At 65.8% G+C, this 55,588-nt stretch carries 53 protein-coding genes, 1 tRNA gene and 1 riboswitch (2 of these 55 running past the window's edge); of the genes, 26 read left to right on the forward strand and 28 right to left on the reverse strand.

What is annotated here, in order from left to right; translation table 11 throughout:
- Positions 1-66 carry the final stretch of a hypothetical protein gene (locus tag EDE12_RS10620; protein ID WP_026598994.1) on the forward strand. It extends 231 nt beyond the left edge of the window, so only the last 66 of its 297 coding nucleotides appear in the window; its start codon lies off the left edge, out of view; it ends in the stop codon at positions 64-66.
- Here the strand turns inward: EDE12_RS10620 and EDE12_RS10625 are convergent.
- On the reverse strand, positions 42-1,649 hold the full coding sequence (locus EDE12_RS10625; protein WP_026598995.1) for an FAD-dependent oxidoreductase: 1,608 nt from the start codon (positions 1,647-1,649) through the stop codon (positions 42-44). The genes EDE12_RS10620 and EDE12_RS10625 overlap by 25 nt on opposite strands.
- A 134-nt stretch (positions 1,650-1,783) precedes the next feature.
- Between EDE12_RS10625 and EDE12_RS10630 the strand changes: the two genes are divergently transcribed.
- Positions 1,784-3,814 carry a thioredoxin domain-containing protein gene (locus EDE12_RS10630; RefSeq protein ID WP_026598996.1) on the forward strand — a complete coding sequence of 677 codons (2,031 nt, stop codon included), beginning with the start codon at positions 1,784-1,786 and terminating at the stop codon, positions 3,812-3,814.
- Here the strand turns inward: EDE12_RS10630 and EDE12_RS10635 are convergent.
- The 3 genes from EDE12_RS10635 to EDE12_RS10645 are packed head-to-tail and all read right to left on the reverse strand — an operon-like array spanning position 3,797 to position 6,083.
- Positions 3,797-4,486 (reverse strand): 4'-phosphopantetheinyl transferase superfamily protein, encoded by a 690-nt coding sequence (locus EDE12_RS10635; protein WP_134188078.1) that lies wholly within the window; start codon positions 4,484-4,486, stop codon positions 3,797-3,799. The genes EDE12_RS10630 and EDE12_RS10635 overlap by 18 nt on opposite strands.
- 8 nt (positions 4,487-4,494) lie before the next feature.
- Complete coding sequence (locus EDE12_RS10640; protein WP_026598998.1) at positions 4,495-5,739, reverse strand: DUF2325 domain-containing protein; 1,245 nt, start codon at positions 5,737-5,739, stop codon at positions 4,495-4,497.
- Positions 5,736-6,083, reverse strand: coding sequence for an antibiotic biosynthesis monooxygenase (locus EDE12_RS10645; protein WP_024880513.1), 348 nt, complete (start codon positions 6,081-6,083; stop codon positions 5,736-5,738). The genes EDE12_RS10640 and EDE12_RS10645 overlap by 4 nt, the downstream gene beginning before the upstream one ends.
- Positions 6,084-6,287: 204 nt before the next feature.
- Here EDE12_RS10645 and EDE12_RS10650 point away from each other — a divergent pair, with 204 nt between their 5' ends.
- Positions 6,288-6,518 (forward strand): hypothetical protein, encoded by a 231-nt coding sequence (locus tag EDE12_RS10650; protein ID WP_024880514.1) that lies wholly within the window; start codon positions 6,288-6,290, stop codon positions 6,516-6,518.
- Here the strand turns inward: EDE12_RS10650 and EDE12_RS10655 are convergent.
- A complete protein-coding gene (locus tag EDE12_RS10655) occupies positions 6,503-7,780 on the reverse strand; it encodes a cystathionine gamma-synthase family protein (RefSeq protein ID WP_026598999.1) in 1,278 nt (425 codons plus the stop codon). The two genes, EDE12_RS10650 and EDE12_RS10655, sit on opposite strands and share 16 nt — an antisense overlap.
- Before the next feature lie 299 nt (positions 7,781-8,079).
- Here EDE12_RS10655 and EDE12_RS10660 point away from each other — a divergent pair, with 299 nt between their 5' ends.
- The 3 genes from EDE12_RS10660 to EDE12_RS10670 all read left to right on the forward strand — a co-directional run bounded on the left by EDE12_RS10660 (position 8,080) and on the right by EDE12_RS10670 (position 10,920).
- Positions 8,080-9,096 (forward strand): outer membrane beta-barrel protein, encoded by a 1,017-nt coding sequence (locus tag EDE12_RS10660; RefSeq protein WP_024880516.1) that lies wholly within the window; start codon positions 8,080-8,082, stop codon positions 9,094-9,096.
- Between the two features lie 134 nt (positions 9,097-9,230).
- Complete coding sequence (locus tag EDE12_RS10665; RefSeq protein ID WP_051592663.1) at positions 9,231-10,169, forward strand: hypothetical protein; 939 nt, start codon at positions 9,231-9,233, stop codon at positions 10,167-10,169.
- A 43-nt stretch (positions 10,170-10,212) separates the two neighbouring features.
- Positions 10,213-10,920, forward strand: coding sequence for a dienelactone hydrolase family protein (locus EDE12_RS10670; RefSeq protein ID WP_024880518.1), 708 nt, complete (start codon positions 10,213-10,215; stop codon positions 10,918-10,920).
- Positions 10,921-10,927: 7 nt separating this feature from the next.
- Here the strand turns inward: EDE12_RS10670 and EDE12_RS10675 are convergent, their stop codons facing one another.
- Positions 10,928-11,683, reverse strand: a complete 756-nt coding sequence (locus EDE12_RS10675; RefSeq protein ID WP_024880519.1) for a class I SAM-dependent methyltransferase — start codon at positions 11,681-11,683, stop codon at positions 10,928-10,930.
- A 101-nt stretch (positions 11,684-11,784) separates the two neighbouring features.
- Here EDE12_RS10675 and gloB point away from each other — a divergent pair, with 101 nt between their 5' ends.
- From gloB to EDE12_RS10690, 3 genes are all read left to right on the forward strand, one after another.
- Positions 11,785-12,558 (forward strand): hydroxyacylglutathione hydrolase, encoded by a 774-nt coding sequence (gloB, locus tag EDE12_RS10680; RefSeq protein WP_026599001.1) that lies wholly within the window; start codon positions 11,785-11,787, stop codon positions 12,556-12,558.
- Between the two features lie 2 nt (positions 12,559-12,560).
- Positions 12,561-13,013 (forward strand): cupin domain-containing protein, encoded by a 453-nt coding sequence (locus EDE12_RS10685; RefSeq protein ID WP_026599002.1) that lies wholly within the window; start codon positions 12,561-12,563, stop codon positions 13,011-13,013.
- A gap of 171 nt (positions 13,014-13,184) precedes the next feature.
- Entirely contained in the window at positions 13,185-14,978 is a 1,794-nt protein-coding gene (locus EDE12_RS10690; RefSeq protein WP_026599003.1) for a bifunctional diguanylate cyclase/phosphodiesterase, read from the forward strand.
- Between the two features lie 112 nt (positions 14,979-15,090).
- On the opposite strand, the gene phaR is transcribed toward EDE12_RS10690, so the two are convergent.
- Positions 15,091-15,705: a polyhydroxyalkanoate synthesis repressor PhaR gene (gene phaR, locus EDE12_RS10695; protein WP_026599004.1), complete on the reverse strand. Its 615-nt coding sequence runs from the start codon at positions 15,703-15,705 to the stop codon at positions 15,091-15,093.
- A gap of 315 nt (positions 15,706-16,020) precedes the next feature.
- On the opposite strand from phaR, the gene EDE12_RS10700 reads away from it, so the two are divergent.
- From EDE12_RS10700 to EDE12_RS10715, 4 genes are all read left to right on the forward strand, one after another.
- On the forward strand, positions 16,021-16,278 hold the full coding sequence (locus EDE12_RS10700; protein WP_024880524.1) for a hypothetical protein: 258 nt from the start codon (positions 16,021-16,023) through the stop codon (positions 16,276-16,278).
- Between the two features lie 259 nt (positions 16,279-16,537).
- Positions 16,538-17,572 (forward strand): hypothetical protein, encoded by a 1,035-nt coding sequence (locus EDE12_RS10705; protein WP_024880525.1) that lies wholly within the window; start codon positions 16,538-16,540, stop codon positions 17,570-17,572.
- Between the two features lie 61 nt (positions 17,573-17,633).
- A complete protein-coding gene (locus EDE12_RS10710) occupies positions 17,634-18,935 on the forward strand; it encodes a capsule biosynthesis protein (protein WP_026599005.1) in 1,302 nt (433 codons plus the stop codon).
- Positions 18,936-19,015: 80 nt separating this feature from the next.
- Positions 19,016-19,573: a gamma-glutamylcyclotransferase gene (locus EDE12_RS10715; protein WP_026599006.1), complete on the forward strand. Its 558-nt coding sequence runs from the start codon at positions 19,016-19,018 to the stop codon at positions 19,571-19,573.
- Between the two features lie 6 nt (positions 19,574-19,579).
- On the opposite strand, the gene EDE12_RS10720 is transcribed toward EDE12_RS10715, so the two are convergent.
- Together EDE12_RS10720 and EDE12_RS10725 are read right to left on the reverse strand one after the other, a co-directional pair.
- On the reverse strand, positions 19,580-19,903 hold the full coding sequence (locus EDE12_RS10720; RefSeq protein ID WP_134188079.1) for a hypothetical protein: 324 nt from the start codon (positions 19,901-19,903) through the stop codon (positions 19,580-19,582).
- A gap of 177 nt (positions 19,904-20,080) precedes the next feature.
- On the reverse strand, positions 20,081-21,007 hold the full coding sequence (locus EDE12_RS10725) for a glycine--tRNA ligase subunit alpha (RefSeq protein ID WP_024880529.1): 927 nt from the start codon (positions 21,005-21,007) through the stop codon (positions 20,081-20,083).
- A 149-nt stretch (positions 21,008-21,156) separates the two neighbouring features.
- Here EDE12_RS10725 and EDE12_RS10730 point away from each other — a divergent pair, with 149 nt between their 5' ends.
- The 4 genes from EDE12_RS10730 (at position 21,157) to EDE12_RS10745 (ending at position 24,382) form a co-directional block, all read left to right on the forward strand.
- Complete coding sequence (locus tag EDE12_RS10730; RefSeq protein WP_024880530.1) at positions 21,157-21,528, forward strand: copper resistance CopC family protein; 372 nt, start codon at positions 21,157-21,159, stop codon at positions 21,526-21,528.
- Positions 21,529-21,531: 3 nt separating this feature from the next.
- Entirely contained in the window at positions 21,532-23,172 is a 1,641-nt protein-coding gene (locus tag EDE12_RS10735) for a CopD family protein (RefSeq protein ID WP_026599008.1), read from the forward strand.
- A 123-nt stretch (positions 23,173-23,295) separates the two neighbouring features.
- Positions 23,296-23,871, forward strand: coding sequence for a carbonic anhydrase (locus EDE12_RS10740; protein ID WP_024880532.1), 576 nt, complete (start codon positions 23,296-23,298; stop codon positions 23,869-23,871).
- 106 nt (positions 23,872-23,977) lie between these two features.
- Positions 23,978-24,382, forward strand: a complete 405-nt coding sequence (locus EDE12_RS10745; protein ID WP_024880533.1) for a hypothetical protein — start codon at positions 23,978-23,980, stop codon at positions 24,380-24,382.
- Positions 24,383-24,649: 267 nt separating this feature from the next.
- Here the strand turns inward: EDE12_RS10745 and EDE12_RS10750 are convergent, their stop codons facing one another.
- Complete coding sequence (locus EDE12_RS10750; protein ID WP_026599010.1) at positions 24,650-25,504, reverse strand: cell envelope integrity EipB family protein; 855 nt, start codon at positions 25,502-25,504, stop codon at positions 24,650-24,652.
- 267 nt (positions 25,505-25,771) lie between these two features.
- Here EDE12_RS10750 and EDE12_RS10755 point away from each other — a divergent pair, with 267 nt between their 5' ends.
- The 3 genes from EDE12_RS10755 (at position 25,772) to EDE12_RS10765 (ending at position 29,131) form a co-directional block, all read left to right on the forward strand.
- On the forward strand, positions 25,772-26,257 hold the full coding sequence (locus tag EDE12_RS10755; RefSeq protein ID WP_026599011.1) for a RidA family protein: 486 nt from the start codon (positions 25,772-25,774) through the stop codon (positions 26,255-26,257).
- A 3-nt stretch (positions 26,258-26,260) separates the two neighbouring features.
- Positions 26,261-27,037, forward strand: coding sequence for a glycerophosphodiester phosphodiesterase family protein (locus EDE12_RS10760; protein WP_026599012.1), 777 nt, complete (start codon positions 26,261-26,263; stop codon positions 27,035-27,037).
- An 87-nt stretch (positions 27,038-27,124) separates the two neighbouring features.
- Positions 27,125-29,131 (forward strand): DNA/RNA non-specific endonuclease, encoded by a 2,007-nt coding sequence (locus tag EDE12_RS10765; RefSeq protein ID WP_026599013.1) that lies wholly within the window; start codon positions 27,125-27,127, stop codon positions 29,129-29,131.
- Positions 29,132-29,156: 25 nt separating this feature from the next.
- Here EDE12_RS10765 and EDE12_RS10770 read toward each other — a convergent pair whose 3' ends face one another.
- From EDE12_RS10770 to EDE12_RS10780, 3 genes are all read right to left on the reverse strand, one after another.
- Positions 29,157-29,675 (reverse strand): DUF1269 domain-containing protein, encoded by a 519-nt coding sequence (locus tag EDE12_RS10770; protein WP_026599014.1) that lies wholly within the window; start codon positions 29,673-29,675, stop codon positions 29,157-29,159.
- 158 nt (positions 29,676-29,833) lie between these two features.
- The gene (locus tag EDE12_RS10775) at positions 29,834-31,384 is read right to left on the reverse strand and encodes a bifunctional ADP-dependent NAD(P)H-hydrate dehydratase/NAD(P)H-hydrate epimerase (protein WP_026599015.1); all 1,551 of its coding nucleotides are present in this window, start codon (positions 31,382-31,384) and stop codon (positions 29,834-29,836) included.
- A 162-nt stretch (positions 31,385-31,546) separates the two neighbouring features.
- Complete coding sequence (locus tag EDE12_RS10780; protein ID WP_026599016.1) at positions 31,547-33,787, reverse strand: multicopper oxidase domain-containing protein; 2,241 nt, start codon at positions 33,785-33,787, stop codon at positions 31,547-31,549.
- A gap of 235 nt (positions 33,788-34,022) precedes the next feature.
- On the opposite strand from EDE12_RS10780, the gene EDE12_RS10785 reads away from it, so the two are divergent.
- The 4 genes from EDE12_RS10785 to EDE12_RS10800 all read left to right on the forward strand — a co-directional run bounded on the left by EDE12_RS10785 (position 34,023) and on the right by EDE12_RS10800 (position 40,659).
- Positions 34,023-35,051 carry a peptidoglycan recognition family protein gene (locus EDE12_RS10785; RefSeq protein ID WP_024880541.1) on the forward strand — a complete coding sequence of 343 codons (1,029 nt, stop codon included), beginning with the start codon at positions 34,023-34,025 and terminating at the stop codon, positions 35,049-35,051.
- Positions 35,052-35,165: 114 nt separating this feature from the next.
- Entirely contained in the window at positions 35,166-36,971 is a 1,806-nt protein-coding gene (gene recQ, locus EDE12_RS10790) for a DNA helicase RecQ (protein WP_026599017.1), read from the forward strand.
- Positions 36,972-37,140: 169 nt separating this feature from the next.
- On the forward strand, positions 37,141-38,370 hold the full coding sequence (locus tag EDE12_RS10795) for a PepSY-associated TM helix domain-containing protein (protein WP_024880543.1): 1,230 nt from the start codon (positions 37,141-37,143) through the stop codon (positions 38,368-38,370).
- 282 nt (positions 38,371-38,652) lie between these two features.
- The gene (locus tag EDE12_RS10800) at positions 38,653-40,659 is read left to right on the forward strand and encodes a TonB-dependent receptor (RefSeq protein ID WP_024880544.1); all 2,007 of its coding nucleotides are present in this window, start codon (positions 38,653-38,655) and stop codon (positions 40,657-40,659) included.
- 4 nt (positions 40,660-40,663) lie between these two features.
- Here EDE12_RS10800 and cysG read toward each other — a convergent pair whose 3' ends face one another.
- The 8 genes from cysG to thiC all read right to left on the reverse strand — a co-directional run bounded on the left by cysG (position 40,664) and on the right by thiC (position 48,179).
- Positions 40,664-42,070, reverse strand: coding sequence for a siroheme synthase CysG (gene cysG / locus EDE12_RS10805; protein WP_064032749.1), 1,407 nt, complete (start codon positions 42,068-42,070; stop codon positions 40,664-40,666).
- Between the two features lie 104 nt (positions 42,071-42,174).
- Positions 42,175-42,573 carry a cytochrome c-554 gene (locus EDE12_RS10810; protein WP_018266191.1) on the reverse strand — a complete coding sequence of 133 codons (399 nt, stop codon included), beginning with the start codon at positions 42,571-42,573 and terminating at the stop codon, positions 42,175-42,177.
- A gap of 165 nt (positions 42,574-42,738) precedes the next feature.
- Complete coding sequence (locus EDE12_RS10815; RefSeq protein ID WP_026599018.1) at positions 42,739-43,362, reverse strand: alpha-ketoglutarate-dependent dioxygenase AlkB; 624 nt, start codon at positions 43,360-43,362, stop codon at positions 42,739-42,741.
- Positions 43,363-43,394: 32 nt separating this feature from the next.
- Positions 43,395-44,015 (reverse strand): 2,3-bisphosphoglycerate-dependent phosphoglycerate mutase, encoded by a 621-nt coding sequence (locus tag EDE12_RS10820; protein WP_024880548.1) that lies wholly within the window; start codon positions 44,013-44,015, stop codon positions 43,395-43,397.
- A gap of 39 nt (positions 44,016-44,054) precedes the next feature.
- Complete coding sequence (gene dapB / locus EDE12_RS10825; protein WP_026599019.1) at positions 44,055-44,870, reverse strand: 4-hydroxy-tetrahydrodipicolinate reductase; 816 nt, start codon at positions 44,868-44,870, stop codon at positions 44,055-44,057.
- A gap of 106 nt (positions 44,871-44,976) precedes the next feature.
- Positions 44,977-45,519 (reverse strand): molybdopterin adenylyltransferase, encoded by a 543-nt coding sequence (mog, locus tag EDE12_RS10830; RefSeq protein WP_026599020.1) that lies wholly within the window; start codon positions 45,517-45,519, stop codon positions 44,977-44,979.
- 377 nt (positions 45,520-45,896) lie between these two features.
- On the reverse strand, positions 45,897-46,139 hold the full coding sequence (locus tag EDE12_RS10835; RefSeq protein WP_036308939.1) for a hypothetical protein: 243 nt from the start codon (positions 46,137-46,139) through the stop codon (positions 45,897-45,899).
- 207 nt (positions 46,140-46,346) lie between these two features.
- A complete protein-coding gene (gene thiC, locus EDE12_RS10840) occupies positions 46,347-48,179 on the reverse strand; it encodes a phosphomethylpyrimidine synthase ThiC (RefSeq protein WP_024880553.1) in 1,833 nt (610 codons plus the stop codon).
- Positions 48,180-48,252: 73 nt separating this feature from the next.
- Positions 48,253-48,353: riboswitch (TPP riboswitch) on the reverse strand.
- Between the two features lie 295 nt (positions 48,354-48,648).
- Between thiC and EDE12_RS10845 the strand changes: the two genes are divergently transcribed.
- A complete protein-coding gene (locus EDE12_RS10845) occupies positions 48,649-49,974 on the forward strand; it encodes an outer membrane protein transport protein (RefSeq protein ID WP_024880554.1) in 1,326 nt (441 codons plus the stop codon).
- Between the two features lie 113 nt (positions 49,975-50,087).
- Here EDE12_RS10845 and EDE12_RS10850 read toward each other — a convergent pair whose 3' ends face one another.
- The 4 genes from EDE12_RS10850 to EDE12_RS10865 all read right to left on the reverse strand — a co-directional run bounded on the left by EDE12_RS10850 (position 50,088) and on the right by EDE12_RS10865 (position 52,527).
- On the reverse strand, positions 50,088-51,179 hold the full coding sequence (locus EDE12_RS10850; RefSeq protein ID WP_024880555.1) for an Mrp/NBP35 family ATP-binding protein: 1,092 nt from the start codon (positions 51,177-51,179) through the stop codon (positions 50,088-50,090).
- A gap of 127 nt (positions 51,180-51,306) precedes the next feature.
- On the reverse strand, positions 51,307-51,615 hold the full coding sequence (locus EDE12_RS10855; RefSeq protein ID WP_024880556.1) for a hypothetical protein: 309 nt from the start codon (positions 51,613-51,615) through the stop codon (positions 51,307-51,309).
- A gap of 167 nt (positions 51,616-51,782) precedes the next feature.
- Positions 51,783-51,860: transfer RNA gene (locus EDE12_RS10860), tRNA-Pro, on the reverse strand.
- Between the two features lie 67 nt (positions 51,861-51,927).
- Complete coding sequence (locus EDE12_RS10865) at positions 51,928-52,527, reverse strand: MerR family transcriptional regulator (protein ID WP_024880557.1); 600 nt, start codon at positions 52,525-52,527, stop codon at positions 51,928-51,930.
- Between the two features lie 178 nt (positions 52,528-52,705).
- Here EDE12_RS10865 and EDE12_RS10870 point away from each other — a divergent pair, with 178 nt between their 5' ends.
- Entirely contained in the window at positions 52,706-53,806 is a 1,101-nt protein-coding gene (locus tag EDE12_RS10870; RefSeq protein ID WP_024880558.1) for a COX15/CtaA family protein, read from the forward strand.
- A gap of 48 nt (positions 53,807-53,854) precedes the next feature.
- On the opposite strand, the gene argC is transcribed toward EDE12_RS10870, so the two are convergent.
- From argC to rplM, 3 genes are all read right to left on the reverse strand, one after another.
- A complete protein-coding gene (gene argC, locus EDE12_RS10875) occupies positions 53,855-54,775 on the reverse strand; it encodes an N-acetyl-gamma-glutamyl-phosphate reductase (protein ID WP_026599023.1) in 921 nt (306 codons plus the stop codon).
- Positions 54,776-54,860: 85 nt separating this feature from the next.
- The gene (gene rpsI, locus EDE12_RS10880) at positions 54,861-55,343 is read right to left on the reverse strand and encodes a 30S ribosomal protein S9 (RefSeq protein WP_024880560.1); all 483 of its coding nucleotides are present in this window, start codon (positions 55,341-55,343) and stop codon (positions 54,861-54,863) included.
- A gap of 2 nt (positions 55,344-55,345) precedes the next feature.
- Positions 55,346-55,588 carry the final stretch of a 50S ribosomal protein L13 gene (rplM, locus tag EDE12_RS10885; protein ID WP_024880561.1) on the reverse strand. It continues 246 nt past the right edge of the window, so 243 of the gene's 489 nt are visible here — the last part of the coding sequence; the start codon falls outside the window, past its right edge — the gene reads right to left on this strand; the stop codon is at positions 55,346-55,348.

A 55,588-nucleotide genomic window follows, 5' to 3' on the forward strand; every position in this document is an offset into this window, starting at 1 on the left:
AATGCGGGCGTCTACGACAATTGGGGCGCCTTTCTCGGCTATCAGAGGCTGCGCGTCGCCTGCTGATCGGCGACGCGCTTGTCGAGCAGGACCTGATTGGCGTCCAGCGAAAACTCCTTCCACGCCGCCGCAATGTCGAGCAGCGTGACCTGGAGATAATCCTTGGACGGCTTGTGCTCCTCCGGAAAATTGGAGAGCGCGCAAGAGGTTCGGTTATAGTCGATGACGCCGTCGAGCAGCTCCTGAATGAAGCCGTCGAAGGCCTTTTGCGCCAGCGGCGTCAGATCGGAGCGACCCTTGTCGACGGAGACGACGGAATGATCGAAGGGCAGGCCCTCGAGCACGGCGAGCGCCTCCTTCAGCACCGCCTCCATCGCGCCGAGCATGGCGCGCTGGGTGATCTGCTCTTTCTGGCCGTTGGAGAGGCCGAAATTCAGCCGCTGGCGATAGCTGGCGAAAGTGGGCGCGCGCTTGGCGTTCACCCATTCGCGGAAACGCGCCATGCTGGCTTCGTTGAGCGCCTCGCCCGAGGCGCCTTCGCCGGATATCATCGTCGACGTCTCCTTCTGATCGAGAAGGCGCAGCCTTATGCGCTCGGCCGCGACCAGCGCGCCTTCGAGATAGCCGCCGCCCTCACGCGCGGTCTCGGCGCCGCCGAGATAGAGCTTGCCCTCCCAGAAGGCCTGCCGCAGCAGCGGATCGCCATAGTCGGGGTGCTCGGACGGGGGCGTCAGATCGATCGTCGCGCAGGTGAAGGGCTCGTGCGCCCAATCCTGCACATGCTGCTCGCCATCCTCGACCGACCTGCCGAACAATTGGACGAATTGACTTTCGATCAGCATGGACATGCCGCCGCTGAACGCGTCCCGCAGCTCTGCGGAGAGCGCGAAGAAGCCGCCGATCGCCGCGCGCTCGCCGCTGGCGTCGCAGGCGTCGAAAATCTCGCCGAGAACGGCCTGCTCATGCGTGGCGAAAGCATTGCCGGAATGCTCGTCCGCGCGCCAGGCCGGCGCGCCGGAGAAGCCGACCAGGGCCTTGGCCTGCGCCGCCATCCAGGTCGGCGCGCTGCGCATGGCGTTGCGGCTCAGCGCATCGAGCTCCGGCTGGAAGGCGAGATGCTCGGCCAGCAGGCGCGGCGGCAGCGCCAGCACGGCCCGCTTGGCGGTCACGGTCTCGGTCTTGCCGTCCGACTCGAAGGTCAGCTCCACATGATCGCCGCGATCGGCGATGGCCCGGAGCACAGAAGAGAGATGGATCGCCTCCGCCGGAACCGCCGCAGTCAGCGCCTCGATCAGCGAGGCCATGCCGCCCTCCAGCCGACGCGCGCCGGAATGGAGATTGGGCGTCATGCGCGTCTCGGGCTTTTTGTCGCCGAAGGCGAGCAGCAGCGCCGTGCCCGGATCATATTGCGGAAAATCCGTGAGGCCGAGCTCCTTCACCAGAGCGGTGATGGTCGGCTGCGTGTCCGGCCAGAACCAAGTCGGACCCATATCGACGCGCATTCCCGAGGCTTTGTCCTCGACCGACAACACGCGGCCGCCGAGCCGCGGACGCGCCTCATAGAGCGCAAAGCTCACCCCTGCCCCGGCGAGGCCGCGCGCCAGCGCCAAGCCGCAGGCCCCGCCCCCGACAATCACAACGTCCAGCATCGTTCAGCTCCTGAGCCGTCTGGCCTTTTGCTGAAAGCGACGCAAAGGGCGTGCCGGGATTTTGTCGCTTTTGCGCCCTTTCCGGGCTGGCGCCTCGCGTGCAATAGCGGCAAGCCTCCGATGGAGAGACCGCAGTGACCGACGACCGCAACCGCCTCGGCGAGGAGACGAGCCCCTATCTCCTCCAGCACAAGGACAATCCCGTCCATTGGCGCGCGTGGTCGGCGGAGACGCTGGCGCTCGCCAAGGAGCGCGGCAAGCCCATCCTGCTCTCCAGCGGCTACGCCGCCTGCCATTGGTGCCATGTGATGGCGGCCGAGAGCTTCGAGAGCGAGGCGATCGCCGTGCTGATGAACGAGAGTTTCGTCAATGTGAAGGTCGATCGCGAGGAGCGGCCGGACATAGACCATCTCTATCAGCAGGCGCTGCAGCTCACCGGACGGCGCGGCGGCTGGCCGCTCACAATGTTCCTGACGCCGGACGGCGAGCCCTTTTGGGGCGGCACTTATTTTCCGCCGGAGCCGCGCTATGGAATGCCCGGCTTCGCCGATATTCTGAAGGCGATCTCCGAGCTCTGGCGCGAGAAGCCGGAGGTGGTGACGCGCAATGTGACGGCGATCGGCGACGGGCTGAATCGTCTCGCCGAGACCGCGCCGGCGGATCCGATCTCGCCCGATCTCGTCGAGACGATCGCCGAAAAGCTCGACGGCTATATCGATCGCGCCAATGGCGGCGTCGGCGGCGCGCCGAAATTCCCGCAGGCGGCGAGCCTCGAATTTCTCTGGCGCGCGTGGAAGCGCACGGGCCGCGCCTCTTACCGCGACGCCGTGCTGACGACGCTCGATCATATTTGCCAGGGCGGCATTTATGATCATCTCGCGGGCGGCTTCGCGCGCTATTCGACCGATGAGCGCTGGCTCGTCCCGCATTTCGAGAAAATGCTCTATGACAACGCCCAGCTCGTCGATCTGCTGACGCTCGTCTGGCAAGAAGAGAAGAAGCCGCTCTACGCCGCGCGCATAGAGGAAACCATCGACTGGGCGCTGCGCGAAATGCGCCTCGCAGAAGGCGTCTTCGCGAGCAGCCTCGACGCCGACAGCGAGCATGAAGAAGGCAAATTCTATGTCTGGACCGCGGCCGAAGCAGACGCCATTCTCGGCGAGCGCGCCGCGGCGTTCCGCGCCGTCTACGACATAGAGGACGGCGGCAATTGGGAAGGCAAATCCATTCCCAATCGCCTGCATTCGATGGAACTGCTGTCGGCGGAAGAAGAAGCCGCGCTCGCTCTGGATCGCGCGAAGCTATTGGAGGCGCGCGCGGCGCGCGTGCGGCCGGGCCGCGACGACAAGGCGCTCGCCGATTGGAACGGGCTGATGATCGCCGCAATAGCCAGCGCCGCGCAGGTCTTCGAGCGGAACGACTGGCTCGCTGCGGCGACCGCGGCCTTCGATTTCATCGCCGCGAAAATGACGACCGCCGACGGAAGGCTGCTGCACTCCTATGGCGCCGGCCGCGCGAAACATATGGCCGTGCTGGACGATTACGCCGATCTCACGCGCGCCGCTCTGGCGCTCCATGAGGCGACCGGCGAAGCGCCCTTCCTCGAGCGCGGACGCGATTGGATCGAGATCGTCGAGACGCATTATCGCGACGCCAGCGCCGGCGGCTATTTCTTCACCGCCGACGACGCGGAAGCGCTGATCCGCCGCTCGAAAATCGCCGAGGACGCCCCCTTGCCGTCTGGCAATGGGACGATGACGCATGTTCTGGCGCAGCTCTATCATCTCACCGGCGACGATCGCTATCGCGCCCGCGCCGAATCCACGCTCGCGGCTTTCGCCAGCGCCGTGCGGCGCGGCATGCTCGGCTATTCCACTCTGCTGAACGGCGCCGAGACTTTGCGCGACGGATTGCAGATCGTCATCATCGGCGCGCACGAGGCCAGCGATACAGCCGCGCTGCTGCGTATCGTTCATGGCGTGAGCCTGCCCGGCCGTACGCTCGCCACCGTCGCGCCGAGCGCCGAGCTGCCCCAAACGCATCCGGCCGCCGGCAAGACGCAGATCGATGGCGAAGCCGCGGCCTATGTCTGCCGCGGCGCGACCTGCTCGCTGCCCATTGTCGACGCTGCGGAGCTGGAAAAAGCGCTACGCGCCCCGCGCTGAAGGCGTCTTCCAAGCGAGCGCCGCCGCATAGCCCGGCGGCGCCTCGAGACGCGCGACGCGAAGATCGCCCCAATCCGCCTCGGCATGGCGCAGATCATAGAGATCGCCCTGCCCCGGCCACACAGAGAAGGCCTGCAGCTTCTCCGTTATGCCGAGGCCGAGCGCCTTCAGCGCCGCCTCCTTGGCCACCCAACGCTCGAAAAAGCCGGCGGCGTCGATCCCTTCGCGCTCTTCTCGCGTCAAGGCGATGGAGGAGAGACCGGCGACATCCACCTTTCGATCCGCGCGCTCTATGTCGACGCCGACCTCCCAATGACGCGAGACGGCGATGAGCGCGCAAGCGCTGGAATGCGAGACATTGAAGAAGACGCCCGCTCCGGCGAGCCCGAGCTTGCCGTAAGCCCCGGCGTCGAAGCGCAGCGCCGCCGGTTCGACGCCGAGCCTCTCGCCGATGAGACGCCGCAGAGCCGCGCGCGTCGAGATCATGCGCAGCCGATCCTCATGCCGCAAGAAGCGCAACGCTCTCTCGCGCTCCTCCACGCTCAGCGTGTCCCAATCGGCCTCGGACCAGGGCGCGGCGAGATCGAAATCGAGACGCGTGATCTCGATCCGCCCTTCGCTCACCGCGGGAGCCCAAGAATGCGCCACTGCATGCGCCAATGGATGCGTCACGCGTCCCCCTATCGCTGCGCCTCCGCGACCGGCGCGGCGAGCGTCTCGATCGCTCTCTCGAAAGCCGAAGCGCTCGCGCTGCGCAGCGGACAATAGGGAATGCCGTGGCTTTCGCACAAGCTCTTCACTGCGCCGACAGCGCGATGGCTGACGCAATCGACGGGAAAGAACACGGCGTCGGCGCGCCGCACCAGCTCGCTCAGCATGGCGCGATTGTCCTCCACGCCGCCGTCATGATGGATGAGCGACCCATTGCGCTGCTCGACGAGACGCTGCAGCCGGCACACTGTGCGCGGCCGGCCGCCGACATAGAGCAGGCAGCGGCCGCACAGATCCGTTTCGCTCTCGCGCGGCTCGTCGGCGATGGGCGCCGCCGCCATGGCGATCTCGGAAACGATCGGCGCCGGGGCGGCGCGCGTCTCCTTCGCCTTCGTCCGCTCGAGGCGGCGCTCGAGGCGCGCATGATCCTCGCGCAATTCGGCATGCGAGAGACGGAGCGCCGCGAGCTCGCGCAATGTCTCGTCGCTGCGCTCCGCCGCGCGCAGAGCGTCGACCTCGCGGCGCAGGCTCTCGCATTCGGCGGCGAGCGTGCGCGCCTCACGAAGCTGCGCGCCGAGCCGGGCGATCTCGTCGCGCAACACGGTCAGCTCGTCATTGCGCTCGGCGATGACGCTGGCGAGACGCCGCGCGATCTCGGCCTTCTCGCGTCGCGCTTCGGCCACCTCGCGGGCGTCGCCGCGATGCGCGGCGCCGCTCAGATGCGACATCATGTGAATATCGCCGAAAATGCGCGTCTCCACACCGGGCGTGAGCCGCGGATGGCCGATCAGCGCCCAATAGGCGCCGGGCACGAAGCCATTGTCGACCGCGCTCTCCCAATAGGCGAGCAGCGCCTCCTCGCCGTCGAGCGCCTTGGCCTTACGGATCGCGCCTTCATAGCGCGTGTCGAGATGCTTCTGCACGGCGCGCGAGACGATGTTCTCATCATGCATCTTCTCGACGAAGAGGCCATGCACCTGGTAATCATTGTAGCGCGCTTCCTCGCCGAGGAAGCCGGTGCGCCGCGCGATCTTGCGCAATTCCGCGATCGTCAGACAAGTGCCGACGATCGAGCAATGCGACGCGCCGATGATCTCCCATATGCGGCGGCGTGCGCCCGCCTCCCGCCGCGCGGCGGGCGCGAGCTCGAAGCCCTCGCTCGCCATGGCGGATTTCAGCACGCTCAATGAAACGAGAGGCCGCCGCTCGCTCATGGCGCCGTCTCCACCGCCAAATCGTCACGCGCATTGGTCTGCGCCAGCACGGCGTCGAAACCCTCGAATTCTGGATGGCCGACATAGAGCGGCTTGTTCTTGCCCGCGTCCTTATGCGAATCACGGAATTGCTGCGACGTCGTCCAGGCGAGGAAGCTCGCCTTGGTCTCCCACATCGTATGCGAGGCGTAGAGCGTGTGATCCTCGCGCTCCGGCCCGCGCAGCAGATGGAAGGAGAGGAAGCCCTCCATCTCCTCGAGGCGCGTGCGGCGCGACGCCCAAATCTGCTCGAACGCCTTTTCCTCGCCCTTGACCACCTTGAACCGATTCATTGCGATGAACATGCCGAGCTCCTTTTCGTCGGCCGCGCATGGCGGCCGGAATTGGAGGCCATCGTCGCCCGCCGCCGCGCTGCGATCAAGCCCCGCCTCGGCCGAGGAGGCTGCAAGATTTCCAAAATCCTACTCTGCAAGCTTTCCAGCCGCAGCTCCACGATATCGCCAGAAACGCCGCCATCATCGGCGCGGCGAACGCGAAAGGAGAAGGCCATGTGCGATATAGAAGGCGAGCGGAACAAGATCGACGCTCTGCTCGATGCGGCGGCGCGCGCCGCGCCCGCAGGCGCGCGAAGCGACGAGAGCGCGCTCGCGCGATTTTGTCTCGCCGCCCTCGGCGAGCATTACGCGACCGAATGTCCCGACGAGTGCCTGCGGCGACGCTGCGACGATTTCGCAGCGCGCGTCATGCGCGGCGACGCGATCGCTCAGGAGAACGCCTGAGCGATATCGGCGACGAGATCGTCTGGATGCTCTATGCCGATCGACATGCGCACCAGCGCCGGCGTGATGCCGATCTCGCGTCGCGCCTCCTCCGCCAATCCAGAATGCACGGTGGTCGCTGGATGACACACGAGCGACTCCGTGCCGCCGAGGCTCACCGCCAATTTGAAAATCTGCAGCCGGTTCAAAAAGGCGAAAGCTTCCCTTTCGCCGCCTTCGACATCGAAGGAGAAAGTGGAGCCCGCAGAGCTCGATTGACGCTGCATCAGCGCGCGCGCGGGATGGTCCGGCGGCAGCAGCGGCGGATAATGCGCGCGCGCGACCTTCGGATGCGCGGAGAGATATTCGGCGACGATCGCCGCATTGCTGGCCGCGCGGCGCATGCGCAGCGACAATGTCTCCAGCGAGCGCGCCAGCATCCAGCAGGAATGCGGATCGAGCTGCGTGCCTATGGCGTTGCGCATCGTGCGGATCGGCGCCAGCGCCGCATGCGCGCCGATGACGGCGCCGCCGATGAGATCGCTGTGGCCGCCGACATATTTGGTCAGCGAATAGAGCGAGAGATCGGCGCCATGCTCGAGCGGCGATTGAAACACGGGACCGAGCAATGTGTTGTCGCAGCACAGAATCGGACGGCGCCCTTGGCGCGCGCCGATGTCCTGCGCGATGCGCGCCACCATGTCGATGTCGACGAGGCTGTTCATCGGATTGGACGGCGTCTCGACGAAGATCATGGCGACATTGCCCATCGCCATCGCGCGCTCGGCGGCGTTGCGCACGACAGTCTCGTCGAGCCCGTCGGCGAAGCCGACGCTTTTGATATCGAATGGCGCGAGCGTGCGGCCGATCAGCACCTCGGTTCCGCCATAGAGCGGGCGGCTGTGCAAAATCACCTCGCCCGGCTTCGCATAGGCGAGGATCGTCGTGACGATCGCGGACATGCCGGATGAGAAGACGAGGCCCGCCTCCGCATTCTCATGCACGGCGAGGCGATCCTCGAGGATCTCGAGATTGGGATGATTGAAGCGCGAGTAGACGAGCCCCGGCGCCTCATTGCGCGCATGCGCGCCGCGGCCGGCGATATGGTCGAAATAATCGCGTCCATCCTCCGCCGTGCGGAAAGCGAATGTCGATGTGAGAAACACCGGAGGCTTCACCGATCCTTCGGAGAGAGCCGGATCATAGCCATAGCCGAGCATCAGCGTCTCTGCGTGGAGACGATGATCGCCGATGCGGATCTTGTGATAGCGTTCGCTGCTCATGATCTCTCTCCTGTCATCGACGCACGCGCAAATTGCTTTCGATTCGCTATATGAATTCACGCTCGCGCGCGTCTCTTCGACATTCTCCACATAAATGAATACGTAGCTTTTATCGCTAAGGTCGCATGTGCGTCACAGTCACAGAAAATCGATGAAATGTCACGTCGTTGCGGCTCACCGTCGTTGACCGAATCTCGGCGCGCGACTTAGCATTTCAATAGCCGCATTACCCACGGCGAGCGGACAGCGACAGCGCGCGGCCCATGCGGTGACAAAACTTTGTTGAAAAGGATTCCTCGATGAAGAAGTTATTCTCAGCCACCGCGATTGCACTGGCTCTTTCCGCTGGAGCGGCGCTGGCCGCGGACCTGCCGGCCCTCAAGGCTCCGCTGCCGCCCCCGCTGCCGCCGCCGCCCCTGTGGACCGGATTCTATGTCGGTTTGAATGCCGGCTATTCCTGGGGCTCGACGAACAACGTCGAAGTCGGCACGGCCAATCTTTACGACACTTTCGGCAACAATGGCCTGCTTCCTTTCGTGATCGATCCGGGCGCCGGCGCGGCCGCCCTGGCCGCGAGCGGCAATGTGAACGCTCAACGCAACGGCTTCATCGGCGGCGGTCAGGTCGGCTATAATTATCAATTCGGCAACAGCTTCCTGGTCGGTCTCGAAGCCGATTTGCAGGGAACCGGCATCCGCAGCGAGAACAGCTTCACCGGCGGCACCAGCTGGAACGCGTTCAATGTCGCGGCCGGCCCCTTCGGCCTCTCTTTCGATCGCTCCGCCGCCGGCACGACGACGGTGACGACGCGCACTGATTGGCTCGGCACGGTTCGCGGCCGTTTGGGCTACATTTGGGGACCGTCTTTCCTGATCTACGCCACCGGCGGTCTCGCCTACGGCGGCGTGCAGGCGACGACGAACCAGTCGCTTTTGCTCAACAACACCCTCTCTGCGAGCGTCCTCGGCGCGCAGGTGGCCGCCCTCAGCGTGCCCTATGCCTCGATCGGCGGCATCGGACGCTACAACGAGTCGCGCATCGGCTGGACGGTCGGCGGCGGCATCGAATGGCTGTTCGCTCCGAACCTGAGCTTCAAGGCGGAATATCTCTACTATGATCTCGGCGAGGTCCGTTATCTCAATGGCCCGCTCGCCGCGGTCGGCCCGCAGCTGACGGTGCTCGGCTTCACCTCGCCGGCGCTCACCTCGATCAACCAAGGCATCACGCGCGTGAAATTCGACGGACACATCGCGCGCGTCGGCATCAACTATCACTTCGTGTCGGCGCCGCCGGTGGCGGTCGTCGCGAGATATTGATCCGACCTTCGCTTTGAAGTCGCGATAGCCCGGCCGTCACGGCCGGGCTTTTCGTTTGTCGCGCAGAGTTCGGCGTGGATATTTCGGAGCGGTTCGCGCTAGAAGACGGCGATGCAACGAAAGCTCCGCCGCAAATGATCTCCGCTGCCGTGATGTTCGCGCCCGTGATCTTCGCTCCCACCTGGGCCTGGGTCGCATTCACTCTCATCGCCGCGGGCGGACAGACGCTGCGCAACGCTCTGCAGCGCGATCTCACCGATAAGCTCGGCGCCGCAAGCGCGACCTTCGTGCGCTTTCTTTTCGGCTGTCCCTTCGCCTTTCTCATTCTCGCCGGCGCCTGCGCCATCGCCAATGTTCCGCCGCCGGCGCCTCGAGCGCACACTCTGCTCGTCATCGCAGCGGCGGCCGCGCTGCAGATCGCGGCGACGGCGTTGATGCTCGTCTCGATGAAGGAGCGCTCCTTCGTCATCGTGACGGCGTTGCTGAAGACGGAAGCGGCGCAGCTCGTCGTCTTCGGACTATTGTTCCTCGGCGAGGCTGCGACGCCGGCGCTCGCGCTCGGCGCATTCTGCGCGACATTGGGCGTGCTCGCTCTGTCGCTGCCCGATCCCGCGGCGGCGCTGCGAGGCGCCACTTGGCGGCCGATTTTCTACGGCCTCGCCTCGGCGGCGCTGTTCGGCGGCTCCACCGTTCTGTATCGCGAGGGCGTGCTGGCGCTCGGCGGCCCCTCCATCATGGTCGCGGCCGCGACCGAGCTGGTTCTCGGCCTCGTCTTGCAAACGGCTCTGATCTTGCTCTATCTGGGCGTCTTCGACCGCGGGGGCCTTTTCGCCATCGTCGCTCAATGGCGGGAATCTCTGTCGGCGGGACTGCTCGGCGCCTTTGCGACGCTGTTCTGGTTCCTGGCCTTCGCTCTCGAAACCGCGCCGCGCGTGCGCACGCTGGCGCTGATCGAAGTCTTGTTCGCGCAAATGGTCACGCGCCGCATGTTCGCGCAGAGGACCGGAGCGCGGGAATGGCTCGGCCTGGCGATGCTGGTCGCCGGCGTCGCGGCCGTGTTGAACGGCGGATAGCGGCCCCTTTGGCCCGCGTCCTCGAGAATTGCGAGATCAAGAGATGGCGTCCCAGATCGACGGCCCCCGAATTCAGCCCAAGGCCGGCAAGGCCAAGCAGCTCGTCGTCTTCCTCCATGGCTATGGCGCGGACGGCAATGATCTCATCGAGATCGGCCGGCAATGGCGGTCCTTCCTGCCGGACGCCGCCTTCGTCTCCCCCCATGCGCCGGAGCGCTGCGCGCTGTCGCCCAATGGGCGGCAATGGTTTCCGCTGACCATGCGCGACCCCGGCGAGCGCTGGCGCGGCGTGGTGGCGACGCGGCCGCTGCTGGAGAGCTTCCTCGCTGAGGAGCTGGCCAAGAACGAGCTGGACGAGAGCAAGCTCGCTCTGGTCGGCTTCAGCCAGGGGACGATGCTGGCGCTGCATGTGGGCCTGCGGCTGCGCCGCGCGCCGGCAGCGATTCTCGGCTATTCCGGCGTTCTGGTGGCAGGCAGCGAGCCGCCGGATATCCCCCCGCAATTCGGAACCAAGCCGCCGTCGGTCCTGCTCGTCCATGGCGAGGAGGATTCGATGATCCCGGCCGATGCGCTGCTGCTCTCGGCCAATGCGCTGGCCAAGGCCGATGTGCCGACGCAATGGCATCTTTCCGCCGGGCTCGACCATGGCATAGACAATGCCGGCCTGCTGCATGGCGGCCTGTTTCTGGCCAGGAGCTTCGGCCTGTCGGTCGAGTTCGGCCGCCGCGGCGGCGGCGCGCCCCCCCGCTGAGCCTTCCTCAGAGCGCCGGGGCGTCGCGCCCGGCGCCGGCGCCCACCGGGGCCAGCACCTCGTCCAGCGGCGGCAGGGCGCGGCGCACGGCGCGACGCAGGCCGGCCGGCCGATAGAGCTGCTTGGTCGCCTCGACGATATGGACCCCGCCGCCCGGCAGCGAGAAGCGCCCGGCGATTCGCTCGAAGGCGGGAGCCGAGCGCAGCAGCGACGCGCGGGCGAAGGGCGGCACATAGAGCGCCTCTCCCCAGAAGACGGGAAGCAGCAGCGTCTCCTGCAGCAAGCTCTGCAGCTGGCCGCGCGAATAGGGATGGCCATGGCCGAAAGGCGTCGTGTCCACCCGCGCCCACAGGCCCGAGCGGCTGGGGACGACGACGATCACCCGACCGCCGGGCGCGAGAATGCGCCAAATCTCCTCCAATATGTCGCGCGGCGATTCGCCGACCTCGAGCGCATGGACGACGATAACGCGGTCGATGCTGGCGTCGGGCAGCGGCATCATCGTCGTCTCGACCAGCGCCGAGGCCGAGCGGCCGCCATTGGGCCAATGGACGACGCCCTGGGCCGCCGGCATGAAGGCGAGCACGCGCTGCGCCCGCTCCTGAAAATCGACGAGATAGGGCGTGGCGTAGCCGATTCCGAGCACACGCAGCCCGGAGTGATCCTCCCAGCGGGTCCGCGCCAAGCGCCCGACGAGGCGCAGCGCCACCTGGCCGAGCGGCGAAGCGTAAAAATTCCGCAAGTCGACGACGTCGAGCGACATATCTGCTATTTCGCATTTATCTACGGCGCGACGCAAGCGCGTGAAACGGTCGCGGCCGCGATCGCCTCACTGACCCTAGACGTTTCGACAGGAGCAGCGCAATGAGCGTCGAGGTTGTTCAGTTCATTTGCCTCACCGATAATTTCGGCCTGCTGCTGCGGGACGAGGCGACCGGCGCCGTCGCCTCCATCGACGCGCCCGACGCGCGCGCCATAGCGGCGGAATTGTCGCGGCGCGGCTGGACGCTCACCGATATTCTCGTCACCCATCACCACGCCGACCACATCCAGGGCGTGGCGGGGCTGAAGGCGCTGTTTCCAAAGGCGCGCACCGTCGGCCCGCGCAAGGATCGCGCGCGTATCCCCGGCCTCGACCTCGAGGTCGGCGAGGGCGATTCGGTGATGGTCGGCTCCGCGACGGCTCGGGTGATAGAGGCGCCGGGACACACGACCGGCCATATTCTCTATCATTTCGAGGCGGAGGAGATTCTCTTCGTCGGCGACGTGCTGTTCTCGCTGGGCTGCGGCCGCGTCTTCGAGACGCCGATGGACGTCATGTACGCCTCGCTGGAGAAGATCGCCGAATTGCCGCCGGAGACGCGCGTCTATTGCGGCCATGAATATACGCAGGCCAATGCGCGATTCGCGCGCACCGTCGATCCGGACAATCCTCTGCTCGCCGAGCGCGCGCGCGAAGTCGATGCGTTACGCGCCGCGGGCGAGCCCACTTTGCCGACGACCATCGCTCTCGAGCTCGCGACAAATCCCTTCCTGCGCGCCGAGGACCCGCAGCTGCGGCGCACGCTCGGCATGGAGACGGCCGATCCGGTCCATGTCTTCACGCAGATCCGCGAAAGAAAGAATGTGTTTCGATGACGATGGATACGAGCCTTTCGGCCGCCGATATCGCGCGGCTGCTCTCCCTCGCGCCGCATCCGGAAGGCGGCTTCTATCGCGAGACCTTTCGTGATTCCCGCGCGGTGGCGGACGGCCGCGCCGCCTCGACGGCCATCTATTATCTGCTCGGCGCGGGCGAGGTCTCCGCCTGGCATCGCGTCGACGCCGCCGAGATTTGGCATTATTACGCCGGCGCGCCGCTCGCCCTCGACATTTCCGCGACGGGCGAAACGAGCGCGCGGCATATACTCGGCGCGCAGGTGACGCAGGGCGAGCAGCCGCAGATCGTCGTGCCGGCCGATCAATGGCAGAGCGCGCGCAGCCTCGGCGCCTGGACGCTGGTCGGCTGCACGGTCGCGCCGGGCTTCGAGTTCTCCCGCTTCGAGCTGGCCTCGGCGGATTTTTCTCCGCTGCGCGACGAAAGCGCGGAATAGGCCGAATCACGCCGATTTTGGATCGCGAATGAGCGAAAACGGGCGATCCTCGCGCGCCGGCCGATGCGGCGCGCCGCGAGCCCGCGGGGCCGCGCCGACCCGCTAAACGACCCGTTTACTTTTGGCCCCCAATACTCGCTGCATCCGTATTCGTTCGATCAGGCCCAACCGATGCAATTGCGCCATCTCGCCGATAAGGCGGTTTCCACGGGATTGCAGGAGCCGGCCTCCTCCCCCACCGCGCCCGCTCCGACCGCGGAGCCGCGCCAGCCCGCGGGACCGGATGCGCTCGACATTCTCGCCTCGATCGGCATGCTCGCCTATACGTGGGACATTGCGACCGATCGGCTCGACTGGGGCGACAATCTCGCCGAGGTGCTGACCAGCTTCGCCGATGTCGATCTCTCGAGCGGGCGCGCCTATGGCGAGCGGCTCGGCGCGCAGAGCGCGACCTCGCGCTTCGACGCCATCGTCACCGCCACCGGCAGCGATGACGGCAATGGCGTGTTTTTCAACGCCATCTACGCGCTCGTGCCGCCACGCGAGACCGGCGGCGGCCCGCTGGTCTGGATCGAGGATTGCGGCAAATGGTTCGCCGGCCGCGACGGCCGCCCGAGCCGCGCCCATGGAGTCGTGCGCGTCATCACCGAGCGCCACGAGATGGAGCGCCGCATGACGCGCAGCGCGCAATTCGACGCGCTCACCGGCGCGATGAGCCGCGCTCTTTTGGCGGAACATTCGCTGCGCCTGCTCGGACAGCCCGAGAAGACGCGCAAGCCTTTCGCCATTCTGCTCGTCGCGCTGGAGAATCTCTTCGCGCTCAATCGCACCTACGGCTATGACGCCGGCGACGAGATCATCGTCGGCCTCGCCTCGCGGCTGCGGACCAATGTTCGCGTCAATGATCTCGTGGCGCGCTACGCCGGCAATAAATTCGCCGTGCTGCTCGAGAATTGCGACGTCGAGCAGGCCAAATCGACGGGCCAGCGGCTCATCGAGGTGATCGCCCAAACGCCTTTCGCGACCGAGGTCGGCGGGGTTTCCGTATCGGCGCGCATCGGCGCCGTCGTCGCGCCGCGCGACGGAAGATCGCCGGCCGTGCTGTTCCAGCACGCCGAGGAGGCGCTCGACGCCGCGCGCCAGCGCAATGCGCATCGGCTCGTCTGCTACGCCACCTCGCTGGCGCGCGACAATGGGCGGCTGCATGCGCTGCAGATTTCCGACAGCGTCGTTTCCGCGCTCAATGAGCGTCGCGTCGAGCTGGCCTTTCAGCCCATCGTGCAAGCGCAGACCGGCGATACGGCCTTTTACGAGGCGCTGCTGCGCGTGCGGCTCGCCGACGGCTCCATCGTCGTGCCCGGCGACATTCTGCCCATCGCCGAGAAATCCGGCCTGGTGCGCCTTCTCGATCAGCGCGTTCTGGAGCTGGCGCTCACGCAGCTGCGCGCCGATCCGTCGCTGCGCATCTCGGTCAACGCCTCGGTCGCCACGCTGCATGATCCCGAATGGCCGGAATGGCTCGCCAACGCCACGCGCGTCTATCCGGGCGTCGCGGATCGCCTCACAATAGAGATCACCGAGACGACGCTGATCGACGATTTCGACAAAACGCGGCAGCTGATCACCGACTGCAAGGGCCTCGGCATCAAATTCGCCATGGATGATTTCGGCGCCGGGCACACATCCTTCCGCAATCTGCGCCTGCTTGACTTCGATTTCGTCAAGATCGACGGCGTCTTCATCCAGAACATCATCAAATCGCAGGATGATCGCTTCTTCGTGCGCACCCTCACCGATCTCGCGCGGCATCTCGGCCTGAAGATCGTCGCGGAATGGGTGGAGGACGAGGAGACGGCGCAGCTGCTGCAAGGCTGGGGCGTCGATTACTTCCAGGGCTCGCTGTTCGGCTCGGCGGTGGTGGTCGCGGCGCCGGGCGAGTCGCAGAACCTCTCCCGGCGCGCCTGAGCGGCGCCGGGTCTTTCGTGGGGCTCGCCCCGAGGGCAAAGTCGCCCCGAGCGGCGCCGAGCCTTCGCGGCTCGCCCGTCGAGGGCGAGCCGATCGCGCCGAAAACCCGAGCTCAGCCGCTCTTCGTCGACAATTGATCGATGCGCTTGTTCAGCTCGTCGAGCTGGCGCTTCATCTCGTCGAGATCGGAGCGCGGCGGCTCGGCGGCGGCCGCTGTCGTCTCGGTGGAGGCGGCGGGCGGCTCGGCCGGCAGGCCGAAGGGGTTGAACATGGTCAGCGCATGGCGGAACACCGCCATATTCTTGCGCGCCTGCTCCTCGAGCGACTGAAACGCCTGACGAGTCGGCGCGCCGAAAGGCGCGCCTTCGAGCGCCTGCGAGACCTGATCGCGGAATTTCTGCTGATCGCGCGTCAGCCGATCGATGCTGAACTCGAGATAGCTCGGCACCAGCATCTGCATCGAATCGCCATAGAAGCGGATGAGCTGGCGCAAGAAGGCGATCGGCAGCAGGCTCTGGCCGTCCTTGCCCTCCTGCTCGAAGATGATCTGCGTCAGCACGGGGCGGGTGATGTCCTCCCCCGTCTTGGCGTCACAGACGACGAAATCCTCGCCGCGCTTGACCATGGCCGCGAGATCCTCGAGCGTGACATAAGTGCTCGTGCCCGTGTCATAGAGACGCCGATTGGCGTATTTCTTGATCGTCGTCGGCTTTTTTTCGGTGGCCATGTTCCGCCCGCCGCCTCCGTCGTCCTGGCGCGCCGCCACGATCTTCTCGGCTCCGGCGGGCTGAGCGCCGGCTCCCTTCTCATATTTCGGCGTGCGTAGCAAAATTTCCTCGCTTCTCGTCCAGCGACGCGCAGAGCGACCGCGGCTTCTTTCCGAACGATAGCCGCAACCGCACGCATCCCGCAATAAATTCGTCGCGAAAAGGTTTTTTCCTCCCGCAAAGGTCGAATTCGGGGCGCGGGAGCCTCTCGATAAGAGCCGCGGCCTCGGCTATATTGCGAAAGACCATTCGCCGAACGCCCATAGGAGGACGACATGCCGATCACCAAGCTGCTGCTCGCGGCGGCCGCGGCGCTCCTCGTCGGGGCCTGCAACACCACGAGCCTGGCCGAGCAGCGCGCCGCCGATGACATCCGCTGCCGAAATTATGGTTTCCGGCCCGGGACCGACCCATTCTCCAAATGCCTGATGCAGGTGGACCTCGACCGCTCCGCCGATCGACGCGCCGCCCGCTACGACTATCCCTATGGCTATGGGCCGCGCGGCGGCTATTGGGGTCGAGGCTGGTGGTGACGGCGGAAATCTGACGGAAAAAGGGTGATTTTGCGATTTTTCGCCGCAATGCGGCATGCGGTTTCCCGCAGCGCAGCAATAGGCTATGAGAGGCGCAGCGCCGCCGGGAGCCCGAGCGCTTGAGACGCGCTCGACCATATGCGAAACAGCGCGCCGAGGCGGCGCGCGCGGCGGCCGATTCGCCGATCGGCGCCCCGCCCGAGACGGGCGCTAAAGGACGCCGGCGGGAACGAGACAGGCCGGAAACGGAATTGGGCTCATGTTGTTCAACATAGAAGCCGACCGTGGCGACCAGATCGTCGGCTATGTCGTTCCGGACGATTATACCGCCTCGCCGACGCTTCGCATCACTCAGAGCGGCATTCAGATCGCGGAGCTGCCCTGCCGCGAGGCGCGGCCGTCGCTGGTAGCCGCCGGCCGTCACGCCACCGGCCTGTGCGGCTTCACCGTCGACAGCTCGATCGTTCCCGACCTCGTGTCGAATCAGAGCCTCGAGATTCGCGACGCCGAATCCGGCATCATGATCTACCGCCGGCGCAATGGCTCGGAGGTCACGCATCGTCGCGTGTTTCGGCTGGAGACGCATCTCTTTCCGCTGTGGCGGCTGGACGAGAAGGTCGAGCACAGATTTCAGTTCTTCCACAAGGGCGTGGAACGGCATGGACGCGAGACCGCGCTGCAGGTCTTCATGCTGGAGAACGTCAACTCGCTCTACGTCAGCGGCCGCCTGACCTTCTCGAGCTATTCCAACTATCTGCAAGACAAGTTCAATTCCATCATCCTGATGCACGACCCCTATCTCGAGCTCGCCGAGCGGCTGCTGACGCTCAAGCATGTCTCGCGCTTCGGCGAGGAGCTGCTGGGGCCGCGCGACATGCTCACCTATCAGCGGGCGATCGAGTTCGCGCAGCAGATCGAGCCGGACGGCTCCGGCCTGCGGCGCGCTTTCGACTCGATGCCGCGCGACGTCATCGGCGCGCTCGCCAATCCGCTGACGCGGCAGCTCGCCTCCGAGGCGCTGGATGAACCGCCGCCCAAGAACGGCGTCGCCAAGGCGCTCGCCGCTCTCGCCAGCTTTTCCGTGGTCGGGCTGCGGGAAAGTCAGGACCGTTTTCTCGAGGAGGTGGAGGCCCTGCTCGACATAGAGCCCGGCGTTCTGCCGACGCTGCCGCATTTCGCGGCGGTCGGCGAGCTGGCGCGGGAGCTGCGCCGGCTGCCGGAGGTCGATCTGCTGCTGGAGCAGGACCTCGAAATCTACCAAACCGCCAAAGCGGCGATCGAGGAGGCCTTTTGACGAAGATTTCTGACGCGGCAAAGCGCGCGCTGACGCAGGCGCGGATCGCCGGCGGGCGCCGATGATCGAGACCAGGCCGCCGCTCGACGACGAGCGCCTCCGCTCGCGCATGGATCCGAAGCTGGAGCCGAAGCCCGCGCGCGCGCTCGTTCCGGCCGCATGGCTGCGGCCGCTCGCCAATGCGCCGGAGACCGCGCGTCAGATCGTCGACCAAGTCGAGCGGATCGCGACGGAGGCCAATCGCGCGCTCGAGAGCCGCACGCGCATTCCGCCACTCTGGCTGAGCTTCATCGCCTTCGTGATCATTCCGTCCTTCGTGGCGTCGGTCTATTTCGCCTTTTTCGCCGCCGACCAATTCGCGGTCGAGACGCGTTTCGCAGTGCGCGCGATCGAGCTGGAGGCCATCGCGACGCCCAAGGGCGAATCGGCGGCCTTCACCTTCACGCCGTCCGGGCAGAACGCCTATATCGTCACGAGCTACATCCGCAGCCGGGCGATCGTCAGCGATGTGCTGGCCAAGCTCGATCTGCGCGCCCTCTACCGCCGGCCGGAGGCCGATTTCTGGGCGCGCCTGCGCCGCAACGCCACGATGGAGCAGCTGACCGATTATTGGCAGTCCATGGTCGAGACCACGGTCGACGCCAATTCCAGCCTCGTCACCGTCAATGTCCGCGCCTTCCGCAAGGAGGACGCCTACGCGCTCGCCAACGCCATCGTCGCGGCGAGCGAGGCGCTGGTCAATCGCATCTCCGAGCGCGCGCGCCGCGACGCCACAGCAATGGCGGAAAGAGACGTGCGCCGCGCCTTCGAGGCGGTGCAGGCGACGCTGTCCGATCTGCACAAGTTCCGCGACGAGTTCGGCGTCATCGACCCGACCCTGACCGGAACCGAGATCGGCAAGCTGCTGGCGCCGCTCGTCGCCCAGAAGATCAAGCTCGAGAGCGAGCTTTTCGTCGCCGGACATGAATTGTCGCCGGATGCGCCGACAGTGCGCGTGCTGCGCGAGCAGCTCGCCTCCGCCGAGAAACAGATCAAGGAGCTGAAGAGCAAGCTCACCTCCAATGACGGCGCGCGCTCCTCCACCTCCACCGTGGCTGGAATTCTGGCGAAGTTCGAGGAGCTCGAGGTTCGCAAGGCGCTCGCCGAGCGCTTCTATGCGCTCTCCAAGGCCGATCTCGATCGCGCGCAATTGCGCGCCAATCGGCAGAGCATCTATTTGACCGTCTTCGTTCCCCCGGCGGCGCCGGAGATTTCCCGCTATCCGCACCGATTGAGTTACCCCTTGCTGATCTTCCTCGGCTTCGCCATCGTGTGGAGCATCGTCGTGCTGCTGCTGGCGACGATCGAGGATCACAGGCTGTGAGCCGCGCAGGCCCGGCGACGCGATAAGCGCTAGCGGGGGGCGAATCGAAGGGAAAGCGCGAAAGGAGAGGCTTACGATCGATGGCGACGATGGACGGCGATTTCTGGGTCTTCGGCTATGGTTCCTTGATGTGGCGGCCGGGTTTCGAATTTCTCGAAAGCGCCCTCGCCTGGGTGCATGGCTATCACCGATCGCTCTGCGTCTTCTCCCATGTCCACCGCGGAACGCGGGAGCGCCCAGGCCTCGTGCTCGGCCTCGACTATGGCGGCTCCTGCCTCGGCGTCGCCTTTCGGGTCGCCGGAGCGGCGCGCGAGGAGACGATCGCCTATCTGCGCGCCCGCGAATTGGTGACCTCTGTCTATATCGAGCGCAATGTGGGGCTGCGCTTCGCCGAGGGCGGCTCGGCCCGCGCGCTCGCCTTCATCGTCGATCGCGCCCATGCGCAATATGCCGGGCGCCTGTCGATCGACGAGATGACTCGGCTCGTGGAGGGCGGCGTCGGCGCCTCGGGCGACAATCCCTCCTACGTCCGCAACACGCACGAGCATCTTCAGCAGCTCGACATTCACGATCCGGCGCTCGCCGAGATCGTGCGCCGGCTTTCGGCGCCGACGGCCTCCCTCGCCGAGAGCGCCTGAGAAAGCTCAGTTCAGCAAGGCTTTGGCGAGGTGGCGCGCGACCTCGACCGGCAGAGCGCAAAAGCGCACATGCCATTCGTTCACGCCGAGAGCGATGGCCGCCGCGCGCGCGAGACGGCCGCTCGGCGCATCGAATTCCTCGGTCGAGAGCACGCAGACCGGCCGGCGTTCCGCGCCCTCGCGCGCTACGCCGATGACGACCGCGCGGGCGAAGCCCGCCACCAGCGCCTCCTCTTCCGCCGAAAATATCGTGCAGACATAGCGTTCGCCGCGACCGGCGCGCCAGGAATAGAAGCGCTCGCGCAGCGGCGTCGCATGTAGCGCGGCCAATCCGCCTCCGCGAATGACCGACGCTGCGGCAGCCGGCCTTCTGCCCCGGTCCTGGACTCGATCGACCACGAACATGACGCCCCTCACGAAAGGCCTCGAAGAAAGACGAGAACAAACTTAGAACATAAAAGGAACTTTTGTCAAACTGTTCGTGTTCGTCCAGATGGTCCTTTTGGTCTAGGCCGCCGCGGAGCCGCCCTCCGTGCGCAGCCAGGCGGCGCCGCAGGCGCGCGCCAATTCGCGCACGCGCAGAATATAGCTCTGCCGCTCAGTGACGGAGATCACGCCGCGCGCATCCAGCAGATTGAAGGCGTGACTGGCCTTTATGCATTGATCATAGGCGGGCAGCGCCATCAGATGGCGCTCGCCCTCGCCTCTGTCGCCGAAAGCGAGCAGCTTGCGGCATTCGGCCTCGGCGGCGCGGAAATCGGAGAACAGCTTCTCCGTGTCGGCGGCCTCGAAATTATGCCGTGAATATTCCTGCTCGGCCTGCAGGAAAACATCGGCGTAAGTGACCTTGTCCTCGTCGCCGCCGTTGAAATTCAGTTCCATGATCGAATCGACGCCCTGCAGATAGCAGGCGAGCCGCTCGAGCCCATAGGTCAGCTCGCCGGCGACAGGCGCGCAATCGAAGCCCGCCACCTGCTGAAAATAGGTGAATTGCGAGATCTCCATGCCGTCGCACCAGCATTCCCAGCCCAATCCCCAGGCGCCGAGCGTCGGGCTCTCCCAATCATCCTCGACGAAGCGGATGTCATGCAGTTTCGCGTCGACGCCGATCGCCGCCAGCGAGGCGAGATAGAGCGACTGCAGATCCGGCGGCGAGGGCTTCAGAATCACCTGATATTGATAAAAGTGCTGGAGCCGATTGGGGTTTTCGCCATAGCGCCCGTCCTTCGGGCGCCGGCTCGGCTGCACATAGGCGGCCTTCCAGGGCTTGGGGCCGAGCGCCCGCAGAGTGGTGGCGGGGTGAAACGTGCCTGCGCCCATCTCCATATCGTAAGGCTGCAAAATGACGCAGCCCTGCGCCGCCCAGAAATTCTGCAGGGTCAGAATGAGGCCCTGGAACGAGCGGGTGGGAGAAAGTCTGTCTGGCGCGGTCATTTGCATCGATCCTCATGCTGCGGCCGGCAGGCTAGTCGCGGCGCGCGCGCCGGTCAACGCGGCGGGGCGCCCGCAAAAAAGCCGCGCGCTGTCCAGCCGCCCGCGCTATTGTCCAGCCGCCGGCGATGACAAAGGAGCGCAGGGCTGGAATGAGGGGGCGTGATATCGTCTTGGCGATCGGCGGGGCGGCGGCGGCAATTTGGATCGAAGGAGCGAGGCCTGCGCAGGCGCATGCCGTCCTCTCGGAATCGACGCCGCGCGAAGCGCAGATCGTCTTTGGACCCGATCTCGATGTGGAGCTGAGATTCAACTGCCGGATAGACGCGCGCCGCTCGCGGCTGCTGCTGATCTCGCCGGACATGCATGGAACTGTGCTTCCGCTGCTGGAGGGCGCCGCCGCCGATGAGCTGCGCGCCGGGCTGCATGATCTTCGGCGCGGCGCCTATCGGCTGCATTGGCAGGTGCTGAGCGTCGACGGACACATCACCCGCGGCGACATCTCCTTTCGCGTCGGCCGCTGAGCCATGCAGCAATTCATCGAGATCTACGGCTTTCTCAGCGTCATTCTGCGCGGCTCCATCTCGGGGGCGCTGTCGCTCGCCGTCGGCGGCGTCGCCTTTCTCCTGCTCATCGCCGAACCGCTGGCGCCACGGCTCGGCGCGGCGGCGGAGCCCATAGCCGCGCGCGCCGGACGAATCGTTTTTTGGAGCGCGCTCACCCTCGCCTGTCTCGTCTCTCTCGATGCGGCGGCGCTCGCGACCATGCTCGTCGGCGCGCTGGAGCTCTCCTTCGCGGATGCGCTCACCGCCGATGCGGTGAAGGCCGATGCGCTCGCGGCGGCGCCGGCCCTCGCGCTCGCCTTCGCGATTCGCAGCGGGGCGGCGCGGCCCCTGCCCCTCGCCGCCTTCGCGGCGGCTTTGATCTGCGCCCGGCTCGGCGCCACGCACGCCATCAGCCGGCTCGACAATCCGCCGGGCCTCGTCGCCGCCGAGCTCGCGCATCTCACTGGCGTCGCTCTGTGGATCGGCGGCATTCCCTATTTCCTCATGGCGCTGGCCCGCGCCCCGGACGGCGAGGCGCAACGCGCCATCGGCCTGCGCTTCTCGCATCTCTCAATGGTCGCCGTGGCGATGATCGCCGCCGGCGGCGTCGCCATGTCGATCGTCTATATCGGCGCGGTCGAGAATTTCTACGGCGCCGCCTATGGCGTGATGGTGGGCGCCAAGACCATCCTCTTCGCCGGCCTGCTGTCGCTCGGCGCGCTCAATTTCCTCGCCGTTCGCCGCTCCCCGGCCGATCGAGGCGCCTTCGCGCGGCTGCGCCGTTTCGCGGAGGTGGAGATCGGCGTCGGCTGGACGGTCGTTTTCGCGGCCGCCTCGCTCTCCTCGCTGCCGCCGGCCGTCGATCTGGCGCGCGACCGGGTGAGCTTCGCCGAGATCGTCGAGCGGCTGACGCCACAATGGCCGCCGCGCCTCGAGAGCCCGGATCACTCCACCCTCTCCGTCTCGTTGCCGCAGGTCCAGACCGCGCGCGCCGAAGATGCGACACAGACGAATGATGCGACCGCCGCCGCCATTGCGGCGCAGCGCAACGCCGAGGATATCGCCTGGTCGGAATATAATCACCACATCGCCGGGCTCTTCGTCGCCGCCATGGGGCTGCTGGCGCTGCTCGAGCATTGGCGCCGCCTTTCCCCCGTCGCGCGCCATTGGCCGATGCTGATGCTGGGCCTCGCCGGCTTCCTGTTTCTGCGCGCCGACGAAGCCGTCTGGCCGCTCGGCCAGCTCGGACTCATCGAGAGCCTGCGCGACCCCGAGATCGCTCAGCATCGCATCTTCCTCGCGCTCATCATCGGCTTCGGAATCTTCGAGTGGCGCGTGCGGATGCGGCGCGTGAAGGCGCAATGGGCGCCGCTCGCCTTCCCCTTCATCACCGGCGTCGGCGGCGCGCTGCTGCTCGCCCATTCGCATGGGCTCTCCAACATAAGGGAAGAGTTTCTGATCGAGGTCACGCATACGCCGCTGGCGCTGGTCGGCCTGCTCGCCTCCTCGGCCCGCTGGCTGGAGATACGCCTCGAAGGCCGCGGCGCGCGCATCGCCGGCATCGTCTGGCCCATCGCCTTCACTCTGGCCGGCCTGATGCTGCTCGCCTATCGGGAAGCGTGATTTCACTCATGCAGAATGTTCATGCGCCCATGAAAATTCTGCATTTTGGACCCCGAAAGCTCACGACTTAGAAATTCCCGACGGCGAAAAGCCGAATGGCGAAAAGCCGCATGGGAGGAACAAATGACGATTCTCGCGGAAGTCTTGTCAGCGAACGACAAATATGTCGCGGATTTCGGAGACAAGGCGCAGCTCGCTCTGCCGCCGGCGCGGCGCTTCGCGATACTGACCTGCATGGACGCGCGGCTCGACCCGGCCAAATACGCCGGCCTCTCCGAAGGCGACGCGCATGTGATCCGCAACGCCGGCGGGCGCGCGTCCGACGATGCGATCCGCTCGCTGATCATCTCGCACAAGCTGCTCGGCACGCTCGAATGGTTCGTGATCCACCATTCCGATTGCGGCATGGAGCTGTTCTGCGATGAGGTGATGGCCGATCTTCTCGACGACAGCCTGGCGACGGCGGCCTTCGACGGGACCGCATGGTCCAATCCCCAGCATGGCGGCGGCTGCACGGCGGGCCATTTCGTGAAATGGCTCACCATCGAGTCTCAGGAGGAGAGCGTCTATCAGGATGTGAAGCGCATCCGCGAGAATCCGCTGACGCCGAAGAATATTCCGATCTACGGCTTCATCTATGATGTGAAGAGCGGCAAGCTGATCGAGGTCCCCAAGGCGACAGAGGCGGGCCGCGCCTGACCGTCCGAAAGAGCCGAAACCAAGAAGCCCGGCGCCGCACGCTGGGCTTTTATTTTGGGAGCCCCGTGGTATTTCGAGCTGTGTCTCGGCCTATCGGTTTCGTGTTATGGGTAAAAAGCCATTTTCGAAAAGCCCGCCCGATCTCATTCTCGGGCCTTTGCCCGTCAAGATCATAAACCGCGTCCTGGAACTCGAGCTGGAGCCCGGCGTCGTAATCTTGTCGCGTGGAGCGCAGAGGCATGCCTTTCGCCAGCACGGAGAAGATTACGCCAAATGCCAGCCGCACGTCTCGTCGATTGTCGCGGAGCCGCTCTACATTGGCGATGACTTCAAGAACCACGGAAAAATCGAGCTGGTGGGACGCGTGATCGCGGCGGAAATCATCGTGCTCGTGGCGGTCAATATCGAACGCGACCGGCATGGACGATATCATATCGCCAGCTTTTACCCGATCTCTGAGGAGAAGGTTCAGAATCGGAAACGAAAAGGTCATCTCAAATGCGCATTTTAGGCAATCCGCGCCGCGCAAAACGATAAAGGCTCCGCTTTTGGCGGAGCCTTTAGAGTGCGATGTTATCTCGCCGGACGCCCAGCTCCGGATCTCTTCGCCGATAAAACCCCGTCTCAGGACAGAATTTTAGCGCTACTTTGCCATGAGAGCGCTAGACCTTATGGCGCGTGAGGAGGCCGTTCTCACCTCGAAATCTCATCGATACGATATGTAACACTGCGGGACCACGAGTTCAATCCCACGTCGCGACTGGTCGCCGCCGCCACATCACATCTTGCAGTTGGCCGCGCTCGGCAGAATGGAGAGCTCGGTCATCTCGCCAGTGAGCGCGAAATCGCCATAGTCGAGCTTCAGCGCGCGGGAGACGCCATTCTCATAGAGGTCGAAGGACAGCACATAGACAGGCTGCTCGTCGCGCTTGCCCGGCTCGAAATAGGAGATCGACACCGGCCAGCGCTTGAGCCCTTCGAGCTCCTTGATCTGCGCGGCCTTTTCGGTGACGACGCTGCTGGTCGGCCGGCCGATGACGCTCATCGTGTCGAAGACCTTCTCGCCGTCGCCGGAGCCGTCGAAGACCTTGGCCTCGAGAATGCGCTCATTGGTGAGCGCCGCGGCTAGGATATGGCGCAGATGCTCGGTCGGGAACAGCGCGCCGCCGTCCAGCGAGAGCTGGGACTGCTTGGGCCGGGCGAGATCGACCGAGAGCGCGGCGCCGGTCTTCTTTTTGGCCTTGCCGTCTATGTCCTCGGCCTGGACATTGTCCAGCTTGGTCTCGATGCGGAAACGGAAATCCTTGCCGTCGCCGGCCTCGAAAGTGGCGGAGCGCATGTCGGAGAGGCGCGGCGGGCCTTCGGCGGGCTGCAACTCAGTGATCTGGCGGAAATTCTGCACCCAGCCCTCGCAGGAGGAGCCGGTGAAATCGAAAGCGATGCGGCCGCGCGCCGAGGTCGGCGCCTTGCTGCCCGAGGCCTGCGCCAGCGTCAGATCATAGACGGCGCGATGCGGCGTCAGCTGCGGATGGCCGGCGACGGCCGCCACAGTGGCCGCGCTCTCGGCATGGGCGGCGAGCGCGAGGAAGGAGGCGCAGGCGAGCGTCGCGCCGATGAGATATTTTGGAGCCATTTGGGGTCTTTCTCCCTCTGTCGCGCTCTTGGTTGGTTACGGTCCGGCGTCTCCCGGCGCTTCGCGTCGACGACGACAGGGGCCGGAGGCTCTATCTTCGCTCCGGCGTGTCGTCGCGGCGCGGCGCACGCGCTGACGACCACTCTATCTCGGGCGAGCAAGATGTCGAGGCGAAGTCTCGCTCGACGCATTGCCTCCCGACCTTGGCCAAATTACGGTCGGCGGCAAAGCTGCAAGTTTCTTCAGAGATTCGGAAAGGATGGCGCAATGTCCGACACAGCGAAGACGCCGCTCGAAAAGCTCGAGGCGCTGGGTCTCACCCTCCCCACCCCGGCCGCGCCGGTCGCCAATTACGTGCCCTGGACGCGTTCCGGCAATCTCGTCTTCGTCTCGGGACAATTGCCGGTCGGCCCCGGCGGCGCGATCGATCCCGCGCATAAGGGCAAGCTCGGCGCATCGGTGGCGCTCGAGGCCGGACAGGCGGCGGCGCGCGTCTGCGCGCTCAATCTTCTCGCTCAAGCCTCCGTCGCGGCGGGCGGCGATCTCGCCAAGCTGCGCGTGCTGCGGCTCGGCGGCTTCATCAACAGCGCCGGCGATTACGGCCAGATTCCACAAGTGCTGAACGGCGCCTCCGATCTCGTCGCCACCGTGCTCGGCGAGAATGGACGCCATGCGCGCTTCGCCGTCGGCGTCGCTCAGCTGCCGCTCGACGCCGCGGTGGAGGTGGACGCGACCTTCGAGATTTTGGAGTAGCCGATGAGCCCAAGCGGCGGCGGCCGTTACCATTGGCTCACGGAACATAAGATCGCGCATCGAGGCCTCCACGATCTCGCGAAAGGCGTGGCCGAGAATTCGCTGTCGGCGGCGCGCGCCGCCGCCTGCGCCGGCTACGCGATAGAATGCGACGTGCAGGCGAGCGCCGATGGCGAGGTCATCGTCTTCCACGACGAAACATTGGAGCGCCTGACCGATGCGACCGGCCGTCTCGACGCGCTGACTCGTTTCGAGATCGCGCGGCTCACATTGCGCGGAACGCGCGAGGGCGCGCCGACGCTGCGCGATCTTCTCACGACGATCGGTGGAAATGTTCCTCTCTTCATCGAGATCAAGAGCCGTTTCGACGGCGATCTCGCTCTCGCGCGCAATGTCGCGGATATTGTCGCGCATTATCGCGGCGCAGCGGCGATCGAGAGCTTCGACCCCGCGCCGATCGCCGAATTGCGCGCGCATTTCGATAGGTTGGGCGTTTCCGGCGTTCCGCTCGGCATTGTCGCGCAGGCGTCTTATGTAGGGCCGGACTGGAGCTTTCTCACCGCCGCGCAGCGGGAGGAGCTCACGCAATTCTCCCATGTCGCGCGCACGCGGCCGGATTTTCTCTCCTGGAACGTCGCCGATCTGCCGCATGCGATTCCGCGCCGCTGCCGCGAGGAGCTCGGCATTCCGGTGACGACATGGACCGTGCGCAGCGCGGAACAGGCGAAGGCCGCGCTCGCCTTCGCCGATCAGATCGTCTTCGAGGGATTTGCGCCCTGAGCGGCCTCGTCCGACGTCGTTTTCCGTCATAAATCTATCGTCGAGTTCGAGCTACGATCGAGCGCTTTTTTTATTTGGAGCTCGAAAATGATTATCGAATCGAAGTTCGACGACGCCGAATTGCGCGACCAGATCCGGTCTGGACAGGCTGCCCCGCATCCGACGCCGGATCCCGCCCGTGTGGTCGACCAGATCGTGCATCGCGTGCGCGCCGGCGCGGGCGTCGATTTCGACGCCTATGAAGCGCTGATCGGCGCGAATGATCTCGTCGAGATCAATTATCTCGAACGCGGCCTCATGGCTGCGCGCGCCGTGTGCCGCATCAACGCCCCGGCCCTCGTCGGCAATGGGAGCGAATGGGGAACGGGCTTTCTGATCGGCCCGCGCCTGCTGCTGACCAATAATCACGTATTGCCCACGCCGGAGGACGCGCTGCGCGCGACGATCGAGTTCGGTTACGAGCTCGACGGCTCGGGCCGGCTGCGCCGCAGCACCCGCTTCGCCCTGTCGCCGCAGGACGGCTTCATCACCAGTCGGAGGGATCGTCTCGACTATACGATCGTCGTCGTCGCCGAGCGAAGCGAGGACGGCGCCGCGCTCGCCGATTTCGGCTATCTGCGTCTCGACGCGCGCACCGGCAAGATCGACACTGGCAATTACGTCACGATCATCCAGCATCCCGACGCGCGCACGAAGCGCATTTCGCTGCGAGAAAACAAGATCGTCAAATATGGCGACGAGAGAGATTCTTCGAAGGACGACTTCCTCTGGTATTCGTCGGACACCGCGCCCGGCTCCTCCGGCGCGCCCGTGTGCACGGACGCTTGGCAAGTCGTCTGCCTCCATCACGCCGGCGTGCCGGAGCGCACGATCGTCGATGGCGTCGAGCATTGGACGCTCGCCGACGGATCGACCGCCCCGGCGACGGCGGCGCGGCGGCTCGAGGGCGAGAAAATCAAATGGATCGCCAATGAGGGCGTGCGTGTGTCCAAGCTGCTCGCCGACCTCGAGCAGCAGGTCAAATCCTCTGCGACGCCGCACTCCGCGCTGATCGCAGACCTGCTCGCCGACGCATTCGGCGTTGCGCCCTTTCCGGGCGCGCAGCCCTTGCAGAGCATCGTCGGCCCGCCGATCATCGGCGCTCCGGCGATCCTCGTCGCGCAATCGGCCGCGCTGGAAGCTGCGCGCGCACCGAAACGGCGCACGCATCCGGCCAATTATTTCGACGGCCGAAAAGGCTATGATCCGAACTTCCTCCCCGTGGCGGTGCCCTTGCCGGCGCTCGGCCCCGACGCGCTTCGCTTCGGCAGCCCGGCCAAGATCGCCGGCGCGTCGGACGACGTGCTGCGCTATCTGCACTTCTCGGTCGTCTTCAATGGCGACCCCAAGCGTAAGCTGGCCTTCTTCACCGCCGTCAACATAGACGGCGCCAAATGGGTCAACCTCGATCGCGGCGCCGACGCCTGGTACTATGACCCGCGCCTGCCCGAGGAATTGCAGATCGGCGACGAGCTCTATGGCAACGAGCCCGTGCCGGGGAAGAACTACTTCGACCGCGGCCATCTGGTGCGCCGGCTGGACCCGGTCTGGGGCGCGATTCGCGAAGCCAAGCAGGCGAACGACGACACCTTCCACTGGACCAATTGCTCGCCCCAATATTGGGGCTTCAATCAAGGCGCCGACCTCTGGCAGGGTCTCGAGAATTTCATTCTCTACAATACCGACGAGGAAGATATCCGCGCCAGCGTCTTCACCGGCCCCCTGTTCCGATCCGACGACGAAGAGCATCGCGGCGTGCTGATCCCGCAGTTCTTCTGGAAAATCGTCATTGTCGCCGACCGCAGGGGCGCGCTCTACTCGAGCGCCTATATCGTCAGCCAGCAGGACTATGCTCTGAACATTCCTTTCGAGCAGCTGCCGGTAGGCCCGAACAGCTCGGAGCCCGGCCAGAACTTTCAGGTTCCGGTGACGAAAATCGAAGCGGAGACGGGACTGCGTTTCCCGGATGCGGTGAGAAGCGCCGACGTCTTCACCGGCCCGGTCGCCGGACGACGGCTGCGCACGCTGGCCGACGTGCAGCATCCGAGACGCTGACCGCGTCTCGGATGCTGCGGAGCATTCAAGGCGTCGAAGGCGCGGCGACCGCTGTCGACACATGCGCGGCGAGCGCGTCGCGCAGCGCCTGCTCCTTATTGTGATCGAGCGAGGTCTTGAGCACGATGCCGCCGGTGCCCTTCACCGCATCGAGCAGCTTGTCGGCCGTCAGCTTGCGGATCAGCACGAAGAGAGCGGCATTGCCGGGCTGAAGCGTCTCCGAGAGCTGCTTCATGAAAGCGTCGTTGATGCCGTAATCGGTGAGCGCGCCGCTGAGCGCGCCCGCGCCCGCGCCGATCGCCGCGCCGAGCAGCGGATTGAGGAAGATGAGCCCGATCAGCGCGCCCCAAAAGGTGCCGCTCACGGCGCCGGCCGCGGTGGTATTGAGGAGCTGGTTCAGCTTCACATGGCCGCTCGGCTCCTTCACCGCGATGACGGCGTCGCTGATCTCGATCACATATTCCTTCTGCAGCTCGAACAGCTTCTGCCGAATGTCCTCGGCCTTGGCTTCGGTCGGATAGACGATGACAACGAGATCGGACATGAAAGCTCTCCTTTTGTCGGAAGACGCGCATCCTCATTGAAGCGCGTGAACGTGTCGTTGCGACGACCGCGCGAATGCGAGACGACGACGCGCGCTCCGCCGTCCCCGGCGAAACGCACGAATGCGAGCATCGTTTCCGCTTCTCTCTATCTAGGGAGCTAGGGCTGAATCGAAACCAGCCGGCGCCATGCTACAGGCAGGCGATCGATAATATCGTCGGCGATGAGGCCGGCGCCGAAGTCATCCGCCGCGGCGGCGTGCATCCACACCGCGCAGGAGGCTGCGGCGAAAGGCTCCATGCCTTGCGCCAGGAGGCCCGCGACAATGCCGGTGAGAACGTCGCCGGAGCCGGCGGTGGCGAGCCAAGGCGAAGCCTCCGCCAATATGGAGGCGCGCCCGTCCGGCGCGGCGACCACAGTGTCCGGCCCTTTGAAAATCACAATGGCGCCGATATCGCGCGCGGCGTCGCGCGTGCGCTCCAGCTTGGAGATGGGCGCGCCGCTGATCGTGCGCTCCCAGCGCTGGCCGTGAAAGAGCCGCGCGAACTCGCCGCCATGCGGCGTCAGCACCACCGGACCCGGCGCAGCGCGAATCGCCTCGCGCAGACGATCCGGCGCGAGCGCGAAGCTGGTCAGCGCGTCGGCGTCGAGCACGACAGCGCGGCGCTCCTTAGACGGCGCGAGCGCAGTCTCGACCAGAGCGCAGCTCGCCTCGCCGACGCCGAGCCCCGGCCCCAGAGCGACGACATTCTTGCGTTTGTCCTCGAGCAGCGCCGAAAGCCCGGCAGGCCCGTCGGCGACGCGCAGCATCACCGCGGTCAGTGCTGGCGCGTTGACGGCGAAGGCCTCCTGCGGCGTCGCCAGAGTGACGAGCCCGGCGCCGCCGCGCAGCGCCGCCAGCGCAGAAAGCCGCGCCGCGCCCGTATGCGAGGCGCCGCCCGAGACCACCACCGCATGGCCGCGCGCATATTTATGGCCCTCGACGCTCGGCAGGCGCAGAGCGTCGCGCCAGGCGGCGGGCTCGTTGACGAAGGTCTGCGGCTGGATCTTCTCCAGCACATTCGACCTTATGCCGATATGGGCGCAGGAGATCGTCCCGCAGCGTAGCCGGCCCGGCAACAGCAGATGCCCGCATTTCAGCCGGAAGAAAGTGACCGTCGAATCGGCCTGCACGGCGACGCCGCGAATGGCGCCGCTGGTGCCGTCGACGCCGGAGGGAATGTCGATGGCGATGATCTTCTGCTTGGTCTCCTCGCGCCAGGCGTTGAGGCGCAAGATCAGCTCCGCCGTCGGCCCGTCCAGATCACGCGCGAGACCCGTGCCGAACAAAGCGTCGATGACGAGATCGACGCCTTTGAAATCGCAAGTGGCGGCGTCCTCGACACGGCCGTCCCAGCTCGCCGCGGCCAAGCGCGCGTCGCCATTGAGCGTGTCCGGCGGCGTGAGCGCGGCGACGCGCACCTTGAAGCGCTGGCTGCGCAATATGCGCGCGGCGACATAGCCGTCGCCGCCATTATTGCCCGGCCCGCACAGCACCAGCACGCGCCGCCCCGCCGTCTTCACCAGAAAGGCGGTGGCCGCCGCGGCTATGGCGGCGGCGGCCTTCTCCATCAGCGCCATGCCGGCGACGCCGCTCTCTATGGTGAGGCGGTCGGCGCGCGCCATTTGCGCTGTGGTCAAAAGTTCGGGCGGATAGGGTCCGAGCGGCATGGCGCGATGGTGGGCGAAACCGCCCCGCTCCGCAACGCCTTTTCCCCGCTACGGCCGAAACCCGCGCTTTTTTGACGCGTTTGCGCCAGCGGCGCGGCCGGGCGTCGCGCATCGAGAGCGCGGCGCCGAATCGACGCCGCGCCGAATCGAGGCGGCGTCTCGTCAGGGCGCGCCTTGGGGCTGCACATCGAAATGCAGCATCATGCCCATGTCCTCATGCTCCACGAGGTGGCAGTGATAGGGATAGACGCCCGTATAGCCGCGCGGGAAATGCACGAGCAGCTCGACCAGCTCGTTGGACTGGATGCGCACAGTGTCGTGACGCACGACGCCATCGAAATCGAGCCGCCGCTCTATGCGCGCGAAGACCGAGTTCTCGGAGGCGTCCTTGCGCAGGCGAAAACGCCGCAGCACGACGAAATTCACGAGATGCATATGGAACGGATGCATGTCGGGAAGGCCATCGGCGAGATGCTCCTGATCATTGCCGATATTGACGACATACCAGCGCTCATAGCTGCCCTCGCGCGGACGGATGACGGCGCGCCCCGCCGCCGGATTATGCCGATAGAGATGCGCGTAGCGAAAGATGGGCGGATAGCCGGCGGGATCGACATTGTCGGTGGCCAGCGGCCATAGCGGATCGGCGTGACGCGCCGCATGGGGCGGATTGGGATCGGCCGGCTCGAAGAAAAAGGCGCGCGAGACCTGATAGGCGACGCCCGCAGCGGGTTGGCCCTCCTCCCAAGGCGTCGCCAGCTTTGCGTCGAACGGCACGGTGAAGGCGCTGGCGTCGCCAGCGGGCGCGGTGGAGGGCCGCAGCTCCCACATTTGCGTGTCGCGCCACGGCGCGCCGGTGATTGGATTGACTGGCTCGACATCGGCCTTGCCGGCGGTGTCGTTCATCAGCAGCACGAAGCGATTGCGCACCACGGGCGCATCGGCGTTGGCGCGCGTCAATGCGGGCTTGCTGGCGTCCCAGCGGAAGCTCTCGTCATCGGCGTAGCGCAGCAAAATCTTGTCGAGCGTGACGCGATCGAGCGGCGACGCCGCAGCGGCGTGATGCGCCGCCGGCGCAGCAGCGCCCCCGGCTCCATGCGTATGCGCGGCGTCGACGATGCGGAACTCCATCACATTGGCGAGCGGCAGATCGGCATGCGGTCCGTCGCTCTTTTGCGTGAAGGCGATCGCCTTCAGCGCGTCCGGCGTTCCCGGCGCTAAGACGGAATTGGCGTCGTTCTGAAAGATCGGCTCCTGCTCCGGCTGAGCCGGGTCATAGCCCGCGATCGACAGATTGACGAGATGAAGAGAGCCGAGGACGTCATTGTCGATTTGGGTGAGATCGAGCAGAACGTCGAGACGCTCGCCCGGCGCCAGCAAGAGATAATCCAGCTCCTCGAGCTCCTCGCCGCGGCTGAACAGGCCGCCGTCATTGCCGATGGCGGTGAGAAGATCGCCATACCAGATCTTGCCGCCGATCTTGCCGTCCGCATCGGCGAGCGTCAGCGCATAGCTGCGGGCGTTGGAGCCGTTGAGGATGCGCAGGCGATAGATCTTGGGATTGACATGGGCGTGCGGCCACGGCCGGCCATTGACCAGAATCGTGTCGCCGAGAAATTCCGGCCGAATGAAGGAGCGCTTGCCGGTCGTCGGGTCCTTTTGCAGCGGCGCGCCCTTCAGATAGCTCACTCCGGCGCCGTCGGCGTTCAGGCAGCGGTCCTGAATAACGAGCGGCAATTCCTGCGTCTCGTCGCCGATGAGATGGAACAGCTCGGCGTCCGAATTGTCGCGCACGAAATAGAGGCCCGCGAGGCCGGCATGCACCTGCACGGCGGTATTGTCCATGCCGTGATCGTGGAACCACAGCATGGCCGCGCGCTGGTCGTTGGGATAGCAATAGGAGCGATAGGCGGGCATTCCATAAGGATTGCCCTCGAAGCTCGCCGGGCTCAGCGGCCAGCCGTCCGAATCCGGCCGCGCCTTGGCGCCGTGCAGATGCGCGACGACGCCGACCGGATAATTCATCGACTTATACTGGTCTATGTCCTCGGCGAGATCCATGGGCGGCGGATCGATCGGCGGCATGGCCAGCGAGCGCGCGTCGCCGGGCTTTTCGGCCGGCATGGAGCCGATTCGGTTGATCCAGACCACCTCGAGCGGGCGCCCGCGCGTGACATTGACGATTGGGCCGAGATAATTCTCGAGGCTGGCGGCGCGCTCCTGCGGCGAGCCCTGACGAATATAGCACCAGGCGTTGGGTGAAGCCGGCGCGGCGACCGCATCGGTAAATTTGACGCTGCGCGCCTCGACCGAAATGGCGATTTTCCCCCAACCGCCGGTCTGGCCGGCGCCGATGATGTCGAGGGCGGCGAGCGGCAGGTGATTGTCGAATTTCATGAGCATGAAACGAAATCCTCGAGAGACAAAGAAATCGAACGCAAAACCGCGGACCGGGGAATGATCGCCTATATTATGGCGGACAATGTGGCGAGAATTGATCGCGCCGGCGAAGCTCGACGGATGTCCGACGCTCTGGATTGACGTTGGGCCGCGACTGCCGCAAGCTCCAATGCAATTTCGCGCTCGGTCTCGAATAGTCCCGACTATATCTCGATCGAATTTCGAGGAGATCGCTCCAATGGGAGATTTGACGCAGGATTTCTTCGCCGCTGTGCGCAGCGGCGTGCGTTGGAAGGACGCCTACGATCTCTGCAACGGCATGGACATGTTCGGCATGCTGCGCGCATTCGCTGGACTCGAGCCGCGCTACTTGCAGGAATTGCGCGCCCGCATGAACGAGTTCGACGTGTGGGGCGGTCCCAACATGCCGCGCATCCGTTTCGCCATGGACACGGTGCAGAAGCGCTCCCTGCCGACGCCGCCGCCCGGACTGCCCCAGGATCAGGTCCAGGCGGCGCGACTCTTTCTGGAATCGACGACCGCGCACCCGGTCGGCCCGGGCTCGCCCGCGCGAGCCGTGATCGAGAAATGGGCGAAACGCTTCACGACGGTCGGCATAGATCCCGGCGATCGATTTCTCTATCGCGGCGCGACCCCTTATCTCGCGTTGAAGCACAAGACTCAGGGCGGGATGACGCCGCTCGCGGACAAATGTCACGGGCCGGCGCTCGTCCGAGTGCATGGGCTGGCTGTTCATTGCACAGCGGGCGCGGCGGGACCCGACTGCTACACGGTGTCTCGTTATCGCTGCGTCGACACATGGAACAATAATGGCGCGAGCGCCCATTTCGCCATTTCCGGCAATGGCGACGTCGCGCAATTCATACCGACCAATTACATAGCCTGGGCGCAGGGTCCCGGCAACGACAATTGGATAAGCGTCGAAGTCGACAATGACGGACGCGCGCCGATGACGATCAATCAGCTCACCGCAACGAAACTGCTGTTTCAATGGGTGTGCAAGACATTCGCCACGCCGCGCACGGTGGCGACCGGCCATCTCGTGGGCGATCCGGGCTGGGACGACATCACGCGCGCGATCTGCGACGCTTCGGACGCTTCCGTCTCGATGTCACGCGCGGAAACGCTCGCTTCGCGCGGCCTCTCCTGTCATCGATGGCTGCAATTCGCAGGCGGCAAGCCCTGCCCCGGCAAAGGCATCCTCTCTCAGCTCGCGTCGATCGCCAAGCCCGGCGCCCTCTGCTGACGCGCCTCGACATTCACACCGAGGCGAGGCGGAACGGCGCGTGTGGCCGGCGCTATCGACCGGGCCGACGCCTCGCCCCTCGCGCCTCGGCCGCCGCCGTGCTAACTCCTCGCCATGCCCTCCCTCCCCCCGCAGGCGCGCGCGCTGCTCAAATCCGTGTTCGGCTATGAGGATTTCCGGCCCGGCCAGGCGGAGATCATCGCCGCCGTGCTGGCTGGCGAGCCGGTGCTCGCCATCATGCCGACGGGCAGCGGCAAATCCATGTGCTATCAGCTGCCCGCTCTCGTCGATGGCAAGCTCACCGTGGTCGTCTCGCCGCTCATCGCGCTGATGCGCGATCAGGTGCGGCAGATGCGCGCCTATGGCGTGCCGGCGGCGACGCTCAATTCCATGAATGACGCCGCCGAGAATGACGAGGCGCGCCGCGGCATTCGCTCCGGCGAGTTGCGCCTCTTATTCGTCTCGCCGGAGCGGCTGGTCATGCCCGGCCTCATCGCCGAGCTGCAGCGCGCCGGCGCAGCGCGCCTCGCCATAGACGAAGCGCATTGCGTCTCCGAATGGGGCCATGATTTCCGCCCGGAATATCGCGAGCTCGGCGCGACGGCGGCGACTCTCGGCGCGCAAGTCGTCGGCCTCACCGCCACGGCCGACAGCGCGACGCGCGCCGATATCGCGCAGCGCCTGTTCGCGACGAGCCCGCACGTCTTCCTGCATAGTTTCGACCGACCCAATCTGGCGCTCAATTTCGCCGCCAAGGACAGTCCGCGCCGCCAGCTGCAGCGCTTCCTGGACAAGCATCGCGGCGAGAGCGGCATCGTCTATTGCTCCTCGCGCGACGCGACGGAAAAGCTCGCCGCCTTCTTCGCCGAGCAGGGCCATGACACCATCGCCTATCACGCCGGGCTCGAGCAGACGCTGCGCAACCGCAATGGGGATCGCTTCCTGCAGGAGGACGGGATTATCGCCGTCGCGACCATCGCCTTCGGCATGGGCGTCAACAAGCCGGATGTGCGCTTCGTCGCCCATGCCGACATGCCGTCCAGCGTCGAATCCTATTATCAGGAGATCGGCCGCGCCGGTCGCGACGGATTGCCGGCCGACACGCTCACGCTCTACGGCCTCGACGATATGGCCTTCCGCCGCCGGCAGATCGATCAGAAAGAAGTGCCCGACGAGCGCAAGCGCATAGAGCATGATCGCTTCTCCGCGCTCGCCATGCTCTGTGAGACGCCCTCCTGCCGGCGCCAGACTCTGCTCGCCTATTTCGACGAGGAGAGCCCGCCCTGCGGACGCTGCGACGTCTGTCTCGGCCAAGTTCAGGTCTATGACGGCGCCATAGATGCGCAGAAAGCGCTGTCCGCCGCGATGCGAACGGGCCAGCGCTTCGGCGCCGGCTATCTCGCAGATATTCTCACCGGCGAGGCCAGCGAGGCGGTGCGTCGCAACGGCCATGACGGCATCAAGACCTTCGGCGTCGGCAAGGATCGCTCCAAGCAGGATTGGGGCGCGATCATTCGGCAATTATTCGCCGCGCGCGCTCTCGCGAGCACGGAGCATGGCGGCTTTCGCCTGACGCAAATGGGCGAGGATATTCTCTTCGGCCGCGCGCAGATTTCGCTGCGCCGCGATCCGCTGACAGCGAAGGCGCCGCGCGGCAAGCGCGGCGAGGCTCCGCGCGCGACGCCGCTGGACGAGCAGGAGGAGCGCGTGCTGGCGGCGCTGAAGAAAAAGCGCCTGGAGCTGGCGCGCGAAGCCGGCCTGCCGGCCTATATGGTCTTCCCCGATCGCACTTTGATCGAGATGGCGTCGCGCCGCCCGGCGACGCTCGACGAAATGCGCCGCGTGCAAGGCGTCGGCGAGCACAAGCTCGCGCAATATGGCGACGCTTTCCTCGAGGCGCTGTCGGACGCGCTGCGCTGAGCCGGCCCTCTCGGCGACGGCGATATGCGCCGGGCTTCGTCCCGGCCGCCTGTTTCACATGACCTCCGGCAAATTTTCGCGACGCGCTGCGATGTTCCCGTGACATTTGCGCTTCGCCGAAAAGCGCGCGATCTTTTCGTTGCGGCGGAAACGAAACAGGAGGTCATTGATGAATCGCGCAATCTTCGTGTGGCTGCATCGCTGGGCGGGTCTCACGATGGCGGCTTTTCTGATCGTCGTCGGGCTGACCGGCAGCATGCTCGCTTTTCTTCCAGAGCTCGATCATTTCTTCGCACCGGAAGTTCACCCCGGACGCCACGCCGGCGTCGAGCTCGAGCCAGCGACGCTGCTGCGCCGCGCCGAGGCGATCGCGCCGCAAGCGCGCGTGAACACCGTCTATCTCGGCGAGGAAGGCGTCGCGCAGATCGGCGTCGACGCCCGCCCCGGCGAGCCGCCGCTCTCTTTCGACAGTCTCTCGCTCGATCGCGTCACCGGAGAGGAGCTCGGCGACCGCTTCAAATGGAACGGCCTGCCGACGTCGCGCGCCGGCATAATGCCCTTCGTCTACAGCCTGCATTACGAGCTGGCGATGGGCCGCGTGGGCGCATGGATTCTCGGCATTGTCGCGCTCGTCTGGACGATCGATTGCTTCGTCGCCTTCTATCTCACCCTGCCGCCGCCGAGCCGCGCCAATGCGCGCTCCTATCTCGCACGCTGGAAGCCCGCCTGGCTCGTGAAGACCCGCAGCTCCGCCTATCGCCTCAATTTCGATCTGCATCGCGCCGGCGGCTTGTGGATGTGGGGCGCTCTGCTGATCTTCGCCTGGTCCAGCGTCTATATGGATCTCAATAGCGTCTACATGCGCGTGACGAGCTTGTTCTTCCATTATGAGCAGCCGATCTGGGCCGCGACGCCCGACGTCGCTCCGCCCGCAGACAAGACGCCGCTCGGCTGGGAAATCGCGCAGACGACAGGCGCCCGGCTGATGAACGAACGCGCCGCCGCCGATGGCTTTTCCGTCGGGCCGGTGACGGCCTTCTATCTGTTGCGCGAGAAAGGCGTGTTCGAATATCGCGCGCATTCGTCTCGCGACGTCGGCGACAGGCATGGCGCCACCTCCGTCTTCTTCGACGCCTATACGGGCGAGCTGCGCCGCCTCGATCTGCCGACCGGCCAGCACTCCGGCAATACGATCACCGCTTGGCTCGTCGCTCTGCATATGGCGAGCGTGTTCGGCCTTCCCTATCGCATCTTCGTCTGCGCGCTCGGCCTCGTCATCGCCATGCTGTCCGTCACCGGCGTCTATATTTGGTGGAAGAAGCGCGCGGCGCGCAAAGCGCATTCGGCCGCGCATGCATTTTCAGAAATGTCTCGCGAAAGTAACACGACAGGTTGGTGAAAGATTCGCCGATGAATTTGGTCGTTCGATTGCAGTCGAAAGCGAGTGCGTTATAAGAGAGCGGCATGCTGCGCCGGGGTGAGTTTTGCTCTGTTCAGCAGCGCGTTTCGCCGTGAGGTTCATGTGAGGTTTCATCCTGACGCATATTCTCGGGCGACGCACGCAGAGCGTCGCCCGACGAGCGTAGATCCCTTGTTTTTGCTTGATCGGAGCGAGAGGCGAGACACGCTGTCCAGCGTGCTTTCTTCCTATCGTCTGCGTCGAAGCCTACGCGACATAGCGATGATCTCTGTCTTCGCTCTGCCCGCGCCCGCTCTTTGCGAGGAGGCGACGGAGGAAGCGAGCGTCGGCGTCGCGCAAATGCGACCGGGAGAAAAAAAGGAGAAGGACGACGCTCCGAAGGCGAAGAGTCTCGGCAAGGATGTCGCCGGCGTCTTCGTCAATGCGTCGGTCGCCGATTCCGGCTATTCGCCGGGCTTCGTGATGCGCGGCTTTCCCGGCGGGCTCACCCTGTTCGACGGCGCCGCGCATGGCTTCAGCGCGCAGGACGTCAATCTCTCGACCATCGATCACGTCGAATTCTATAAAGGCCCCTCCGCCATGCTGTTCGGCAAGGCGCTCGGCGGCTATGGCGGCTCGGCGAATTACATTCGCAAGGCGCCGACGACGGACACTTTCGCGCGAGGAACGGCGACGATCGGCGCATATGACGTCTATCGCACGACCTTCGACGTGAATACGCCGCTGAACGACGCCAACACGCTGCTGTTTCGCATGACGGGCTTCGCGCAGAGCGCCGGCAGCTTCGTGGATTATGTGCGCTCGCGCGGCTTTCTCATCGCGCCGTCGGCGGCGCTCATCCTCGACAATGGCGACAAGGCGACATTGCGCGCGGAATATCACGCCGCGCGTTTCGTCTATCGCGACGGCGTCCCCGCCGCGCCGATCTTTCTGCACGCGCCGCGCTCCTTCTACGCCGGCGCGCCGGTCTATGAGCACGAAAATCCGAATTCGGCGGATTTCACCTTCACCTATGAGCACGCCTTCGACTCCGATTGGTCGCTCACATCGGTCGTCGATTATTCGCTGAACGGCAGCACATACGGCTGGTTTCTCGGTTGGGGCTATGACGGCCTCCATTCGGTGACGCTCGGGCGCCCGGTGCAAACGCATCAGGCGTCGCGAAATTTCGATGCGCAATTGCGGCTGAACGGACGCTTCACGACGGGCGATGTCGGGCACAGCGTCTTTCTCGGCCTCGAGCATTGGGATTATTTCTACGGCCATGACGAAAAATTCGCGCGCGATCCGCTGCCGGACATCGACATAGGCGCGCCCGCCTATCCGCTCGGCGTCGATTATTCCGGCGCGCAATGGGCCAATGGCGCAGCGCGCGCATGGAGCCGCTCCGTCTATGCGCAGGATCTCGTCGATCTCTCGCCGCAATGGCGCATTCTGCTCGGCGGCCGCTATGATCTCCTGGCGCAACGCGAGACCGTCTTCGATCCGTTCGGCGCGCTCTCTGGAACCTCCTCCTCCACGCTGGGCAAAGGAACGCGCGGCTATTTCAGCCCGCGCGGCGGCCTATTGTTTCGGCCAGACGAAAAAACGCATTTCTTCGTCGCATACGGCCGCTCGCTCATTCCCAACATATCCGTGCGCGTGAGAGGCGGCGATGCGCCGCCGCCGCAGCAGGACACGCAATATGAGATCGGCTTCGAGCGGCGCTTTCCCGAATATAAAGCGCGTTTCGAAGTCGGCCTGTTCGATGTGACGCGCGATCATGTCGCCATCACCGATCCGGCCGCTCCCAGCGGATTTTACGCCCTCGTCACCGGACGGCAGCACAGCCATGGCGTGGAATTCAACCTCTCGGGCGAAATTCTCCCCGGCCTTCAGGCGAGCGGCGCGGCCACATTTCTGCACGCCGTCGTCGCCAAGGACTCCAATGTCCCCTCGCAAGCGGGCAGCGATCTCCTCGGCGCGCCGCGCCGCGTCTTCAGCGTCAGCCTCGACTACAAGCCGGAATGGGATGCGCTGCGCGGATTGGAGCTGGGCGTGAGCTATTATTACGCCAGCGCGGCGGAGGCGACGCTGCCCAATGTCTATGGCTTCACCCTCGCGCCGCAGCAGATGCTCGGCGCCTCGCTCGGCTATCGTTTCGACGAGCATTGGAAGCTCGATGTGAGCGCCAGCAATCTCACCGATCGGCCGAATTTCACATCCAGCGGCGCGCTCTATCGCGGCGAGCCGCGCTCTATTTCGGCGACATTGTCGTTCAAATATTGAACGCTCACCCGCGCAGCGTCGCGCCGATCAGCACGAGGCAAGGCCCTTCGAGCGTCTCCTGCGCGACGCGCTGCGGCAGATCGCCGATCGTGCCGGCGATGATGCGCTGCTGCGGCGTGCTGGCGCGCTCGATGAGAAAGGCCGGCGTCCCAGGGTCCATGCCTTCCTCGAGCAGGCGCTTCGACAGAGCGGGAAGCGTGCGATTGCCCATATAGACCGCTGTCGTGGCGCGGCGGTCGGCGAGCGCGCGCCAATCTATGTCCTCGGGGAATTTGCCGTCGCTCGTATGCGCGGTGACGAATTGCACGCGGCGCGCCGTGTCGCGATTGGTGAGCGAGACTTCGAGCGCCGCCGCCGCGGCCAGCGCCGCCGTCACGCCGGGCACGATCTCCGCCTCGAGGCCGGCGGCGCGAATGGCGTGGATCTCCTCATTGGCGCGGCCGAAGATCATCGGATCGCCGCCCTTGAGGCGCACGACATTCTTACCTTCCTTGGCGAGCTTCACCAAGAGAGCGGTGATCTCCTCCTGCTTCACCGAAGGCGCGTAGCCGCGCTTGCCGACATTGATGCGCACCGCCTCGCGCCGCGCGAGATCGAGCACGGCGGCGGGCACCAGATCGTCGAAGAGAACGACATCGGCGCCGACGAGCGCGCGCAATCCTTTCAGCGTCAGCAGCTCCGGGTCGCCCGGCCCGGCGCCGACCAGAGTGACGCGGCCGCGCGTGGACGCTTCATCGGCGCGGCGCGTCTCCTCGAGCAGCGCGTCGAGGTCGCTGTCCTGCGGCGCATGCTCGACGCGCGCAAAGGCTTCGCGGGTGAATCGGCGCCAGAAATCACGGCGCGCGAAAAAATCGAGGCCCGAGGCCATCACGCGCGGACGCCAGGCGCGCGCCGCTCTGGTCCAGGCGGAGAAGCTCGACGGAATCAGCGTCTCGACGCGGGCGCGCACGGCTTGGGCGAAAGCCGGCGCCGCGCCGCTGGTGGAGACGCCGATGACGAGCGGAGAGCGATTGACGATGGCGCCCATCAGAAAATCGCTGAGCGCCGGCCGATCGGTGAGATTGACGGGAACGCCCTGCGCTTTCGCGGCGTCGCGAAAGGCCCGCGCCTCGGCGTCGTCCTCGATGACGGCGAGCGCCATGGCCGCGCCGGCGAGATCTTCCGCGCGCCAGCCGCGCTCATGCAGCGTGAGGCGCGCGCGCGCCGCGGCGACGGCCTGCAGGCGCGGCGATGGAGACGCTGCGAAGACATCGACCAAGGCCCCCGCCGCGGCGGCGAGGTCCGCCTTCCAGGCCGCGCCATCCGAGCCGCCGGCGACGACCACGCGCCGCCCCTCCAGCGCGTAGAACACCGGCAGGGTCGCGAGCTCCTGCATCAGCTCGGCTGGGACTTCGTCTGGCTTGCGCGTCAACTCGGCTCTCTCTCCATACGGTCACGAGGGGATTTAGCCCCTATCCGGCAAAAGAAAAAGCGGCCCGCGAGGGCCGCTTTCGCCAACCGAACGAAAGGTTCGGATTACTTCTTCTTGCCGTCGGCGCCGAACTGGCTGAGATAGGCCCAGACATTGTCCTGGTCCGCCTCGGACGGCAGGCCCGGGAACACCATCTTGGTGCCGGCGACCTTGGCCTTCGGATTCTTGACGAATTCCTTGAAGGCGGCCTCGTCCCAGGTGATGCCGGCGCCCTTCAGCGCGTCGGAATAGGTGTAGCCCTCGACCGAGGCGGCCTTGCGGCCGTTGATGCCGTTGAGCTCGGGAGCCACGGCGTTCTTCGCCGTCTCGCCGACCTGATGGCAGGCCTTGCACTTGTTGAAGACCTTCTCGCCCGCCGCGGGATCGCCGGCGGCGATCGCCTGGCCGGCCATGGCGGTGAAAACGACGCCCGCAGCGAGCGCCAGTCTGGTCACAGATTTCATCCTCGTTCCTTTCCTCGAAGCGTCGTCCCCTGGGAACCGACTATCTTGGTTTTGCCGGCCCGGGCGTGACGCCAGCGCCGATCGTTCATCCCGCGGCCGGGAAACTATATCGGAGCGCTATTGGTGACAATATGCTCGCCCGCCTGAACGGGGCCTGAAATGTCGTTAGGTAACGCGGCGCAGCGTCAGATTGATGCGTCCGCCCTCGGCGAACAGCGGCGACGCGAGCTTGGGAGCGAGCTCCGGCAGCAAGCGATCGACGCCATGAAAGCGCAGCCGCGCCGGGCCGCCCAGCGTCAGCACGTCGCCCGACGACAGAACGAAGCCGCGCGACGAATCGGAGCGCTTCACGCCGCCGAGGCGAAACCGGCAATCGGCGCCGAGAGAAATGGAGAGAATCGGCGCCGAAAAATCAGCTTCGTCGCGATCTTGATGCGCGCCCATCTTCGCTTCGCGCCCATAGTAATTCACCAGGCAGGCCTGCGGCGGCTGCGGATGCTCGGCCAGCGCCGCCCAGGCGTCGAGCAGCATTTGCGGCATGGGCGGCCAGGGCTCGCCGGTTTCGGGATGGCGCGCCTCATAACGATAGCCGCGCGCCTGATCGCTGAGCCAGCCCAGCGGGCCGCAATTGGTCATGCGCACGGAGAAGGGCTGTCCGGTGCGCGGCATGGTCGGCGTGAACAGAGGCGCGCGAGCGACGATCCGCTCCAGCTCGTGCAGCAGAGTGAGCTGCGCCGCCTCGTCGAAATAGCCGCGATAGAGGCGAACGCCCGGCTCCATCTCGGACATGATCGCTCCATCCGGCGCGGAGCGGCCGCGCATCACCGGTCGAGCACTTCCTTGGTCGCGACGGTCGAATCGGAATTGAGCCGGTAGACGATCGGCATGCCGGTGGCGATCTCGAGCGAGGACACCGATTCGGGCGTCAGCCGGTCGAGCACCATAGCCAGAGCGCGCAGCGAATTGCCATGGGCGGCGACCAGCACGCGCTCGCCCCGCAGGGCGCGCGGCAGGATCTCCTGGCAATAGAAGGGCAGCACACGCGCCACCGTATCCTTCAGGCTCTCGCCGCCGGGCGGCGCGACGTCATAGGAGCGCCGCCACAGCCGCACCTGCTCCTCACCCCATTGCTGGCGCGCCTCGTCCTTGTTGAGGCCGGAGAGGTCGCCGTAATGCCGCTCATTGAGCGCGCGGCTGCGGATGACGGGCACATCTCTCTGCCCGAGCTCATGAAAGGTGAGATCGAGCGTGTGCTGAGCGCGCAGCAACAGCGAGGTGAAGCCGATATTGAAGCGAAGATCGATGCGCTTCAGCTCCCGACCGGCTCGCCGCGCCTCTTCTATGCCCTTGGGCGTCAGATCGGGATTCTTCCAGCCCGTGAAGAGATTTTTGGCGTTCCACTCGCTTTCGCCATGGCGGAGGAGGACGAGTATACGGTCCATGCGGGCTATGTCCCTCGAATCGAACGATGCGGCGCGCGATCAGGCGCCGGCGAGGCCGAGCACATCGGCCATAGAATAGAGGCCGGCCGGCCGGCCTCGCGTCCAAACTGCAGCGGCGATCGCGCCGCGCGCGAAAATGCCGCGATCCTCGGCGCGATGCGCGAGCTCTATGCGCTCCCCCGCCCCGGCGAAAATAACCGAATGCTCGCCGACCACCGTGCCGCCGCGCAGCGAGGCGAAGCCTATGTCGCCCTCCCGGCGCGCGCCGGTGAGGCCGTCGCGGGCGCGGGCGCTATGCTCGGCGAGCGCGATCTCGCGCCCCCGCGCCGCCGCCTCGCCCAAAAGCAGCGCCGTGCCGGAGGGCGCGTCCACCTTCATGCGGTGGTGCATCTCGACGATCTCAATGTCCCAGGCGGAGCCGAGCGCCTTAGCGGCGCGCTCCACCAGAACGGCGAGAAGATTGACGCCGAGGCTCATATTGCCGGAGCGCACCACAGGAATGCGTTCGGCCGCAACGGCGAGAGTGGCGAGGTCCTCGTCCGAAAATCCGGTGGTGCCGATGACATGGGCGACGCCAGCCGCCGCCGCGAGCCCGGCCAGCGCCACAGTCGTCGCGGGCGTCGAAAAATCAATGGCCACATCGGCCATCGCCAAAGTGGCCGCCGCATCTGCGGAAAGGCGCACGCCATTGGCGGGGCGCCCCGCCAGCAGGCCGGCGTCCTCTCCGAGGACTGGCGAATCGGCCGCTACGACCGCGCCAGTCAGCGCCACGCCTTTCGTCTCGCCGGCGGCGGCGATCAGCATCCGGCCCATGCGGCCGGCGGCGCCGACGACGACCAGCCGCACATCGCTCATGACGCTCGCCCCCTTTGAATCCGCGCGGCCTCACTCGAGCCGGCGGCCAGTCTATACAGCCCCGATGCGCGAAAGAGAAGGGGAGACGCCCCACCCGATCGGGCGGCTATTTGCCCTTCGGGCGGAAGGCGGCGACGCGCGCCGGATCGGTCTCTATATAGGCCGCGCCGATGAGATCTAGACAATAGGGCACGGCCGGCATCACCGCGTCGAGGCAGAGCTCTATGGCGGCCGGCTTTCCGGGCAGGTTGATGACGAGGCATTTGCCGCGATGCGCGGCCAATTGCCGCGACAATATCGCCGTCGGCGTCTGCGCCAGCGACACTTTGCGCATCAGCTCGCCGAAGCCCGGCAATTCGCGCGGCGCGGCGGCGAGCGTCGCCTCCGGCGTCAGATCGCGCGGCGACGGCCCCGTGCCGCCCGTGGTGACGATAAGATCGCAGCCGATATTATCGGCGAGATCGATGAGCGTGTCGCGCACGCTCTCGAAACCATCGGGGATGAGGCGCCGCTCTATGCGGAACGGCGTGGTCAGCACCTTCTCGAAATAGGCGGCGATGGCCGGTCCGCTGATGTCCTCATAAACGCCGGCGCTGGCGCGGTCGGAGGCGGTGACGACGCCGATGACGGCTTGCTGTCTCTCAGTCATGCGCTGCACAATAGCGGGTCCGAGGCGCGAGACAACCGAAAGCTCCGTCGGCGACGACGAAGCCGGTTCTCGCATCGAAAGTGATGAAATCGAAATAAGGAGCGCGCCGTCGCCTTGCGAGCGCGCCGCTTCGTGGCTGACTTTTCGAGTGTCGAATGAGATCGTCGTCAGCGCATTGCGCGGCGCCGAAACGCGGCCACTGTCTGAAATTCATACACATAGCGGCGCGAGATATTCGCGCGGCGCATTCGATCGAAAACCGATCGAACGCCATTCGGCGGACGCCTCCTGGGCGCGCGAAATATCGCGCGCCCGGCGGCGTCACGATCGCGAATGCGGGAGCTGCTCCCGGCAGGACTCGCGTCGATCCGGAAGGATTACTCCTTCACCGAGGCCGGCTCGCAGCCGCACTTCTGATAGCAGGCGTCCTTGTCGGACTTGGCCTTCTCGATCGACGCAGGGGTCGAGGAGAAGCGATTCTTGATGGAGATATATTCGAAGTAGCACTTGTCGACGCAGACGCCCTTCGCATCTTCATCCTTGGTGTCGCAGCCGGCGAAAACCGGGCCGACCATGCCGAGCGACAGAGCAGCAGCCGTCACAATGGCGCGAATGTTCATTTGCCGTTTCCCTCTTTTGGACGTTGGAACATTAGTCCCTTATTTTGTTACAGGGCGCATCGTCCCGCGGGGCAAATAGGCTGTTTTCGCTGCGGCTGTCAATGTAATTGACATTTCGGTGTCGCGCCGAAAGCGCCTCGGGAAAAGCCTTGCTGCGACGCAAAAGGAGCTTTTCCCGAGGGTCGCCGAAAAAATCGCCCGCTCGCCTCACTCGGCGACGTAGATTTGCGCGCCCTTCTCCAAGAACTCGGCGCTCTTTTCCGCAAAGCCCTTCTCCCGCTCGGCGATGGCGGCGGCCTCCTCGCGCAGATCGCGCGTGATCTGCATGGAGCAGAATTTCGGCCCGCACATGGAGCAGAAATGCGCGACCTTATGCGCCTCCTTGGGCAGCGTCTCGTCGTGATAGCGGCGCGCCGTGTCGGGATCGAGTCCAATGTCGAACTGATCCTCCCAACGGAAATCGAAACGCGCCCGGCTCATGGCGTTGTCGCGTTCCTGCGCCGCGGGATGGCCCTTGGCGAGATCGGCCGCATGCGCTGCAATGCGATAAGTGATGACGCCGGTCTTCACATCCTCGCGATCGGGCAGGCCGAGATGCTCCTTGGGCGTCACATAGCAGAGCATGGCCGTGCCGAACCAGCCGATCATCGCGGCGCCGATGGCGGAAGTGATGTGATCATAGCCGGGCGCTATGTCGGTGACGAGCGGCCCGAGCGTGTAGAAGGGCGCCTCGCCGCAATCGCGCAGCTGCTTTTCCATATTCACTTTGATCTTGTGCATCGGCACATGGCCGGGGCCTTCGATCATCACCTGACAGCCCTTGTCCCAGGCGATCTTGGTCAATTCGCCCAGCGTCTCCAGCTCGGCGAATTGCGCCGCGTCATTGGCGTCGGCGATGCAGCCCGGACGCAATCCGTCGCCGAGCGAGAAGGAGACGTCATAGCGGCGCATGATGTCGCAGATCTCGTCGAAGCGCTCATAGAGGAAGCTCTCCGAATGTCGCGAGAGGCACCAGCGCGCCATGATCGAGCCGCCGCGCGAGACGATGCCGGTGACGCGATCCGCTGTGAGCGGCACATGGGCGAGGCGCACGCCGGCGTGAATGGTGAAGTAATCGACGCCCTGCTCCGCCTGCTCGATCAGCGTGTCCTTGAACACTTCCCAATCGAGCTTGGTGGCGTCGCCGCCCACCTTCTCCAGCGCCTGATAGATCGGCACTGTGCCGATCGGCACGGGCGCGTTGCGAATGATCCAGTCGCGGATGTTATGGATATTGCGGCCGGTGGAGAGATCCATCACCGTATCGGCGCCCCAGCGGATCGCCCACACCATCTTCTCCACCTCCTCGGCGACCGAGGAGGTGATGGCCGAATTGCCGATATTGGCGTTGACCTTCACCAGGAAATTGCGGCCGATGATCATCGGCTCGGCTTCCGGATGATTGATATTGGCGGGAATGATGGCGCGCCCGCGGGCGATCTCCTCGCGCACGAACTCCGGCGTCACGAAAGCCGGAAGCGCGGCGCCGAAGCCCTCCCCCGCCTCGATCCGCTCCCCCGCCTGCGCGAAGGCGCGCTCGCGGCAGAGATTCTCGCGATGCGCGACATAGATCATCTCCTCGGTGACAATTCCGGCGCGCGCGAATTCGAGCTGCGTCACCGGCGCCGAGCCGGCGGCGCGGCGAATGGCGCGCGGCGCGGGACAGGGCGGAACCAGCCGATCCTCGCCGACGAAGCCATTGTCCTCCGGCTTCACCGCGCGGCCGTCATAGGCCTCGAGCCCGGCGCGGCCGTCGAGCCAGCGCCGCGCCGCCGGCAGGCCGGCCGAAAGATCGGGCGCGAAATCGCCACAGCTATAAGGGCCGGAGGGATCATAGACGCGCAGAGGCGCGTCGCCGGCGGAGGGGTGAAGCGCGATCTCGCGGACGGGAACGCGAATGTCCTCGCGGCCGCGCGGCGCGGAATAGAGCTTGCGCGAGGCGCCGATCGGTCCGGTGGTCACGCTCTGGGGCGTCGTCGGGCGCTTGTCCTGCACGTTCATCGTCGCGCTCCATTGGTTCGGATGGATGGGCAGCGGGCGATGAAGTCGGGCGCGCCGTCCCGAAAGATCGGGCGACGCGTCCTGCTGGCCTTCCCTCGCGCCGGCATTACCCGGATCAGGTTCGATGGGTGCTTCTCAGCCGCTCCTCTCGGAGAGGCGCCCCTCGCCATGCCGTGATTTTATCCGTGGCCTCGGATCGCGGCAAGCCCGGCCGGCCGGGCCGGTCCCGAAAAAGCGGGGACTGATTTTTCGAGCGAAACCTGGACTCGCCGCTCGGCAGAAACCGCTGTTGCAAAAACGTGACAGGATCGGAAATATCGACCAGAGCCCGGGCGACGACGCTGTCGCACGCCGCCCGCTCTGATAGATTCTCGGGCAATAGTGAGTCGTAAGGTGCGAACGCCGCCGGGTTGCCGAGTGCTTCTAAATGGCGTGTGAACGGCGACCGATCTGGGCGGGGCAATAGATAATGAACGGATTTTACTGGCGTAATCTGGCCTCGGCGGCTGCGCTCACCGTCGCTTTGACGGCTCCGTCGCTGGCGGCGGACGGCTATTTTCTGATCGGCTATGGCCCGCGTCAGAAGGCGCTGGGGGGCGCCGGCGTCGCCGATTCGCGGGACGCCATGTCGCTGTCGGTCAATCCGGCCGGCCTCGTCGATCTCGAGCGCCAGATGCAGCTCGGCCTGACCGCCCTTCTGCCGGAGCGCGGCTATTCGACCGACGGCCTGCCCAAGGTGCTCGCGCCGGGCGACGTCCGCAGCGGGCGGCCGATCTTCCCCGTGCCGCATGACGCCTATGCCTCGCCGCTCGACGCCGACTCGGCCTGGGGCACGGCGTCCTACGCCAATGGCGGCATCAACACCTCTTTCGACTTCGGCCATTACCATTCGCCGCTCGGCGGGCCATTCGGCGGCGGCTATGCGGGCGTCGATCTCGAGCAGGCCTTCACCAGCATCGGCTATGCGCGCAAGTTCGGCGCGCTGTCGCTCGGCGTCGCGCCGACGATCGCGGTGCAGACCATCAATCTGCAGGGGCTGAAGACCTTCGCGCCCTATTCCTCCGACATGTATCGCCTGTCCGACAATGGATATGACTGGTCGTTCGGCGGCGGCGTGCGGCTCGGCCTGCAGTGGCGGGTGACGGATCAGTTCCGCATCGGCGTCGCAGGCTCGACGCCCATGTTCATGACCCGCTTCGGCAAATATTCGGGCCTCTTCGCCGACCATGGCAGCTTCGATATTCCGGCCAATATCACCGCCGGCCTCGCCTATGATCTGACGCCCGATCTGACCGTCATGGCCGACTGGCGCCACATCTTCTATTCGGGCGTATCGACCGTGAGCAATGCGAGCTTCCCGGTGCTGCTCCGCTCGCTCGGTTCGTCCGGCGGCCCCGGCTTCGGCTGGAAGGACACTGATTCGGCCTCGTTCGGCGTCGAGTGGCGCATGCAGCCGGGCCTCGCGCTGCGCGCCGGCTATCATTATGTGACCAATCCGATCCCGACCAATTCGGTGACGCTCAACATTCTCGCGCCGATCATCAACGCGCATCACGTCAGCGGCGGTCTCAGCTACGCCGTCACCAAGAATTCGACGCTCGACCTCGCCGTCGTCTACGCTTTCAAGAACAATGTGCGCGGCCCCGAGGCGCTGCCGCAGACGGCGGCGACGCCATTCGGCGCCTATAACCCCGCCGCCAATGTCAATATCTGGCTGCGCGGACTCGAGATTACTGTGGGCTGGAGCTATAAATTCGACCTCGGCGACAATTCGCTGATCCCGACCCATCTCTGACGCCATTCGCGTGAGGCGAGCCTCCGGGCTCGCCCGCGAAAAGCAAAGGCCGCGGCCCGCCAGACGGCGGCCGCGGCCTTTTCGCTTTTTTCAGCCCGGCCTTTTCACATTTCTCAGCCGATGACGATCTTCGGCGGGGCGCGGAGCGATTGAGTCTCCAGCAGGGTCTTCACCTTGGCGGCGAGCTCCTTGTAGATCGCCGCATGCGGGCCTTCCGGCGCGGAGGCGACGACCGGCGTGCCGGCGTCCGAGGTCTGGCGAATGGTGAGATCGAGCGGCACCTCGCCGAGGAAGGGCACGCCCAGCGCCTCGGCGTCCTTCCGCGCGCCGCCATGGGAGAAGATGTCGGTGCGGCCGCCGCAATGCGGGCAGAGGAAATAGCTCATATTCTCGATGATGCCGAGAATGGGCGTCGAGACCTTCTGGAACATGGCCACGCCGCGGCGCGCGTCGATCAGCGCCAGATCCTGCGGCGTCGAGACGACGACCGCGCCGGCGAGCGGCACCTGCTGCGCCATGGTCAGCTGCGCGTCGCCGGTGCCGGGCGGCATGTCGACGACGAGCGCGTCCAGCTCGCCCCAGGCGACCTCGCCCAGCATCTGGCCGAGCGCCTGCGCCACCATCGGCCCGCGCCAGACCATGGGCACATCCTCCTCGACGAGAAAGCCGATGGACATGATCTTGATCCCATAGGCCTCGAGCGGGATCATCTTATTGCCGACGACCTCAGGCTTGCCGCTGAGGCCGAACAGGCGCGGCGCCGAAGGGCCGTAGATATCCGCGTCGAGCAGGCCGACGCGCCAGCCCTGCGCCGCGAGGCCGAGCGCCAGATTGGCGGAGGTTGTCGATTTTCCGACGCCGCCTTTGCCCGAGGAAACCGCGACGATATATTTGATCTTCTCGAGCGCGGCGATGGTCTTGCGCTGCGGCGCCTGACCCGGAGGCGGCGCGGCGGGCGCCGGCGCCCTCTCCGCGGTCAAAGTCACGATCGCCGCCTCTATCCCCGGCACGGTCTTCACGGCGCCCTCCACGGCGACGCGCAGCACCTCGAGCTCCTTGGCCCGCGCCGGATCGCCGGTGAGCGAGACGAAGGCCTTGGCCCCCGACACATTGACTCCGCTGACGAGGCCGGCCGCGACAATCGATTTGCCGTCCGGACCGGCGACGCTCTCCAGCGCTTTCAAGACTGATGCTTCATCGGCCACTGTCTTCGCCCTTTCGCACGAACCCGCATCCGACGCCCTCACGAGGAGGGCGTCTTTTTGGAAGCGTTCTACGCAATCGGTATGCCGATATTCGGCCGATGCGTCTACGGGCTCGCGCGAAGGAGCGTCACGCCCGCTGCTTCTGAACGAGAGCGTTGCGGATGAGGCCGACGATGGCCGTGACGATGGCGCCCGAAACGCCGCCGCCGACGAGCTGTCCGGCGAAAACGGCGATATCGAAGCCATTGCCCGCCGCCCCGGCCAGCGCCGGAATGAGCGAGGTGAGGATGGAGCCGCCGCCCGCGCCGCCGAGCGCGCCGATGATGGCGTTAGCGATGGGGCCGAGATCGAAACTCTTATTGGCCTTAGCGACGCCTGAGCCGCCGGCCGCGCCGGCAAAGAGCTGGATGATGAGATTGATGAGCGTCTCGGACATGGGCTGCGCCTTTCGCTGACGGTTTACGACCGTAACGAACTCGCGCGTGACGACGAATTATCAACCCTGCCGACGCTGAGAGCGACGCTTGCCCGCATCGCGGGCGCCCGAAAGCCGTGAGCGCGGGCGCCGGCTTGCGGCGCCGTAACGGAACTTCGAAAGAAGATTGGTCGGAGTGGCGGGATTCGAACCCACGACCCCTTGTCCCCCAGACAAGTGCGCTAACCGGGCTGCGCTACACTCCGATGGTCGCCCTTATAGAGGCCGGCGAAGCCGCTGGCAACGCATGACAGCGCAGAAGTAGCGAGGAATTCACCGCCGCGTCAGCTCCAGCATGCGCCGGCATTCGGCGAGATCGGCCAGAGCCTGCCGCAGCAGCCGCTCATCCTGCGGGCGCAGGCCGGCGGCCGGCGCCTCGGAAAGGCGCACGGCGGGCAGCGTCAGCATGGGCGGCGGCTCGCGCGCGGCCAGCGCGACCAGAGAGGTGGAGGCTCTCGGCGCTTCCTCCTCATCGATTTCCGACGCGTGAAAGGCGGATGGCGGCTTCGCCCGCGTCGGCGATTCGCCATAAGAGAAGAGCGGAGCCTCGGCCGCGTGCGGCTCGGGCTCGTCGAAATCGGCGCGCTCCGGCCCGGCGCCGCCGCGGGCGCTCTCGATCACCGCGCGCACGCCCTGCTCGCGCAACAGGCGCTGCACGCCTTTGATCGTATAGCCGCGGCCATAGAGCAAATGGCGAATCGCCGCGACCAGCTCGACGTCGCGCGGCCGATAGTAGCGCCGTCCGCCGGCGCGCTTGACGGGCTCGATCTCGGAAAATCGCGTCTCCCAAAAGCGCAGCACATGCGGCGGAAGGTCGAGGCTCTCCGCGACCTCGCCGATCGTGCGGAAGGCGCCATCGGTCTTGGCGGTCAAAATCTGCGCTCCGCTCCCTGCCCGCGCGACGATTCGCGCGCTTCTATTTTCCTCCCTGACGTGGCGTTTTTCAGCCGGAAAATTCTCGCCCTCGGCGTTTCGGTCCCGCGGCCCCGTGGACAAGGGCGCGCGGCTCCCCTTAATTGGCATGCGAGAGCCTCTCACATCGAGCCGCCCCATGACCGACTGGATCCAATTTCCCGCTCCCACGCCCGCCATCGTCGCGCCGCCGAGCGAGGAGAGCGCGACCGATGTGCGCCTGTGGCTGCTCGTCATAGCGGCGCTCGTCTTCGCCATGGTGGTGGTGGGCGGCGCGACGCGGCTCACCGAATCGGGCCTCTCCATTACCGAATGGAAGCCGATAACGGGCGTTCTTCCACCGCTCTCCGAGGCGCAATGGACAGCCGCCTTCGAGGATTACAAAAAAATCCCGCAGTATCGCGAGATGTTCCCCAACATGGACCTCGCGCAGTTCAAGACGATCTTCGCCTGGGAGTGGAGCCATCGTCTGCTCGGCCGTATCATCGGCTTCGCTTTCGCCGTTCCGCTCGCCTGGTTCTGGCTGCGTGGACGGCTGCCGAAAAGCGTGAAGCCGAAGCTCATCGGAATATTGGCGCTGGGCGCGCTGCAGGGCGGCGTCGGCTGGTGGATGGTGTCCTCCGGCCTCGTCAACCGCGTCGAGGTGGCGCAGGAGCGGCTCGCCATTCATCTGCTGCTCGCGGCCTTCATCTTCTCCGCATGTCTGTGGGTCGCGGGCGGGCTCGGCTATGGGACGCGCATCATCGTCGCGAGCGGGCGCCGACGGCTCTCGTTTTTCGCAACGCTGCTGCTCATTCTCGTGCTCGTGCAGATCGGCGCGGGCGCGCTGGTCGCCGGGCTGCGCGCCGGCTACGCCTACAACACTTGGCCGCTGATGGACGATAGCTTCGTTCCGCCCTCGGACGAGCTGCTGCGGCTCTCGCCCTGGTGGAGCAATCTCGTCGACAATGTCGCGCTGGTGCAATTCGATCATCGCATGATCGCTTATGTATTGCTCGCGCTGTCACTGTTTCATCTCATCGACGCGGCCGGCACGGCGGGCGGCCGCGCCGCGCGTGGCGCCGGGCTTTTGTTCGGCCATGTGAGCGCGCAAGTCGTGCTCGGCATAACGACGCTTCTGCTCGTCGTGCCGCTGTGGGCCGGCCTCGCGCATCAGGCGCTGGCGATGGGCGTGCTGGCTGTAGCGACGCTGCATGCGCGTCGTCTGCACACGGCCGAGGCCCCGGCAGACGACGACTGACGTCGAACATTCAAAACCGCGCCTATCGCTCGGCGCGGTCGAATGAAGTCAGCTCACGCTCTCCGACAGCATCAGCGACAGATTCTGCACGGCGGCGCCGGACGCGCCTTTGCCGAGATTGTCGAGCCGAGCGACGAGCAGCGCATGGCGGCTCTCCTCGCGCGCGAAGACGAAAATTTCGAGATCATTGGTTCCGCTCGAGGCGAGCGGATCGAGCCGGCCGGACTTCGGCGCCGGCATGACGCGCACATAAGTCGCGCCCACATAGTGCCGCGCCAACGCCGCCTCGAGATCCACAGCGCGAGGCCTCGCAGCGAGAGACTCGAGCGCGAGCGGAATCGAGACCAGCATTCCTTGATGAAAATTGCCGACCGAGGGCACGAACAGAGGCGGCGCGGCGAGCCGCGAATAGGCGGCGATCTCCGGCAAATGCTTGTGCTCGAGCGTGAGGCCGTAGAGCTCGAAGGCCGGCGCCTCGCCTTTCTCATAGGCGGCGATCATCTGCTTGCCGCCGCCGGAATAGCCGGAGACGGCGTTGATCGTCAGCGCATCCTGCGCGGCGATCAGCCCTGCGTCGACGAGCGGGCGCAGCAGCGCGATCGCGCCCGTGGCGTAGCAGCCGGGATTGGCGACGCGACGCGCTGAGCGGATGGCGTCCGCTTGGCCGCGCGCGAGCTCGGGAAAACCATAGGTCCAGCCGGGCGCGACGCGATGCGCGGTGGAGGCGTCGAGAATGCGCGGGCCGGCGTCGCCCAATTCATCGGCGAGCGCCACCGTCTCCTTGGCCGCGGCGTCCGGCAGGCAGAGAATGGCGACATCGACGCGCGCGAGAATGTCGCGCTTGGCGGAGACCTCCTTGCGCAGCTCGGGCGCGATGGAGACGAGCTCCAAATTCTGCGCGTCCGCGAGCTTCTCGCGGATCTCGAGGCCCGTGGTGCCGCTGTCGCCGTCGATGAAGATTTTCGCCATTGGTCTTGGTTCCGATTCCCGTGAGACAAATAAAAAGGGCGGCTCGCGCCGCCCTTTGTCGCCCGTATCGCCGATCGAGAGATAATCAGCGCTTCGAGAACTGGAAGCTGCGGCGGGCTTTGCGCTTGCCGTATTTCTTACGCTCGACCACGCGCGAGTCGCGGGTCAAGAAGCCCTCGCGCTTCAGCGCGCTGCGGAGCTCGGGCTCATAATGGGTGAGCGCCTTTGCAAGACCATGACGCACCGCGCCGGCCTGGCCGGAGAGGCCGCCGCCGGCAACCGTGACGACGAGGTCGTATTGGTCGACGCGATTGGCGACGCCGAGCGGCTGCTGCAGGATCATGCGCAGCACAGGACGCGCGAAATAGACGGCGACGTCGCGGCCGTTCACGGTGATCTTGCCCGTGCCGGGCTTGATCCACACGCGAGCGACGGCGTTCTTGCGCTTGCCGGTGGCGTAGGCGCGGCCGTATTTGTCGAGCTTCTGCTCATATTTCGGCGCGTCGGAAGCTGCTGCGACCGTCGCCTGATTGAGCTCGGAGAGAGAGGAAAGCGTGGTCTCGGCCATGGTCAGGCGCTCTTAGCGTTCTTGCCGTTGCGGGCATTCTTGGGATTGAGGGCGGCGACGTCCAGCGGCTCGGGAGTCTGAGCGACGTGCGGATGTTCCGGCCCCTTGTAGACGCGCAGATTGCCGAGCTGCTTGCGGCCGAGCGGGCCGCGCGGCAGCATGCGCTGCACCGCCTTCTCGACGATGCGCTCCGGGAAGCGGCCCTCGAGGATGAACTTGGCCGAGCGCTCCTTGATGCCGCCCGG

The organism is Methylosinus sp. sav-2, assembly GCF_004366495.1.
GTDB lineage: Bacteria > Pseudomonadota > Alphaproteobacteria > Rhizobiales > Beijerinckiaceae > Methylosinus.

Excerpts from the sequence above, each read along its gene's own strand:
- EDE12_RS10625 (WP_026598995.1), bottom strand. The coding sequence starts at position 1,649 with ATGCTGGACGTTGTGATTGTCGGGGGCGGGGCCTGCGGCTTGGCGCTG.
- EDE12_RS10640 (WP_026598998.1), bottom strand. The coding sequence starts at position 5,739 with ATGAGCGAGCGGCGGCCTCTCGTTTCATTGAGCGTGCTGAAATCCGCC.
- EDE12_RS10645 (WP_024880513.1), bottom strand. The coding sequence starts at position 6,083 with ATGTTCATCGCAATGAATCGGTTCAAGGTGGTCAAGGGCGAGGAAAAG.
- EDE12_RS10650 (WP_024880514.1), top strand. The coding sequence starts at position 6,288 with ATGTGCGATATAGAAGGCGAGCGGAACAAGATCGACGCTCTGCTCGAT.
- EDE12_RS10655 (WP_026598999.1), bottom strand. The coding sequence starts at position 7,780 with ATGAGCAGCGAACGCTATCACAAGATCCGCATCGGCGATCATCGTCTC.
- EDE12_RS10660 (WP_024880516.1), top strand. The coding sequence starts at position 8,080 with ATGAAGAAGTTATTCTCAGCCACCGCGATTGCACTGGCTCTTTCCGCT.
- EDE12_RS10665 (WP_051592663.1), top strand. The coding sequence starts at position 9,231 with ATGATCTCCGCTGCCGTGATGTTCGCGCCCGTGATCTTCGCTCCCACC.
- EDE12_RS10670 (WP_024880518.1), top strand. The coding sequence starts at position 10,213 with ATGGCGTCCCAGATCGACGGCCCCCGAATTCAGCCCAAGGCCGGCAAG.
- EDE12_RS10675 (WP_024880519.1), bottom strand. The coding sequence starts at position 11,683 with ATGTCGCTCGACGTCGTCGACTTGCGGAATTTTTACGCTTCGCCGCTC.
- gloB (WP_026599001.1), top strand. The coding sequence starts at position 11,785 with ATGAGCGTCGAGGTTGTTCAGTTCATTTGCCTCACCGATAATTTCGGC.
- EDE12_RS10685 (WP_026599002.1), top strand. The coding sequence starts at position 12,561 with ATGGATACGAGCCTTTCGGCCGCCGATATCGCGCGGCTGCTCTCCCTC.
- EDE12_RS10690 (WP_026599003.1), top strand. The coding sequence starts at position 13,185 with ATGCAATTGCGCCATCTCGCCGATAAGGCGGTTTCCACGGGATTGCAG.
- phaR (WP_026599004.1), bottom strand. The coding sequence starts at position 15,705 with ATGGCCACCGAAAAAAAGCCGACGACGATCAAGAAATACGCCAATCGG.
- EDE12_RS10700 (WP_024880524.1), top strand. The coding sequence starts at position 16,021 with ATGCCGATCACCAAGCTGCTGCTCGCGGCGGCCGCGGCGCTCCTCGTC.
- EDE12_RS10705 (WP_024880525.1), top strand. The coding sequence starts at position 16,538 with ATGTTGTTCAACATAGAAGCCGACCGTGGCGACCAGATCGTCGGCTAT.
- EDE12_RS10710 (WP_026599005.1), top strand. The coding sequence starts at position 17,634 with ATGATCGAGACCAGGCCGCCGCTCGACGACGAGCGCCTCCGCTCGCGC.
- EDE12_RS10715 (WP_026599006.1), top strand. The coding sequence starts at position 19,016 with ATGGCGACGATGGACGGCGATTTCTGGGTCTTCGGCTATGGTTCCTTG.
- EDE12_RS10725 (WP_024880529.1), bottom strand. The coding sequence starts at position 21,007 with ATGACCGCGCCAGACAGACTTTCTCCCACCCGCTCGTTCCAGGGCCTC.
- EDE12_RS10730 (WP_024880530.1), top strand. The coding sequence starts at position 21,157 with ATGAGGGGGCGTGATATCGTCTTGGCGATCGGCGGGGCGGCGGCGGCA.
- EDE12_RS10735 (WP_026599008.1), top strand. The coding sequence starts at position 21,532 with ATGCAGCAATTCATCGAGATCTACGGCTTTCTCAGCGTCATTCTGCGC.
- EDE12_RS10740 (WP_024880532.1), top strand. The coding sequence starts at position 23,296 with ATGACGATTCTCGCGGAAGTCTTGTCAGCGAACGACAAATATGTCGCG.
- EDE12_RS10745 (WP_024880533.1), top strand. The coding sequence starts at position 23,978 with ATGGGTAAAAAGCCATTTTCGAAAAGCCCGCCCGATCTCATTCTCGGG.
- EDE12_RS10750 (WP_026599010.1), bottom strand. The coding sequence starts at position 25,504 with ATGGCTCCAAAATATCTCATCGGCGCGACGCTCGCCTGCGCCTCCTTC.
- EDE12_RS10755 (WP_026599011.1), top strand. The coding sequence starts at position 25,772 with ATGTCCGACACAGCGAAGACGCCGCTCGAAAAGCTCGAGGCGCTGGGT.
- EDE12_RS10760 (WP_026599012.1), top strand. The coding sequence starts at position 26,261 with ATGAGCCCAAGCGGCGGCGGCCGTTACCATTGGCTCACGGAACATAAG.
- EDE12_RS10765 (WP_026599013.1), top strand. The coding sequence starts at position 27,125 with ATGATTATCGAATCGAAGTTCGACGACGCCGAATTGCGCGACCAGATC.
- EDE12_RS10770 (WP_026599014.1), bottom strand. The coding sequence starts at position 29,675 with ATGTCCGATCTCGTTGTCATCGTCTATCCGACCGAAGCCAAGGCCGAG.
- EDE12_RS10775 (WP_026599015.1), bottom strand. The coding sequence starts at position 31,384 with ATGCCGCTCGGACCCTATCCGCCCGAACTTTTGACCACAGCGCAAATG.
- EDE12_RS10780 (WP_026599016.1), bottom strand. The coding sequence starts at position 33,787 with ATGCTCATGAAATTCGACAATCACCTGCCGCTCGCCGCCCTCGACATC.
- EDE12_RS10785 (WP_024880541.1), top strand. The coding sequence starts at position 34,023 with ATGGGAGATTTGACGCAGGATTTCTTCGCCGCTGTGCGCAGCGGCGTG.
- recQ (WP_026599017.1), top strand. The coding sequence starts at position 35,166 with ATGCCCTCCCTCCCCCCGCAGGCGCGCGCGCTGCTCAAATCCGTGTTC.
- EDE12_RS10795 (WP_024880543.1), top strand. The coding sequence starts at position 37,141 with ATGAATCGCGCAATCTTCGTGTGGCTGCATCGCTGGGCGGGTCTCACG.
- EDE12_RS10800 (WP_024880544.1), top strand. The coding sequence starts at position 38,653 with ATGATCTCTGTCTTCGCTCTGCCCGCGCCCGCTCTTTGCGAGGAGGCG.
- EDE12_RS10810 (WP_018266191.1), bottom strand. The coding sequence starts at position 42,573 with ATGAAATCTGTGACCAGACTGGCGCTCGCTGCGGGCGTCGTTTTCACC.
- EDE12_RS10815 (WP_026599018.1), bottom strand. The coding sequence starts at position 43,362 with ATGTCCGAGATGGAGCCGGGCGTTCGCCTCTATCGCGGCTATTTCGAC.
- EDE12_RS10820 (WP_024880548.1), bottom strand. The coding sequence starts at position 44,015 with ATGGACCGTATACTCGTCCTCCTCCGCCATGGCGAAAGCGAGTGGAAC.
- dapB (WP_026599019.1), bottom strand. The coding sequence starts at position 44,870 with ATGAGCGATGTGCGGCTGGTCGTCGTCGGCGCCGCCGGCCGCATGGGC.
- mog (WP_026599020.1), bottom strand. The coding sequence starts at position 45,519 with ATGACTGAGAGACAGCAAGCCGTCATCGGCGTCGTCACCGCCTCCGAC.
- EDE12_RS10835 (WP_036308939.1), bottom strand. The coding sequence starts at position 46,139 with ATGAACATTCGCGCCATTGTGACGGCTGCTGCTCTGTCGCTCGGCATG.
- thiC (WP_024880553.1), bottom strand. The coding sequence starts at position 48,179 with ATGAACGTGCAGGACAAGCGCCCGACGACGCCCCAGAGCGTGACCACC.
- EDE12_RS10845 (WP_024880554.1), top strand. The coding sequence starts at position 48,649 with ATGAACGGATTTTACTGGCGTAATCTGGCCTCGGCGGCTGCGCTCACC.
- EDE12_RS10855 (WP_024880556.1), bottom strand. The coding sequence starts at position 51,615 with ATGTCCGAGACGCTCATCAATCTCATCATCCAGCTCTTTGCCGGCGCG.
- EDE12_RS10870 (WP_024880558.1), top strand. The coding sequence starts at position 52,706 with ATGACCGACTGGATCCAATTTCCCGCTCCCACGCCCGCCATCGTCGCG.
- argC (WP_026599023.1), bottom strand. The coding sequence starts at position 54,775 with ATGGCGAAAATCTTCATCGACGGCGACAGCGGCACCACGGGCCTCGAG.
- rpsI (WP_024880560.1), bottom strand. The coding sequence starts at position 55,343 with ATGGCCGAGACCACGCTTTCCTCTCTCTCCGAGCTCAATCAGGCGACG.